Below are 57,671 nucleotides of genomic sequence, written 5' to 3'. Positions count from 1 at the left end.
TACTCACTGGTAAGGGGAGCGGTATGCGGCTCGGCATCAATCTCGGCTACTGGGGCGCGGGGATGGACAGCGACAATCTCGCCGTCGCCCAGGAGGCGGACCGCCTCGGCTACGACGTCTGCTGGGCGGCCGAGGCGTACGGCTCCGACGCCCCGACCGTGCTCGCCTGGGTCGCCGCCCAGACCGAGAGCATCGACGTCGGCTCCGCGATCCTCCAGATCCCCGCCCGCCAGCCCGCGATGACCGCGATGACCGCGGCCACCCTGGACTCGCTCTCCGGCGGCCGCTTCCGGCTCGGCCTGGGCGTGTCGGGCCCGCAGGTCTCCGAGGGCTGGTACGGCGTCAAGTTCGACAAGCCCCTCTCCCGCACCCGTGAGTACGTCGAGATCGTCCGCAAGGCGATGACCCGCGAGCGCCTCTCGTACGAAGGCGAGCACTGGACCCTCCCGCTGCCCGGCGGCCCCGGCAAGCCGATCAAGCTCACCGTCCACCCCCAGCGCGAGCACATCCCGCTGTACATCGCCGCGATCGGCCCCAAGAACCTGGAGCAGACCGGCGAGATCGCCGACGGCGCCCTGCTGATCTTCCCCTCGGCGGACCACCTGGAGGACACCGCGATCCGCCACATCCGCGCGGGCCGCGAGAAGGCCGGGAAGACCATGGAGGGGTTCGACGTCTGCCCGACCGTCCCGCTCGCCGTCGGTGACGACGTCAACGGCCTGGCCGACATGTTCCGCCCGTACACCGCGCTGTACGTGGGCGGCATGGGCAGCCGCAAGCAGAACTTCTACAACCAGCTCGCCCGGCGCATGGGTTACGAGAAGGAAGCCGCGGAGATCCAGGACAAGTACCTGTCCGGGGACAAGGCCGGGGCCGCGGCGGCCGTGCCGCACTCGCTGATCGACTCGACGACACTGCTCGGTTCCGTCGAGCGGATCGCCGAGAAGATGCAGGCGTACGCCGCTGCGGGGGTCACGACCCTCACGCTCGCGCCCGCCGGCTTCACGCTCGACGAACGCCTCGCGGCGCTGCGGGCCGGCACGGACGCCCTGGAGCGCTCCGGACTCGCGTGAGTGAGCCTGCGGCCGTGGTGGGGGCTCGGGGTCATCCCCGCCACGGCCGTCACGACACCTAACGCGCCACGTCCCGCCGGGTCACGCCCCTTGCACGCACCGGGCGTGCCTCTCCCGGAACTGGGGTGCAAGCCCTCAGCCCCGAAGACGTGACCGGCACCGTCCGGTGGGCCCGGGTGGCCGGGCTCATGCGCCGGACGGGCTTGATGTGTGCCGGTACCGCCCGGTGGCCCGCGGTGTCCGTCCTCACAGGATCCCCGTGCCCCCGCCAGGGCGTGGGGCACGGGGATCCGAGCCCGGCAGGCAGCCCGGAAGCCGCGTGCCGCTCGCGCCGTCGCCGCTCGCGCGCTCCTTCTTTCGGTGGAGTTCGCCCGCGCACCTGTTGCCGGGACGGCTCGTCGGCATTTGACTCGTTCTTTGCGGACACCTGACCGGAGGTGGCAGTGATGCTCACGGCCCGAAGCCTGTTCCAGGAAATCCTCGACCACGACGATTCCTATCAGCTGTTCTGTTCGATCGCGGCCAGCGGTGAGACCCAGGGAGGCTGGGAGAACGGCCGGATCGCGGCCCTCGTGCCGGAGACGATGCACGACCTCGCCCCGAAGATCACCCGGCACGGCGCCGACGAGGACAAGCACGGCCGGATCTTCAACGCCCTCCTGAAGAAGCGCGGCCTCGAGCCGGTCGACGTACCGCCGGAGACCGACTACACGATGCTGCTGGAGAAGCAGGGCATCGGCCTGGCCCACGACAAGCTGCGCCGCGACGAGCGGCTCACCGAGAACGACATCGTCGTCTACCTCTCGCACAGCCGCGTCACCGAACAGCGCGCCGCCGACCAGATGGACATGCTGGTCAAGTACTTCGGGGAGCACCCTGAGGTCGGCAAGGCCATCAGGCAGATCTGCAACGACGAGGACAACCACCTGGCGTACTGCCACGAGGAGTTGCTCCGCCTCGCGTACGCGGGCCACGGCCGCACCATCCAGCGCACCCTCCGCGAGAGCGCCCTCACCGAGATCGCGGTCTACCGGGACGTCAGCCTCGCCGTGATGTCCCACATGGGCAGGCTCCTGAAGTGGCCGAAGCCCAAGACCGCGGCGCTCGCCGCCGGTATCCGGGCGATGTACGCGTACGAGCGCGCCGGCGGCTGGCGGCGCATGGTCAGCCTGAGGATGCCCGAGCGGCGCGACGCCCTGGGGGTCCCCCCGCCGGAGGCAGGGGGAGGTCCGGCGACGACGGCTCCGGCCTTCTGAACCCGTCTTTTCGATCCCGCCCCTCCGACCGCGGCCGGTCGGCCGAGCGCCCCTACAGCCAGCCCCGCCGCTTGAACGTCCGGAAGAGTCCGAACTCCACGACGACCAGGAGCAGGATGAGCGCCGGATACGCCCAGACCCACCGCAGCTCGGGCATGTGCTCGAAGTTCATGCCGTAGATCCCGGCCACCATCGTGGGCACCGCGGCCATCGCCGCCCACGCCGAGATCTTCCGCACGTCGTCGTTCTGCCGCACGCCCATCTGCGCGAGATGTGCGGACAGGATGTCCGAGAGCAGCCGGTCGAGCCCTTCCACCTGCTCGCTGGCGCGTGTCAGATGGTCGCTGACGTCCCGGAAGAACGGCTGCGAGTGCCGGTGCACGAAGGGCACGGTCGCGCCCGCCAGCCGGGTCATCGGCGCCGCCAGCGGAGCGGTGGCCCGGCGGAACTCCAGCACCTGCCGCTTGAAGTTGTAGATCTTGGCCGCGGTGTGCCGGGACGTGCCCACCCGGATGGGCGTGAAGACCTCCGTCTCCATCTCTTCGAGGTCCACCTGCAGCTCGGCCGCGACCTCGATGTAGTGGTCGACGATGTAGTCGCACACCGCGTACAGCACCGCCGTCGGACCGTGCTTCAGGACGTGCGGATCGGCCTCCAGCCGCAGCCGTACGGCATGCAACGGCGCGCTCTCCCCGTGCCGGACGGTCACCACGAACGAGTCACCGACGAAGACCATCACCTCGTCGGTGGAGACGGTGTCGGTCACGGCGTCGTACCTCACCGGCTTGAGGACCATGAACAGCGAGTCGTCGTACACCTCGAGCTTGGGACGCTGGTGGGCGCTGAGCGCGTCCTCGACGGCCAGCCGATGCAGCCCGAACTCGCTGCTGACGAGGTCGAACTCGTCCTTCGTCGGCTCGTACAGCCCGATCCACAGGAAGTCGTCCCCGGTCGCGCGCGCCTCGGTGAGCGCGTCGGAGAAGTCGTCGGGGCCCTTGGTGCGGCACCCGTCCCGGTAGAGGGCGTAATCGACGATCACGCGCGCATTCTTCCGCGCCGGGGGCGCCCTCGCACCTCCACGGCGGCGTACAGGCTCGCCGGGACACCGCTTAGGCTGGCCGTCATGGCCACGTTGATCCTCGTACGCCACGGACGCTCCACCGCCAACACCGCAGCGGTGCTCGCGGGCTGGACACCCGGTGTCGCCCTCGACGAGCGCGGTGCCGCGCAGGCCGCGGCGCTGCCCGGGCGGCTCGCAGGGGTGGAGCTCGCCGCGGTCGTCACCAGTCCCCTCCAGCGCTGTCTGGAGACCCTGCAGCCGCTGCTCGACGAGCGTCCGGGGCTGCCGCTGCACACCGACGAACGGATCGGTGAGTGCCACTACGGTGACTGGTCGGGCCGCAAGCTCGCCGAACTCGCCGACGAACCCCTCATGGAGGTCGTGCAGCGGCACCCCTCCGCGGCGGCCTTCCCGGGGGGCGAGTCGATGCGCGCGATGCAGGCGCGGGCCGTCGACGCCGTACGCGAGTGGAACGCGCGGATCGAGGAGGAGCACGGCGAGGACGCGGTGTACCTGATGTGCTCGCACGGCGACATCATCAAGTCCCTGGTGGCGGACGCGCTCGGGATGCATCTCGACCTCTTCCAGCGGATCCACGTCGAACCGTGTTCGGTGACGGCGGTCCGCTACACCCGGGTGCGGCCGTTCCTGCTGCGGCTCGGGGACACGGGGGACTTCGGGGTGCTCAAGCCGGTGCCCAAGCCGCAGGAGGAGGGCGCCGACGGGTCCGCTGTGATCGGGGGCGGTGCGGGCGCACCGTGATCGGATCGCGCAGTAGGGTGGACGGGCCGAAAGCCCGCTGAATCTCGAGTCTCAAGGGAGACAGGACGTGTCCCGTCAGGTGTTCCTCTACGACCCACCGGAGCGCTTCGTGGCCGGTACGGTCGGGCTGCCTGGACGTCGTACGTTCTTCCTCCAGGCTTCCGCAGGGGGGCGCGTGACGAGCGTCGCCCTGGAGAAGACCCAGGTCGCCGCGCTCGCCGAGCGCATCGACGAGCTGCTGGACGAAGTGGTGCGGCGCACCGGGGGCAATGCCCCGGTGCCGGCCGTGGCACCCACGGACGTATCCGACACCGCGCCGCTCGACGCGCCGGTCGAGGAGGAGTTCCGGGTCGGCACGATGGCGCTGGCCTGGGACGGCGAGGAACAGCGCATGATCGTCGAGGCGCAGGCGCTCGTCGAGCTGGACGTGGACTCCGAGGAGGACCTCGCGGAGGCCGAGGAACGGCTGCTGCAGGACGAGGAGAACGGTCCGCCCATGCTGCGCGTCCGGCTGAGCGGGGCGCAGGCGAGGGCGTTCGCCAAGCGCGCCCTGGACGTCGTGAACGCGGGGCGGCCGCCGTGCCCGCTGTGCAGCCTGCCGCTCGACCCGGAGGGACATGTATGCCCGCGCCAGAACGGATACCGTCGCGGAGCGTGACGATCAACGCGAACGCGCACGCGACGGCTCTCGAACTGCTCACCGAGGGTGAGCTGACGGTGAAGGGGCGGATCCGCGAGGCGTCCAACGCGGTGCTGTACTGCTCCGTCTCGTACGACGGCGAGGAGGCGCACTGCGTCTACAAGCCGATCGCGGGCGAGCGCCCGCTCTGGGACTTCCCGGACGGCAATCTGGCGCAGCGCGAGGTGGCGGCGTACGAGCTCTCCGAGGCGACCGGGTGGGGGCTCGTTCCGCCGACGGTGCTGCGCGACGGGCCGTACGGCGAGGGCATGGTCCAGCTCTGGATCGAGGGGGACCCGTCCGCCGGGCTGCTCGCCCTCGTCGAGGAAGAGGAGCCGGGAGACGGCTGGAAGGCGGTCGGCTTCGCGGACGTGGGGGAGGGGCGGACGGCACTGCTCGTACACGCCGACGATCAGCGGTTGCGGAGGCTGGCCGTCCTGGACGCGGTGATCAACAACGGGGACCGCAAGGGCGGGCATCTGCTGCCGACGCCCGACGGACGGCTGTACGCGATCGACCACGGTGTCACCTTCAACGTCGACGACAAGCTCCGCACCCTGCTCTGGGGCTGGGCGGGCGAGCCCCTCACGACGGAGGCGGTCGAGGTGCTCGGCACCCTGATGGCCTCCCTCGCCGACGGCGCCGCCCTGGCGGTGCGCCTCGGGGAGCTTCTCACCCAGGCGGAGGTGACCGCCGTGCGCTCCCGCGTGGCCGCCCTGCTGGCCTCCCTGAGCCACCCGGAGCCCTCGGGGGGGTGGCCCGCGATCCCGTGGCCCCCGGTGTAGGACCCCGGCGCAGCCCCTGTTCCAGGTCCCGCTCTCCGTTCCAGGGCCTGCTCCATACCTCCAGGTCATCGCCCTGCGCAAGAGTGCCGAACCGGCCAAGAGGAGGCATCCGGTTCGTATCCGGAACCGGCATCCGGTTACGCTCATGGCATGCATGCCTGGCCCGCTTCTGAGGTCCCCGCCCTGCCCGGCACGGGCCGCGACCTCCAGATCCACGACACCGCGACCGGGGGGTCCGTCACCCTCGACCCCGGTCCCGTCGCCCGTATCTACGTCTGCGGAATCACCCCGTACGACGCGACCCATCTGGGTCACGCGGCGACCTACAACGCGTTCGACCTCGTGCAGCGCGTATGGCTCGACACCAAGCGGCAGGTGCACTACGTCCAGAACGTGACGGACGTCGACGAACCCCTCCTCGAGCGCGCGCAGCGCGACGGCGAGGACTGGGTCGGGCTGGCCGAGCGCGAGACCGCGCTGTTCCGCGAGGACATGACCGCCCTGCGGATGCTGCCCCCGCAGCACTACATCGGTGCCGTCGAGGCCATACCCGGAATCGTTCCCCTCGTCGAGCGGCTGCGCGACGCCGGCGCCGCGTACGAACTCGACGGTGACATCTACTTCTCCGTGGAGTCCGATCCGCACTTCGGAGAAGTGTCGAACTGCGACGCCGGAATGATGCGCGCCCTCTCCGCCGAGCGCGGCGGCGACCCCGAGCGGCCGGGCAAGAAGAGCCCGCTCGACCCCATGCTCTGGATGGCCGCCCGCGACGGCGAGCCCAGTTGGGACGGCGGCAGCCTCGGCCGCGGCCGGCCCGGCTGGCACATCGAGTGCGTCGCGATCGCCCTCGACCACCTCGGCATGGGCTTCGACGTGCAGGGCGGCGGCTCCGATCTGGCCTTCCCGCACCACGAGATGGGCGCCTCGCACGCCCAGGTCCTCACCGGCGAGCACCCGTTCGCCAAGGCGTACGTGCACGCCGGCATGGTCGCGCTGCACGGCGAGAAGATGTCGAAGTCCAAGGGCAATCTGGTCTTCGTCTCCACGCTGCGCCGCGAGGGCGTCGACCCCGCCGCCATCCGGCTCGCGCTGCTCTCCCACCACTACCGCGCCGACTGGGAGTGGACCGACCAGGTCCTGCGGGACGCCGAGGCCCGCCTCGGCCGCTGGCGTGCCGCCGTGTCGCGGCCCGACGGGCCGTCCGCCGACGCGCTCGTCGAGGAGATCCGCGAGGCCCTGGCCAACGACCTGGACGCCCCCGCCGCGCTCGCCGCCGTCGACCGCTGGGCCGAACTCCAGCGCACCGAAGGCGGTACGGACGAGAGCGCGCCCGGTCTCGTGTCCCGTGCTGTGGACGCGCTGCTGGGCGTCGCTCTGTAAATCCGCACGTCGTCGGCACGTACCTGCTCGCCGCCCCTGGACTTCTCTCCGGAGTCCGGGGGCGGTTCCGTTTTGTCCATGGCCTCATGCTTGTTTCTGCGCTAATTACGCATCATGCAATCACCAAAACGCATCAGGCGCGTCAGATCGGCGGTGGCCGGAGCCCTGCTCGGTCTCCTCGCGGTGCTCGCGGGACCGGGAAGCGCCCAGGCCGAACCGTCCCCCACCACCGTCGGGGAGGTCACCGGCTTCACCGCCGACGGACCCGTCCACCGCCTCACCGCCGGGCAGGCCGTGGCCCGCGTCAGCTTCGTCTCCCAGGAGACCTTCCGCATCGAACTCGCCCCCGACGGCGACTTCAGCGACCCGACGGGCGCCGACATCGTCCTCCCGCAGGGCAGTCCGCCCGCCATGCGCTGGAGGGACAAGGGCGACCGCTACGAGCTCAGCACGTCGAAGGTGACCCTGCACGCCTACAAGTCACCGCTGCGCTTCGCCCTGTACCGGGCCGACGGCAGGCGGCTCTGGGCCGAGACGCAGGGCCTGACGTGGACTCAGGACCGCATGACCCAGACACTCGCGCGCGGCGGCGACGAGCAGTTCTACGGCGCCGGCATGCAGAACGGCCGTGGCAACACCTCCCACCGCGGCAAGACGGTCGAGGTCGGCGTCGACTACAACTGGAACGACGGCGGCCACCCCAACTCCGTCCCGTTCTACCTCTCCTCGGCCGGCTACGGCGTCTACCGCAACACGTACGCACCCAACACGTACGTCTTCGGCGAGCCCGTCACCACCACGGCCCAGGAACAGCGCTTCGACGCCTACTACTTCGCGGGGCCCGGCGCCAAGGACGTCATCGGGCAGTACACGAAGCTCACCGGCAAGCCCTTCATGCCGCCCGTCTACGGGCTGGAGATCGGCGACGCCGACTGCTACCTGCACAACGCCAACCGCGGCGAGAGGCACACCCTCGACGCGCTCGAGGTCGCCGACGGCTATGTCGAGAACGACATGCCCAACGGCTGGATGCTCGTCAACGACGGCTACGGCTGCGGCTACGAGAACCTCGGCGAGACCGCCCATGGCCTCCAGCAGCGCAGGATGCAGCTCGGTCTGTGGACCGAGGACGGTCTCGACAAGCTCGCCGACCAGGTCAAGGCCGGCCAGCGGGTCGCCAAGCTCGACGTCGCCTGGGTCGGCGCGGGCTACAAGTTCGCCCTCGACGGCTGCAAGGACGCGTACGCCGGTATCGAGGCGAACAGCACCGCCCGCGGCTTCACCTGGGCGCCCGAGAGCTGGTCCGGCGCGCAGCGCTGCGGCGTCCAGTGGTCCGGCGACCAGGCCGGCACCTGGGAGTACATCCGCTGGCAGATCCCGACCTACGCGGGCGCCTCCATGTCCGGCCTCGCATACACGACGGGCGACGTGGACGGCATCTTCGGCGGCAGCCCCAAGACGTACACCCGCGATCTGCAGTGGAAGATGTTCCTGCCGGTCACGATGACGATGGACGGCTGGGCCGCCAGCGACAAGCAGCCTTTCCGGTACGGCGAGCCCTACACGTCCATCAACCGCGGCTACCTCAAGCTGCACGAGGCACTGCTGCCCTACATCTACACGCACGCGCACGAGGCCACGAAGACCGGCGTCGGGCTCGCCCGCCCGCTCGTGCTCGAGTACCCCGACGACGCCGAGGCCGCGACGGACGCGGCCAAGTACGAGTTCCTGAGCGGGGAGGACTTCCTCGTCGCGCCCGTCCACCAGGACGCGACGAAGCGCGACGGCATCTATCTGCCGAAGGGCACCTGGATCGACTACTGGAGCGGGCGGACCCACGAGGGCCCGGTCACCGTCGACAACTACAGCGCCCCGCTCGACACGCTCCCGCTGTTCGTCCGCGCCGGTGCCACGGTGCCCATGTGGCCGGGCGGCATCCGCTCGTACGCCGACCGCACCGCGGACTCCCCGCTGGCCTGGGACATCTACCCGCAGGGCAGGTCCTCCTTCACGCTGTACGAGGACGACGGGGTGACGCGCGAGCACCGCGCCGGCAAGTACGCCACCCAGCGCGCCGACGTCGAGGCGCCGCAGCGCGGTGCGGGCGATGTGACCGTACGCATCGGCGCGAGCAAGGGCTCCTTCACCGGCAAGCAGACAGCCAGGCCGTACCAGTTCACCGTGCACACCGGCGACGCGCCGAGCGCGGTCGAGCTCGATGACCGCACGCTGCCCCGGCTCACCTCGAAGGCGGCGTACGAAGCGGCGGCGCGGGGCTGGTTCCACGACCGCCACGACCGCGACGACCGCGGCGGTGTGGTCAAGGTCAAGACCCGCGCCCTGCGGACCGACCGGGCCTTCGTCCTGGAGCTGGAGGACACCGCGGCGGTCGGCGGCGCGGTGCCGGGCGCGGCCGCGGTGGTCGCCGTGCCCGCGGGGCAGGAGCTCGGTGCCGGGGCGCCCGGAAAGATCGCGGTCGACGTCACGGCGGGCAGCCGCGACGCCACCGGGGTCTCCGTCTCGCCGGCGGCCCCTGCGGGCTGGCAGGTGACGCCCGCGGCGACGGTGGACCGTGTTCCGGCGGGCACGACGCGGCGTGTGGAGGTCGACGTCACCCCCGCGAAGGACGCCGAGCCGGGCGAGGCGACACTCACCGCGACCGTTCGGTACGCGGCAGCGGGCCAGGACCGTACCGCCGTACAGCGGTTCGCCGTCGGGGTGATGCCGGAGCCGCCGGCCGCCGACGCCTGGGCGAGCGATCTGGTGTGGCTCACGTCCACGAACGGCTGGGGCCCGCCCGAACGGGATCGCAGCAACGGCGAGTCGGGCGCGAGCGACGGACACACGCTCACGCTCGCCGGAACGACCTACGAGAAGGGGATCGGAGCGCACGCCGACTCCGACATCGAGGTCTACCTCGGCGGCCGCTGCACCGCGTTCACGGCCGGCGTCGGCATCGACGACGAGATCAACGGCTACGGCGAAGTGGCCTTCTCGGTCGAGGCGGACGGCAAGGTGCTGTGGACCTCGCCGAAGCTCAGCGGCGCGTCGGCGACCGTGCCGGCGGAGGTCGACGTGACCGGCGCACGCCACGTCCGTCTGCGGATCACCGACACCAACGGCTCCAAGACCGGTGACCACGGCGACTGGGCGGCGGCACGCTTCCGCTGCGGCTGACAGCTCGCAGGACCCGATGCGGGAGCGGGGCGGTGCCGGTCCGGCACCACCCCGCTGTCGCTGCTCGCTCAGTCCCCGGACGTGTCCGTGGAGCCCGGGCCCGAGTCCGAACCCGCGTCGCCCTCGGCCTCGCTCTCGTCCTCGCGTTCCGGCTTGGGCGGCTTGGCCGGCTTCGTACGGCCTCCGGTCGCCGTGTCGCGCAGGTACGTGCCCGCGTCGCCGCTCTCCGTCGCGTGCCCGCCCGGCGCCTGGCCGGGGCCCGGACCGCCGTCCCGGCGCCGCAGATAGCGCTCGAACTCGCGCGCGATGGCCTCGCCGGACGCCTCCGGAAGCTCGGCGGTGTCCCGCGCCTCCTCCAGCGTCTGCACGTACTCGGCCACTTCGCTGTCCTCGGAGGCCAGTTGGTCGACACCGAGCTGCCAGGCCCGTGCGTCCTCCGGCAGTTCACCGAGCGGGATCCGGAGGTCGATGAGATCCTCCAGCCGGTTCAGCAGGGCCAGCGTCGCCTTGGGGTTCGGCGGCTGCGAGACGTAGTGGGGCACTGCCGCCCACAGCGACACGGCCGGCACCCCGGCGTGCGTGCAGGCCTCCTGGAGGATGCCCACGATGCCCGTCGGGCCCTCGTACCGCGTCTCCTCCAGGTCCATCGACCTGGCCAGGTCCGGGTCCGACGTGACCCCGCTGACCGGTACCGGACGCGTGTGCGGGGTGTCGCCCAGGAGTGCGCCCAGGATCACCACCATCTCGACGCCCAGTTCATGGGCGAAGCCGAGCAGCTCGTTGCAGAACGAGCGCCAGCGCATGGACGGCTCGATTCCGCGGACCAGCACCAGGTCGCGGGGCTTCTCGCCGCCGACCCTGACCACGGAGAGCCGGGTGGTGGGCCAGGTGATCTTCCGTACCCCGCCGTCCAGCCACACCGTGGGCCGGTTGACCTGGAAGTCGTAGTAGTCCTCGGCGTCGAGCGCCGCGAACACCTCGCCCTTCCATTCCCGGTCCAGGTGTGCGACCGCGGTGGAGGCGGCGTCGCCGGCGTCGTTCCAGCCCTCGAACGCGGCCACCATGACCGGGTCGATCAGCTCGGGAACCCCCTCGAGCTCGATCACCCAGTGCCTCCTTTCGGCGTTTTCTTGCGTACGGACCAACCTTAAGGCTTCACGAGGGCCCGCCCGAGCCTCTGCGCACGGCCGGGTGAAGTTCGATACGGCAGGGGCATAGGTCAGGGGAATACCGGATTCGCACCGACATTCATCCGAGCTGTCACCGGATTTCTTCCGTCCCGCCCCTGGACTCTGCGGACGTGGCAGCGCTATACATCGGATGACCGAAGAGGTCCGATGTTCCAACGAGGGGCGTGCATGAGTCAGACCGTCACCGGGTTCGAGGTCCACGACGTCCGCTTCCCCACCTCGGAACAGCTCGACGGCTCCGACGCCATGAATCCCGACCCCGACTACTCGGCGGCCTATGTGGTCATCCGCACCGACGCGGGTGACGAAGGCCACGGCTTCTGCTTCACCATCGGACGCGGCAACGATGTCATCGCCGCCGCCATCGAGGCGCTGCGCCCCTACGTCGTCGGGCGCCCGGCCCCGGTCACGGCCGCCGCCCTCGCCGCACTCCACCGCGAACTCACCCATGACTCTCAGCTGCGCTGGCTCGGCCCCGAGAAGGGGGTGATGCACATGGCGGCCGGGGCGGTGATCAACGCCGCCTGGGACCTCGCGGCGACCCGGGCCGGGCAGCCCGTGTGGGAGTTCCTCGCCGGGATGACTCCCGAGGAGCTCGTGTCCCTCGTCGACTTCCGCTATCTCACCGACGCACTCACCAGGGACGAAGCGCTCGCGATCCTGCGCGCCGCCGAGCCCGGCCGGGCCGCGCGGGCCGAACGGCTGCGTTCCGAGGGCTATCCCGCGTACACGACCTCGCCCGGCTGGCTCGGCTACTCCGACACGAAGCTGGTCACGCTCGCCGAACAGGCCGTCGCCGACGGATTCGGCCAGATCAAGCTGAAGGTCGGCGCCGACATCGACGACGACGTACGGCGGCTGAAGCTCGCACGCGCGGCGGTGGGCCCTGCCGTGCGCATCGCGATCGACGCCAACCAGCGCTGGGACGTCGCCGACGCGCTGCGCTGGATGGAGGCCCTGGCTCCGTACGAGCCGCACTGGATCGAGGAACCCACCAGCCCCGACGACGTCCTCGGCCACGCGGCCGTACGCGCCGGGCAGCCCGTCAAGGTCGCCACCGGCGAGCACGTCGCCAACCGGGTCGTCTTCAAGCAACTGCTCCAGGCCGGAGCCGTCGACTTCGTCCAGATCGACGCGGCCCGCGTCGCCGGCGTCAACGAGAACCTCGCGATCCTGCTGCTCGCCGCCAAGTACGGCGTCCCTGTCTGCCCCCACGCGGGCGGGGTAGGACTGTGCGAACTGGTGCAGCACCTCGCGATGTTCGACTACGTCGCCGTCTCCCGCAGCAAGGAGGACCGGGTCATCGAGTACGTCGACCACCTCCACGAGCACTTCACCGCCCCGGCCGTCGTCGAGAACGGCCACTACGTCGCACCGAGCGCTCCCGGCTTCTCCGCCCGGATGCACCCCGAGTCGCTCGCCGCCCACCGCTACCCCGAAGGGCCCGTCTGGCAGGCCCGCCGCACCGCCGCCGACGAGGAGGCCGACCAGTGACTGCCGTACGGGACTTCGGAGCCCGGGACTTCGAGGGGCTGTCCGCCCTGGTGACCGGCGGGGCCTCCGGCATCGGGGCCGCCGTCGCCACGCTGCTCCTCGCGCGCGGCGCCCGCGTCGCCGTGCTCGACCGCGACCCTGCGGGTGCGCCCGAGGGCACTCTCGCCCTCAAGGCCGATGTCACCGACGACGATGCGGTCCGTACGGCCGTCGAAGCCGTCGCCCACGAGTTCGGCGGTCTCCACACGGTCGTCTCCAACGCAGGCGTCGGCGCCGTCGGCACCGTCGCCGACAACACCGACGACGAATGGCGCCGCGTCCTCGACATCAACGTCCTCGGCATGGTCCGCACCGCGCGGCACGCCCTGCCCCATCTCCGGGCGGCCGCCATCGAGCGCCCCGGCCATGTCTCCCTCACCCACACGTGTTCGATCGCCGCCACCGCAGGACTGCCCCAGCGCGTCCTTTACAGCGCCTCCAAGGGAGCCGTCCTCTCCCTCACCCTCGCCATGGCCGCCGACCACGTGCGCGAGGGCATCCGCGTCAACTGCGTCAACCCCGGCACGGCCGACACCCCCTGGATCGGCCGGCTCCTGGACGAGGCCGCCGACCCCGCGGCCGAACGGGCCGCACTCGAAGCCCGTCAGCCCACCGGACGACTGGTCGCCGCCGACGAGGTCGCGGCCGCCGTCGTCTATCTCGCCAGTCCCGCCGCGGCGGCCGTCACGGGTACGGCACTCGCGGTCGACGGCGGAATGCAGGGACTGCGCCTGCGCCCCGCCACCTGAGCCGACAACCGTAGAAGGACAGGACCATGAGAGTGCGTACGACAAGTGCCGCAGCCTGCGCCGTACTTCTGGCCGTGACGGCCCTCGCGGGCTGCAACCGCGACCAGAGCGGCGGGTCAGGCTCCGCGGGCAAGGTGGGCATCGATCTGCCGCGCAGCGACAGCGACTTCTGGAACTCGTACCAGCAATACATCGAGAAGGGCGTCAAGGACGGCGAGGTCGACGCGCTCTCGCTGACCAACTCCCAGAACGACATCGGAAAGCTCGTCTCCAATGTCCAGGTCTTCACCGACCAGGGTGCCAGGGCCGTCGTCATGGCCCCGCAGGACACGGGCGCGATAGCCGAGACCCTGCAGACCCTGGAGGAGAAGGACATCCCGGTCGTCTCCGTCGACACCCGCCCCGACAAGGGCAGCGTCTACATGGTCGTACGGGCCGACAACCGCGCGTACGGCGAGCAGGCCTGCCAGTACCTAGGCGAGCAGCTGAAGGGCAAGGGCAAGGTCGTCGAGTTCCAGGGCGACCTGTCGTCCATCAACGGGCGGGACCGCTCCGAGGCGTTCAAGTCCTGCATGGACAAGCACTTCCCCGGTATCCGGGTCTTCGAGCTGGCCACGGACTGGAAGGGCGACGTCGCGTCGGCCAAGCTCCAGTCCACCCTCGCCGCGCACCCCGACATCAACGGCATCTACATGCAGGCCGGCGGTGTCTTCCTGCAGCCCACTCTCGCCCTCCTGGAGCAGAAGAAGCTGCTCAAGGCGCCGGGGACGCCCGGTCACATCACGATCATCTCCAACGACGGCATCCCGGAGGAACTGGCAGCCATCCGGGAGGGCAAGATCGACGCGACGGTCTCCCAGCCCGCCGACCTCTACGCCGAGTACGCGCTGTTCTACGCCAAGGCTGCCCTGGAGGGGAAGACCTTCAAGGAGGGCGCGACCGATCACGGCTCCACCATCATCAAGATCCCGAACGGCTTCGAGGACCAGCTCCCGGCGCCGCTCGTGACCAAGGAGAACGTGGACGACCCCAAGCTGTGGGCCAACCAGCTGGAGAAGTAGCAGATGGTCATGCCAGCAGTGCACGCGGAAGGCATCGTCAAGCGCTTCGGTCCGACCGTCGCGCTCGACGGCGTCCGGCTCACCGTCGCGCCCGGCGAGTCCCACGCGCTCGTCGGGCGCAACGGCGCCGGAAAGTCCACGCTCGTCAGCGTCCTCACCGGACTGCACCGGCCCGACGCGGGCACGGTCGCCTTCGGCGGGGAGCCGGCCCCGGCCTTCGGCGACACGGCGGCCTGGCAGTCCAAGGTCGCCTGCGTCTACCAGAAGTCCATGGTGGTCCCCGATCTCACCGTGGCCGAGAACCTCTTCCTGGGCCGCTTCGAGGCCGGCCGCCGCACGATCAGCTGGCGCAGGCTCCGGCAGCGGGCGGCGGAGCTGCTCGCCGAGTACGGGGTGAACGTCGACCCCACCGCACGCGTGAAGGATCTCGCCGTCGAGCAGCGGCAGTTCGTCGAGATCGCGCGGGCGCTGTCCTTCGGCGCCCGGCTGATCATCCTCGACGAGCCGACCGCGCAGCTCGACGCCCGCGGCATCCGGCGGCTGTTCGCGAAGCTCCGCGAACTGCAGGGCCAGGGAGTGGCGTTCCTCTTCATCTCCCATCATCTGCAGGAGGTGTACGAACTGTGCACCGCCGTCACCGTCTACCGCGACGCCCGCCACGTCCTGTCCGCGCCCGTCGCCGAACTCGCCAAGGACGATCTGGTCGCCGCCATGACGGGCGAGGCGAGCGTCGGCGCCTCCGGCCGGCACGCCCCGGCGAGCACCGCACAGGACGCCGAACCGGTCCTGCGCACCGAAGGGCTCGCGCTGGACGGCCAGTTCGAGCCGCTCGACCTGGAGGTGCGGGCGGGCGAGGTGCTCGGGCTCGCGGGCGCCGCCGCCAGCGGCAACACGGCACTCGGCGAGACCCTGGCCGGGCTGCGCAGGGCGACCGCGGGTCGGATCACCGTACGCGGCACGACCGTCCGGCCGGGCAGCGTGCCGCACGCACTCGACGCCGGGATCGGCTACATCCCCGAGGACCGGCACATCCAGGGGCTCGTCCCCGACCGCAGCGTCGCCGAGAACGCCACGCTGACCGTCGCCGACCAGCTCGGCCCGTGGGGGACCGTACTGCCGTCTCGTACAAGGGAATTCGCTCAGTCCATGATCAGATCACTCGACATCAAGACCCAGGGGCCGCAAGCGAAGGTCTCCGGGCTCTCGGGAGGCAACCAGCAGAAGGTCGTGGTCGCCCGCGCCCTGGCCCGCAGGCCGAGCGCGCTGGTCGCCGTCCGGCCCACCGCCGGAGTCGACGTCAAGTCCAAGGACGCGCTGCTCGGCGTGGTCCGCAGGGTGGCCGACGAAGGCGGCGCGGCCGTCATCATCTCGGACGAGCTGGACGATCTGCGGGTGTGCGACCGGGTGCTCGCCCTCTTCCACGGACGGGTCGTCGCGCGCTTCGGGACCGGGTGGACCGACCGGGAACTGGTGGCAGCCATGGAAGGCGTGGGGGCCATGGGGGAGGAGCGGGAATGACCGACACGATACGGCCTGTGACGGCCGACGACCTCACGGCCGACAGGCCGCTGAACCGGCTGCGGCTCATCCGGTGGAGCGACTTCTCGCTCGTGCCGGTGATCCTGGTGCTGATGGTGATCGGCTTCATCGTCTCGCCGGTCTTCCTCACCTCCAACAACCTCATCAGCGTCGTCCAGCAGTCGTCCGAGCTGAGCCTGCTGGTGCTGGGCCAGGCGCTCATCCTCATCTGCGGCCGGATGGACCTCTCGCTGGAGTCGACGATCGGCATCGCCCCGGTCGTCGCCATGTGGCTGATCCTGCCGGCCGAGGGCGGCCGCTTCGCCGGCCTCGAACTCCTCCCGGTCTGGACGGCCATTCCGGTCTGCCTGCTGGCCGGACTCGCCATCGGCGCGGTCAACGGTTTCCTGATGCTGAAGCTGCGCGTCAACGGCTTCATCGCCACGCTCGGCATGCTGACCATGCTGCGGGGACTCCACATCGGCATCACCGAGGGCAAGTCGATCACCGATGTGCCGGAGTCCTTCCGCTACCTCGGCAAGACCGACTGGCTGGGCGCGCCCGCCGCTGTCTGGATCTGTCTGGCGCTCTTCGCGATCGGCGGCGCGGTGCTGGCGTATCTGCGCCACGGGCGTGCGCTGTACGCGATCGGCGGGAACCCGGAGGCGGCCCGGGCCGCCGGCATCCGCGTCGACCGCATCACCTGGATCGTTCTCGCGATCGGCGGACTGCTGGCGGCGTTCGCGGGCATCCTCTACACCGGCCACTACGGATCGGTGGCAGCCACCCAGGGCAACGGCTGGATCTTCCAGGTCTTCGCGGCGGCCGTGATCGGCGGCATCAGCCTCAAGGGGGGCCGCGGCACGCTCTTCGGCGCGCTGACCGGCGTGCTGACGCTCCAGCTGGTCGTCAACGTGATGACGCTGGGCGGGGTGCCGGCGCTGTGGAACCAGTTCCTGAACGGCGCGATCATCATCGTGGCGCTGGTGATCTCGCGGTTCGCGAGCGGCGAGAAGCAGGACTAGCGTCCGCGGCGGGCCCGGACGGCTGCACCGTACGGGCCCGCCGCGTCAGAGCGTCGACCGGAGCCACTGCTCCACGCTTGCGATGTGCACCGTCGCCCACGAGCGCGCCGCCTCGGCGTCACGGTCCCGGAGCGCCGCCAGGATCGCCCGGTGCTCGTGGAGCGTGCGGCTGACCGCGTCCTCCTGGGTGAGGCCGCGCCACACGCGGGCCCGCGTGGTCGGCCCCGACAGCCCGTCGAGCAGGGAGCAGAGCACCGAGTTGCCGGATGTCTGGACGATGCCCCGGTGGAACTCCAGGTCCGCGGCGACCAGTTCCTCCACCGAGGGCGCCGGGCCCAGCGCGTCCAGCTGGGAGCTCAGCGCGTCCAGCTCGGCCTCGCTGATCCGGGACGCGGCCATCGCCGTCGCCGCGGGCTCCAGGATGCGGCGTACGGCCAGGAACTCCAGGACCGTGTCGTCCCGGTGGAAGTCCACGACGAAGCTCAGCGCCTCCAGCAGCAGCTGCGGGTCCAGGCTGGTGACGTACGTGCCGTCGCCCTGCCGTACGTCGAGGATCCGGATCAGGGACAGCGCGCGCACCGCCTCGCGCAGCGAATTCCGGGACAGGCCCAGCTCGGCGGCGAGTTCGCTCTCCTTGGGGAGCCGGTCACCGGGCCGCAACGCACCCGAGACGATCATTCCCTTGATCTTCTCGATGGCCTCGTCCGTGACAGCCATGACGTCCCCCTCGCACTCGTTCCTCGAGTCATCCGATGTCTGAGCGTACAATGAGGGCGGCTCCCCAAGGAGCCGCCCTCGTCGACGGAAGAACGCCCTGCCGTCAGGCCTTCTCGCCCAGCAGGCCCTCGACCTTGCCACGGATCTCGTTCGTCGCCAGGCCCCGGATCGTCAGCGTCGTACGGCGGCGCAGCACGTCGTCCGCCGTCTCGGCCCACTCGTGGTCCCGGGCGTACACCACCTGCGCCCAGATCTCCGGGGCGTCCGGGTGGATGCGCTCGGCCAGCTCCGGGTTGTCGTTGGCCAGGCGCGCGATGCCGAAGGACAGCGAGCCGTAGTGCGTGGCCAGGTGGCGCGCGGTGTCGGCGGCCATGCGCGGGCCGGGCGCCGGGGAGTCCACCAGCAGACGGTGGGCGACTGCGCGCGGGTTGGCGATGCCCGGCAGCGGGAGCTTCCTCGGCAGGTGCGCGACCGGCTCCATGTCGTCGGCGAGCGGTCGGCCCGGCAGCTCGGTCAGCTTGTTCAGCACCGTGCGGCCGATGTGGCGGAAGGTCGTCCACTTGCCGCCGGCCACCGACAGCATGCCGCCGCGGCCCTCGGTGACGACCGTCTCGCGCTTGGCCTTCGAGGTGTCGCCGGGCCCGCCCGGCAGCACCCGCAGACCGGCGAAGGAGTACGTGATCAGATCGCGGGACAGCTGCTGGTCGCGGATGGAGAACGCGGCCTCGTCGAGGATCTGGGCGATGTCCTTCTCGTCGACCGAGACGTCGGCCGGGTCGCCCTCGTACGCCTCGTCGGTCGTACCGAGCAGCAGCATGTCCTCCCAGGGGAGGGCGAAGGTGATGCGGTACTTGTCGATCGGGGTGGCCAGGGCAGCCTTCCACGGGGAGGTGCGCTTCAGCACCAGGTGCGCGCCCTTGGAGAGGCGGATGGAGGGCGCCGCGTTCGGGTCCTCCATCTTCCGCAGGTGGTCCACCCACGGGCCGGTCGCGTTCAGCACGAGGCGGGCGGTGACGCCGAACTCGGTGCCGTCCGTACGGTCCTTGAGCTCGGCGCCCGTGACCCGGCCCCGGGTGAAGCGCAGCCCGGTGACCTCGGCGTGGTTGAGGACGACCGCGCCCGCGTCGACGGCCGCGCGGACCGTCATCAGCGCCATCCGGGCGTCGTTCATCTGGTCGTCGCCGTAGACGGCGACGGCCCTGAGGTTCTCCGTACGCAGCTCGGGAACGTCGCGCTGCGCCTTGGCCGGGGATATGACGTGGCCGACGCCGTCACCGAACGCCGACAGCGCCGAGTAGGCGAAGACGCCCGCGCCGAGCTTGGCGGCGCCGTGCGGGCCGCCCTTGTAGACCGGCAGGTAGAAGGTGAGCGGGTTGGACAGGTGCGGGGCCACCTCGCGGGAGACCGCGCGCCGCTCGAAGTGGTTCTCCGCGACCAGCTTCACCGCGCCGGTCTGCAGATAGCGCAGACCGCCGTGGAGCAGCTTGGAGGAGGCGGAGGAGGTGGCGCCGGCGAAGTCGCCGGCGTCCACCAGCGCCACCCGCAGCCCGGCCTGCGCGGCATGCCAGGCGGTGGAGATGCCCAGGATGCCGCCGCCGATCACCAGGAGGTCGTACGTCGCCTTGGCAAGCTGCTCCCGGGTCTCGGCGCGGCTCGGCAGGGAACCGGAGGCCGGGTGCGTCCCCAGGGCGGGGACGCTCTGCAGGGTGGTCATGATCGATGGCTCCTCGTCAGCTCTCGTCGTGCTCGATCCAGCCCATGGTCCGTTCGACGGCCTTGAGCCACTGCTTGTACTCGCGGTCGCGCTCGGCCGCGTCCATACGGGGTGTCCACTCGGCGGCCCGGCGCCAGTTGGCGCGGAGGGCGTCGGTGTCCGGCCAGAAGCCGACGGCCAGGCCGGCGGCGTAGGCGGCGCCGAGGCAGGTCGTCTCGGCGACCATCGGACGCACCACGGGGGCGTCCAGGACATCCGCGAGGGTCTGCATCAGCAGGTTGTTGGAGGTCATCCCGCCGTCGACCTTGAGCGCGGTCAGCTCGACGCCCGAGTCCTTGGTCATGGCGTCGGTGATCTCGCGGGTCTGCCAGGCGGTGGCCTCGAGAACGGCGCGGGCGATGTGCGCCTTGGTGACGTACCGGGTGAGTCCGGCGATCACACCGCGGGCGTCGGAGCGCCAGTACGGGGCGAAGAGGCCGGAGAAGGCCGGGACGAAGTAGGCACCGCCGTTGTCCTCGACGCTCGACGCGAGGGTCTCGATCTCGGCGGCGGAGTTGATCAGGCCCATCTGGTCGCGCATCCACTGGACGAGCGCGCCGGTGACGGCGATGGAGCCCTCCAGCGAATAGACCGGCTCCTGGTCGCCGATCTTGTAGCCGACGGTGGTGATCAGCCCGGAGTAAGAGTTGATGATCTTGTTGCCGGTGTTCAGAAGCAGGAACGTGCCGGTGCCGTACGTCGACTTCGCCTCGCCCTCGGCGAAGCACGTCTGGCCGAACAGGGCGGCCTGCTGGTCGCCGAGCGCGGAGGCGACCGGGATGCCGTCCAGGACGCCGCCCTTGACGTGGCCGTACACCTCGGCGGAGGAGCGGATCTCCGGCAGCACGGCCATGGGGACCTCCATGGACTGGGCGATCTTCTCGTCCCACTCCATGGTGTGGAGGTTCATCAGCATGGTCCGGGAAGCGTTGGTGACGTCGGTGACGTGGTGTCCGCCGTCGACTCCGCCGGTGAGGTTCCAGATGACCCAGGAGTCCATGGTGCCGAAGAGGATCTCGCCGCGCTCGGCACGCTCGCGCAGGCCCTCGACGTTGTCCAGCAGCCAGCGGACCTTGGGGCCGGAGAAGTAGCTCGCGAGCGGCAGACCGGTCTCGCGGCGGAAGCGGTCCTGGCCGACGTTGCGGCCGAGATCCTTGCAGAGGGCGTCGGTGCGGGTGTCCTGCCAGACGATGGCGTTGTGGACGGGCTCACCGGTGTTCTTGTCCCAGAGCAGCGTGGTCTCGCGCTGGTTGGTGATGCCGATGGCCTTGACGTCGGCGGCGGTGATGCCGCCCTTCTCAAGGGCGCCGGCGACGACTTCCTGGACGTTGGTCCAGATCTCTGCGGCGTTGTGCTCCACCCAGCCCGGCTTCGGGAAGATCTGCTCGTGCTCCTTCTGGTCGACCGAGACGATCCGGCCGTCCTTGTCGAAGACGATGCAGCGGGAGGAGGTGGTGCCCTGGTCGATGGCCGCGATGAACGGGCCGGCGGTGTGTGCGTCGGTCACGGTGTGCTCCTGAAAGTCTGAGGGAAGGACGTACGGCTCACGCGAACGCGATCTGGTAGATACCCGCGGCGAGGGCGCCACCGATCAGCGGTCCCACGACGGGGATCCAGGCGTACCCCCAGTCGGAGCCGCCCTTGTTCGGCATCGGGAGCAGGGCGTGCACGATGCGCGGCCCCAGGTCACGGGCCGGGTTGATGGCGTAACCGGTCGGACCGCCGAGCGAGAAGCCGATGCTGACGACGACGAAGGCGACGATGAGTCCGCCGAGCGTGCCGAGGCCCTTGCCGCTGTCGTTCAGGCCCATGGTGAGTACGGCCAGGACGAGCACGACCGTGCCGATGATCTCGGTGGCGAGGTTCTGCCAGACGACCCGGACCTCGGGGCCGGTGGAGAAGATGCCGAGCACCGGACCGGCCTTCGGAGCGGCCCGCTCGGTGACCATGCCCTCCTCGTGGGGCGGCGCGGCGATGATCTCCGGGTCGGTGAGGTGGGCCTTGAACTGGCCGTAGTAGGCGACCCAGGCCAGGAAGGCACCGAGCATGGCGCCGAGCAACTGGCCCGCGAAGTAGACGGGGACGTTGCTCCAGTCCCCGCTCGTGATCGCGATACCGAGCGTGACTGCCGGGTTCAGGTGCGCACCGGACAAGGGGCCCGATATGTAGACCGCCGTCATGACCGCGAAGCCCCACCCGAAGGCGATGGCGACCCAGCCGGCGTTCTGCGCCTTGGAGCGCTTGAGCACGACAGCGGCGACAACGCCGGCGCCGAGCAGGATGAGTACGGCGGTACCAATGATCTCGCCGATGAAGATGTCGGAGCTGGACACCCGCGACTCCTTTGTCCTTCGTCCAGGGGAAGGCGAACCGACGGGTCCCTCCGTGGTTCGCGCCCTCGGGGGATGAGAGCGATACCGGCCCTTGGCGTTGCCACACTCTAGCGCTTATCGCCGTTAGGTGTTCGACAATGCCGACCGATGGACGGCAGTTTTGCCCCCTGGTTCACACGACGTCAAGGGTTGTGTGGCCGATAACCCGATCGTTATCGATGATGCGCCCGAACGGCTGGAATCGCCTGGCGTGACGGGGTCGGCGGCCCGTCGGCGCAGGTCAGCCGTGTGGCCGCCGGCCGTAGGTGCGGGCACGGGTTCGGCACCACCCCGCGCGGACCTGCGGCGCGGTGCCGGAACCGCCCGGGTACGGGCGCAGGGGGCGGTTGCCGGGCCGCCCCGGGCAGGGGCGTACGGGGCGCGGTGACGCCATGGGGTGCGGTTCAGAACCGCCCGGCGCCCAGAACCGCCCGAGCGCTCAGAACCGCCCGGCGCCCAGGTCGCGGGAGACCGCGCGCGCACAGTCCCGTACTGCCGCCACCAGTTCCGAGCGCAGCTCCTGGCCGTCGCAGACCCGCTCCACCGCGCCCGTGATCGCCACCGCGCCGACGGGCATCCGGCGCCGGTCGTGAATGGGCGCGGCCACCGCGGCGACGCCCTCCCAGGTCTCCTCGACGTCGTCGGCCCAGCCCCGTGCCCGCGTCAGGTCGAGCACACCCTCGAAGCCCTTCAGGTCGCAGACGGTCCGCGCGGTGAACGCCTCGCGCTCGAGCTCCAGGACCTCACTGTGTGCCACCGGGTCGTACGCCGACAGCACCTTGCCCAGAGCCGTGGAGTGCAGCGGCTGCATCGCGCCGACCTCCAGCACCTGCCGGCTGTCGTCGGGGCGGAAGACGTGGTGGACGATGAGCACGCCGCGCTGGTGCAGCACCCCCAGGTGCACGCTCTCACCGCTGGAACGCGCCAGGTCGTCCGTCCAGACCAGCGCGCGGGCCCGCAACTCGTGGACATCCAGATAGCTGTTGCCGAGCCGCAGCAGCTCGGCCCCCAGCTGGTAGCGGCCGGACGCCGCGTCCTGCTCGACGAATCCCTCCGCCTGCAGCGTGCGCAGAATGCCGTGCGCCGTTCCCTTGGCCAGGTCCAGTGACGTAGCGATGTCGGACAGCCCGAGCCGGCGCTCGCCGCCCGCGAGCAGTCGCAGCATCGCCGCCGCCCGTTCGAGCGACTGGATGTTCTTCGCCATCGCCTGGCCCCTTCTCACCATGGTTCGACAATGCTGAACATTATCTGCCCATGCCGAATTGCTGTTACCGCCAGGACAGTGTGTCAAGACCGAGCGGATCGAGACATCATCGAGTCATCACCCGGTCGCCGGGGACAGCATGCCGTCCACCGGCTGGGACGGGACACCGCACTCCGGAACGCCCGGCTACTCTGGCCGGGTGCGTCTCCCGCAGGGGAGCCGCAAAGCCGACAGCCGTCGCATCCCAGGGAGCACTTCCATGGCCTCGTTGCCGACCCCTTCCGCCGACAGCCGGATTTCCGCCGACAGCAGGACCCGAGCCGCCGCCCTCCGCGAGGCCCTGGCCACCCGTGTGGTGGTGGCCGACGGTGCCATGGGCACGATGCTCCAGGCGCAGGACCCCACCCTCGACGACTTCCAGGACCTCGAGGGCTGCAACGAGATCCTCAATGTGACGCGCCCCGACATCGTCCGTTCGGTCCACTCCGCGTACTTCGAGGTCGGCGTGGACTGCGTCGAGACGAACACCTTCGGGGCGAACTTCGCGGCGCTGGGGGAGTACGACATCGCCGAGCGGGTGTACGAGCTCTCCGAGGCGGGTGCCCGCATCGCCCGCGAGGCCGCCGACGAGTACACGGTCTCCTCGGGGCAGCAGCGGTGGGTGCTGGGCTCGATGGGCCCGGGCACGAAGCTGCCCACGCTGGGCCACGCCCCGTACACCGTGCTGCGCGACGCGTACCAGCAGAACGCGGAGGGGATGATCGCGGGCGGCGCCGACGCGCTCCTCGTCGAGACCACCCAGGACCTCCTCCAGACCAAGGCCGCCGTGCTCGGTGCCCGCCGGGCCCTGGAGGCCACCGGCACCGACCTGCCGCTGATCGTGTCGGTCACCGTCGAGACCACGGGCACGATGCTGCTGGGTTCGGAGATCGGTGCGGCGCTCACGGCGCTGGAGCCGCTGGGCATCGACATGATCGGTCTGAACTGTGCGACCGGCCCGGCCGAGATGAGCGAGCACCTGCGCTACCTCGCCCGCCACTCCCGTGTCCCGCTGTCCTGCATGCCCAACGCCGGTCTGCCCGTCCTCGGCAAGGACGGCGCCCACTACCCGCTGACCGCGCCCGAGCTCGCCGACGCGCAGGAGACCTTCGTCCGCGAGTACGGTCTCTCCCTGGTCGGCGGTTGCTGCGGTACGACGCCGGAACATCTGCGCCAGGTCGTCGAGCGGGTCCGCGACCTCGCCCCGACCCCCCGCCGGCCGCGCCCCGAGCCCGGCGCCGCCTCCCTCTACCAGACGGTCCCGTTCCGGCAGGACACCTCGTACCTGGCCATCGGCGAGCGGACGAACGCCAACGGGTCGAAGAAGTTCCGTGAGGCGATGCTGGGCGGCCGCTGGGACGACTGCGTGGAGATGGCGCGCGACCAGATCCGCGAGGGCGCGCACATGCTGGACCTGTGCGTCGACTACGTCGGGCGCAACGGTGTCGCGGACATGGAGGAGCTGGCCGGCCGTTTCGCCACCGCCTCCACGCTCCCGATCGTGCTGGACTCCACCGAGGTGGAGGTCATCCGTGCCGGGCTGGAGAAGCTCGGCGGCCGGGCGGTGATCAACTCGGTGAACTACGAGGACGGCGACGGCCCGGACTCGCGGTTCGCGAAGGTCACCCGGCTGGCGCAGGAGCACGGCGCGGCCCTGATCGCGCTCACCATCGACGAGGAGGGCCAGGCCCGGACCGCCGAGAAGAAGGTCGAGATCGCCGAGCGGCTCATCGCGGACCTCACCGGGAACTGGGGCATCAACGAGTCGGACATCCTGATCGACACGCTCACCTTCACGATCTGCACCGGTCAGGAGGAGTCCCGCAAGGACGGCGTCGCGACGATCGAGGCGATCCGCGAGCTCAAGCGGCGCCACCCGGACGTGCAGACCACCCTCGGTCTGTCGAACATCTCCTTCGGCCTGAACCCGGCCGCCCGGATCCTGCTCAACTCGGTCTTCCTCGACGAGTGCGTGAAGGCGGGCCTGGACTCGGCGATCGTCCACGCGAGCAAGATCCTGCCGATCGCCCGCTTCGACGAGGAGCAGGTCACCACGGCCCTCGACCTGATCCACGACCGGCGCAGCGAGGGCTACGACCCGCTGCAGAAGCTGATGGCCCTGTTCGAGGGCGTCGACACCAGGTCGATGAAGGCTGGCAAGGCCGAGGAACTGCGCGCGCTGCCGCTGGAGGAGCGCCTCAAGCGCCGCATCATCGACGGCGAGAAGAACGGCCTGGAGGCCGATCTCGCCGAGGCCCTCGGGGAGCGCCCCGCCCTCGACATCGTCAACGACACCCTGCTGGACGGCATGAAGGTCGTCGGTGAGCTGTTCGGCTCCGGCCAGATGCAGCTGCCGTTCGTCCTGCAGTCCGCCGAGGTCATGAAGTCCGCGGTGGCCTATCTGGAGCCGCACATGGAGAAGTCGGACGCGGAGGGCAAGGGCACCATCGTGCTCGCGACCGTCCGCGGCGACGTCCACGACATCGGCAAGAACCTCGTGGACATCATCCTGTCCAACAACGGCTACAACGTGGTCAACCTGGGCATCAAGCAGCCCGTCTCCGCGATCCTGGAGGCCGCCGAGGAGCACCGGGCCGATGTCATCGGCATGTCCGGCCTCCTCGTGAAGTCCACCGTGATCATGAAGGAGAACCTGGAGGAGCTGAACCAGCGCAAGCTGGCGGCCGAGTACCCGGTGATCCTCGGCGGGGCCGCGCTGACGCGTGCGTACGTCGAGCAGGACCTGTACGAGATCTACGAGGGCGAGGTCCGCTACGCCCGCGACGCGTTCGAGGGCCTGCGTCTGATGGACGCCCTGATCGCGGTCAAGCGCGGCGTTCCCGGCGCCGCCCTCCCCGAGCTCAAGCAGCGCCGGGTCCGGGCCACGGCCGCCGTCGTGGAGGATCGGGCCGACGAAGGCGCCGTGCGCTCCGACGTGGCCACCGACAACCGCGTCCCCGAGCCGCCCTTCTGGGGCACCCGCGTCGTCAAGGGCGTCCAGCTCAAGGAGTACGCGTCCTGGCTGGACGAGGGCGCTCTCTTCAAGGGCCAGTGGGGCCTCAAGCAGGCCCGCACCGGTGACGGCCCGACCTACGAGGAGCTCGTCGAGACCGAGGGCCGCCCGCGGCTGCGCGGCTGGCTGGACCAGCTGCACACGCAGAACATGCTGGAGGCGGCCGTCGTCTACGGCTACTTCCCCTGTGTGTCCAAGGGCGACGACCTGATCCTGCTGAACGAGGACGGCTCGGAGCGCACCCGCTTCACCTTCCCGCGCCAGCGCCGCGGGCGGCGCCTGTGCCTGGCCGACTTCTTCCGCCCGGAGGAGTCCGGCGAGACGGACGTGGTCGGCCTCCAGGTCGTCACCGTGGGCTCGAGGATCGGCGATGCCACGGCGAAGCTCTTCGAGTCCGACTCGTACCGCGACTACCTCGAACTGCACGGCCTGTCCGTCCAGTTGGCAGAGGCCCTCGCCGAGTACTGGCACGCCCGCGTCCGCAGCGAGCTCGGCTTCGGCGGCGAGGACCCGGCGGACATCGAGGACATGTTCGCGCTCAGGTACCGGGGAGCACGCTTCTCGCTCGGTTACGGAGCGTGCCCGGATCTGGAGGACCGGGCGAAGATCGCGGAGCTCCTCGAGCCCGAGCGGATCGGCGTGAAGCTCTCCGAGGAGTTCCAGCTCCACCCCGAGCAGTCCACGGACGCGATCGTGATCCACCACCCCGAGGCGAAGTACTTCAACGCTCGGTGACCACAACCCAGGGGTTACAAAACACACGGTAGGCAATCCACGCACTTCTGCCGCAGGAGTCGTACACTTGTCGGTCCAGTGCAGGCCGGTCGTCCTCCCTCACCGGGAGGGCGGCCGGCCTTCTCGTCCCTCCCGGAGGTGTGCCGATGACCAGCACGGTCCCCGCGTCCTTGTCCCGCACCGCGGGCGGTTCTGCCCTGCAGGCCGTCTTCCTGGACATGGACGGCACCCTGGTGGACACCGAGGGCTTCTGGTGGGAGGCCGAGGTGGAGGTCTTCGCCGACCTCGGGCACGACCTGGACGAGGCATGGCGGGACGTCGTGGTCGGTGGTCCGATGACCCGCAGCGCCGGCTATCTCATCCAGGCGACCGGCGCGGACATCAGCCTCGCGGAGCTCACCGTGCTGCTGAACGAACGCTTCGAGGACCGGATCGTCCGCGGTGTGCCGCTGATGCCGGGCGCCGAGCGGCTGCTCGCCGAGCTCGCCGAGCACAACATTCCCACGGCCCTGGTCTCCGCCTCCCACCGGCGCATCATCGACCGTGTGCTGGCCTCCCTGGGCCGCGACCGCTTCGCGCTCACCGTGGCGGGCGACGAGGTGGCGCGGACCAAGCCGCACCCGGACCCGTATCTCTTCGCCGCCCGCGGCCTGGGCGCCGAGCCGCCGCGCTGCGCCGTCATCGAGGACACCGCCACCGGTGTCGCCTCGGCCGAGGCCGCGGGCTGCATGGTTGTCGCCGTCCCGTCCGTCGCCCCGATCGCCCCCGGTGACGGTCGTGTGGTCGTGGGCTCGCTGGAGGAAGTCGACCTGTCCTTCCTCCGCACGTTCATCACCCGAATGAACTAAGGCGCGCACCGAGTGTGTCCTTCAATTCCGATGGAAACTCAGGGCATCTGACCGTGTATTTTCTGTAACCCCGTTCTGGCGTGACGTTCGTCACTCGAAGTGACGTCCGAATTCGTGATTCATGCGGTCCGGGTCCGATCTGTGGTGTTTCGCGTACGCCCTTGTGTCCGGAATGATGGAGTGGTGTACGAATCATCCGGCCGCATGAATGTCGATGCGCCGTCATTTCTGATCACCGGGCGGTGACGGCCCAACTCGCGGCCGGTCCAGCACTCGTGGCTCTCCCACTAATCTCGACGCGAGAACTTCGCCGCACCCCGATGTGCCCCGGACGCCAGTCACGTCGCCGTGGGCACAGACCCGATCGCTCGCCATCCCGGTCCGATCGCACCGCCCCGACCGGGCGGCCCCGGCGGAGTGTCCCGTACACCGCTGTATCCCAGTGAGGGATGAGGGAGAAACGTCCACGATGAACCGCAAGACACTGGTGCTGCCGGCCCTGGTGGGCCTGCTCGCCCCCGTACTCGCCGCCTGTGGTACTTCGGGCAGCGGGTCCGACGGTGGCGACGCCATTGTCGTGGGCACCACGGACCAGTTCGTCGCCAACAGTGACGCCCCTGCCCCCTTCGACCCGGCCTACGCGTACGACACGGGCGCCTGGAACGTCCTCCGGCAGACCGTGCAGACGCTGATGCACGTCCCGCGCGGTGGCGGCCAGCCCGTGCCCGAGGCCGCGTCCCGCTGCACCTTCACGGACACCGAGAGCGAGAGCTACCGCTGCACGCTCCGCGACGGCCTGAAGTTCTCCGACGGCAAGCCCGTGACCGCCGAGGACGTGAAGTTCTCCATCGAGCGGGTCCTGAACATCAAGTCGGACAACGGTGCGGCCGGTCTGCTGGCGAACATCGACACCATCGAGGTCAAGGACGACAAGGAGCTCGTCTTCCACCTCAGCACTCCCGACGCCACGTTCCCGTACAAGCTCTCCACGCCCGTCGCCGGCATCCTCAGCCGCGACGCGTACGACGGCAAGAAGCTGCGCGAGGGCTTCGAGGTGAACGGCTCGGGCCCGTACACCCTGAAGGCCGAGACCGAGGGCGACAAGCTCGTCAGCGCCGTGTTCACCAAGAACCCCAATTACACGGGCGACCTGAAGCTGCGCAACGACAAGGTCGAGCTGCGCTCCTTCCCGGACGCCGAGACCATGGGCAAGGCCCTGGAGTCCGGCGAGATCGACATGATGGCCCGCGCCATGTCGCCCGAGCAGATCAAGGGGCTCTCCGAGAGCCCCAAGGAGGGCATCGAGCTCAAGGAGATGCCCGGCCTGGAGATCCGCTACCTGGCCTTCAACACCGAGGATCCGGCGGTGAAGGACAAAGCGGTGCGCCAGGCCATGGCGACCGTTGTCGACCGGGGCCGGATCGCGGGCAAGGTGTACGGCGCGACCGCCGAGCCGCTCTACTCGCTGATCCCGTCGAGCATCACCGGCCACACCAACTCGTTCTTCAACAAGTACGGCGAGCCGAGTCGCAAGAGGGCCGCCGACCTGCTCGGTGACGCCGGGATCGACACCCCGGTCAAGCTGACCCTGCACTACACGACCGACCACTACGGCCCCGGCACGGCCAAGGAGTTCGCGGAGCTGCGCGACCAGCTCAACGCCACCAAGCTCTTCGACGTCACCGTCCAGGGCACCGAGTGGTCGAAGTACCGTCCCGCCCAGAAGCGCGGCGACTACGCGGTCTACGGTCTCGGCTGGTTCCCCGACTTCCCGGACCCGGACAACTACATCGCCCCGTTCCTGGACGCGGACAACTTCCTCAACACCCCCTACGTGAGCACCGTCGCACGCAACGAGCTCATCCCCGAGTCCCGCCGTCAGGCGGACCGCAGCGCCGCGGCGGCGCCCTTCAACGAGCTGCAGGACATCGTCGCCACCGATGTGCCGGTGCTGCCGCTGTGGCAGGGCAAGCAGTACGTCGCCGCCCGGTCGGACATCACCGGCGTCGAGTGGACCCTCAACTCCTCCTCCGACCTGCAGTTGTGGGAGCTGGCCCGCGGCACCGCCTGATCCGCGGCACCGCCCGACCTTCAGTACCCGGCCGTGAACGTCGCGGCCTGTCACGAGAGCAAGAGGCAAGGTTCTGTGAAGGCAAGAGTCAAGACATGGACGGTCCCCCTCGCCGTGGGGCTTTCCGCCGCTCTGCTGGCGGGCTGCGGCGCGGACAAGGGCGACGATCAGTCCGGCGACAACGCCAGAGTGGTCGTCGGCATGTCCGACGAGGTCCTGGCCACGGACCCGGCGGACGGCTACGACCCCGGGTCGTGGCTGCTGTTCAACAACGTCTTCCAGTCCCTGATGAGCTTCCCCAAGGGCGGCTCGACCCCGCAGCCCGAGGCCGCCGAGAAGTGCTCCTTCGAGGCCGGCGGCAGCACGGTCTACCGCTGCACGCTGCGCGAGGGCCTGAAGTTCAGCAACGGCAACGCACTCACCTCGGAGGACGTCAAGTTCTCCTTCGAGCGCGCGCTGCAGATCGACAGCGACTCCGGCCCGGTCCCGCTGCTGTCCACCATCGACCGCATCGAGACCCCCGACGAGCGGACGGTCGTCTTCCACCTCAAGGTGCCCGACGCCACCTTCCCCAGCAAGATCGCCTCGGGTGCGGGCTCCATCGTCGACCACCGCGAGTACGAGGCCGGCTCGCTGCGCACCGACGGCAAGGCGGTCGGCTCGGGTCCGTACAAGCTCGACTCGTTCAGCGACACGGAGGCCGTCTTCTCGGTCAACCCCGAGTACAACGGCACCGCCGAGGTGAAGAACGGTGGCGTCACGCTCACCCTCTTCCAGGGCGACCAGAAGCGGCTCGGCTCCGCCCTCAAGCAGGGTGACGTCGACGTCGCCTACCGAGGACTCACCGCCCCGGACATCGCCGAGCTCCAGGCCTCCCTCTCCGCCGACGACGAGCAGATCCAGGTCGTCGAGGGCAGCAGCGCCGAGGTCCAGCACCTCGTCTTCAACATGAAGGACCCGGTCGCGGGCAAGCGCGCGGTGCGCGAGGCCTTCGCGTACATCGTCGACCGGGACGCCCTCGTCCGTGACGTCTACGAGGCCACCGCGACGCCGCTGTACTCGATCGTCCCGGCCGGCATCGGCACCCACAACACCGCCTTCTTCGACCGCTACGGCGGCAGCCCTCAGCCCGACGAGGCGCGCAAGGCGCTGCGGTCGGCGGGCATCACCGACAAGGTGGAGCTCACCCTCTGGTCCACTCCGAGCCGCTACGGTCCCGCCACCGACCAGGAACTGAACGCGATCGCCAAGCAGCTCAACGACAGCGGGCTGTTCGAGGCCAGCGTCAAGTCCGTCGAGTTCGGGCAGTACGAGAAGGATGTCCAGGCCGGGAAGTACGGCGTCTATGTGAAGGGCTGGGTCCCCGACTACCCGGACCCCGACAACTTCACGGCGCCGTTCTTCGGTCCCGACAACGTCCTGGGCAACAACTACGAGAACAAGAAGATCACCGGCCAGATCATCCCGGAGACCTCGGCCATGACCGACCGCGCGGCGACCGAGGAGAAGTTCGCGCAGCTCCAGGATGTCGTCGCCGAGGACGTCCCCGTCCTGCCGCTGTGGCAGGGCAAGCAGTACGCCGTCGCCCACGGCAATGTCACGGGCCTCGAGTGGACGCTCGACGCGTCTACGGTCTTCCGCTTCTGGGAGATCAAGAAGGGCTGAGGCAGCCCGCGAGCAAAGGGCCCGGTCCGCCTTGCGGACCGGGCCTTCTCGCTGTGCTCGTGCACGGCCGCGCTCACCGCACGGCGTTCATCGGGTCGCCGCTCACTCACTGCGCGCCGGGGCGCACCAGACCGCTCTCGTACGCGTACACCGCGGCCTGCACCCGGTCCCGCAGGCCGAGCTTCGTCAGCACATGTCCCACATGCGTCTTGACCGTCGTCTCGCTGACGAACAGATCCGCGGCGATCTCCGCGTTCGACAGGCCCCGGGCGACGAGCTTGAGCACCTCGACCTCGCGCTCGGTCAGCGTGTGCAGCGTGTCCGGGACCGACTCCTCGCCGGACGGCAGATGGTCCGCGTACTTGTCGAGCAGCCGACGGGTGATGCTCGGGGCGAGCATCGCCTCACCGGCCGCCACCACACGGATCGCCTGGACCAGCTCGTTCGCGGGCGCGTCTTTCAGGAGAAAGCCGCTGGCGCCCGCCTTGAGCGCCTCCACGACGTACTCGTCGAGGTCGAAGGTGGTCAGCACCAGCACCTTCGCCGGGCCGTCCCGCCCCGGGCCGGTGATCTGCCGGGTCGCCTCCACGCCGTCCATCCGCGGCATACGGATGTCCATCAGCACCACGTCGGGCTGCAGCGCCCGCACCTGGTCCAGCGCCTGCAGGCCGTCCCCGGCCTCACCGACCACCGCGAGGTCCTGCTCCGCCTCCAGGATCATCCGGAAGCCGGTGCGCAACAGCGGTTGATCGTCGACCAGTAGGACGCGGATAGCCACGGGTTCTCCTTCGCTAGACCGCTCCCCATTCTGCCTCTGGTTCGCGGGCGGTCGTTCCGCCGGGGCGGACCGGGCGGGCACACACAGGGCCACGGTCCACGGCGACCGTCACACGGGGGGTCCCACCGGCGCCGCCGGGACCACCGGCAAGGGGTACACCGGAGGCGTCCCGCCGAACTCCGGGCACACCGACTGGTGATCGCACCACCCGCACAGCTTCGTCGGCCGCGGCCGCCAGTCACCCGTCTCCGTCGCCCGCATGATCGCCTCCCACAGCGCCAGCAGCTTGCGCTCCACCCGCTCGAGATCGGCCGTGACCGGGTCGTACGTCAGCACCTCGCCGCTGCCCAGATACACCAGCTGCAGCCGGCGGGGCACGACGCCCTTCAGCCGCCAGACGACGAGCGCGTAGAACTTCATCTGGAACAGGGCGCCCTCGCTGTACTCCGGCCGGGGCGCCTTGCCCGTCTTGTAGTCGACGATCCGCACCTCACCCGTCGGTGCGACATCGACCCGGTCGATCACTCCGCGCAGCCGGAGCCCCGACTCCAGCTCTGTCTCCACGAACATCTCGCGCTCGGCGGGCTCCAGTCGCGTCGGGTCCTCCAGCGTGAACCAGCGCTCCACCAGCTGCTCCGCCTCCGACATCCAGCGCGCCAGCCGCTCGCCGTCCGCGTCCTCCGCGAACAGCTCACCCAGCTCGGGCCTCGACTCCAGCAGCCGGTCCCACTGCCCGGGAATCAGCGACTTCGCCCGCGGAGGCGTGCGCTCCGCCGCGGGCGCGTCGAAGAGCCGCTCCAGAACGGCGTGCACGAGCGTGCCCCGCGTCGCCGCCTCGCTCGGCTTCTCCGGCAGTTTGTCGATCACCCGGAACCGGTAGAGCAGGGGGCACTGCATGAAATCGCTTGCCCGCGAGGGGGACAGCGACATCGGCGGCCTGCCCTCCGGCGCGGACGGCGGACCCTCCGGCGGGGAGGGATGGCCGTCAGCCGCCGACGGCTGGTCCTCCAGGACAGGCGGGCGGCCCTCCGCAGCGGGCGCGGGCACGCGCGCGGCAGGCGCCTGCCCCTCCGAAGCGGGCGCGCGGCCCTCCGATGCGGGCGGCTGACTCGTACTCATGACGACGACCCTACGGCCCGCCACTGACAGCGAGCGGCATACCATCGACGTCAGACCCTCTCGCCCGCAAGATCGAGCGAGCGACAAGATCGAGCGAGGCGCATCTCGCAACGAAGGGAACCCGTGAACAAGGACGAGGAGAGCGGCGAGCAGACGCGCCCGGGGTCCGGCACGGGGGGCGTGGACCCCGACAGCGGCAGGCAGCAGCGCTCCGAAGGGCCCGGCGGCGGCATCCTCATGGGCCGCCCCTTCGGTGTACCCGTGTACGTCGCCCCCAGCTGGTTCCTCGTCGCCGGCCTCATCACCTGGGTCTTCGGCGGACAGCTCGACCGGGTACTGCCCGAACTCGGCGGCGCCCGTTATCTCGTGTCGCTCTTCTTCGCCGTCGCCTTCTATGCCTCCGTGCTCGTCCACGAGCTGGCCCACACCATCGCCGCGCTCCGCTTCAAGCTGCCGGTGCGCCGCATCCAGCTCCAGTTCTTCGGCGGTGTCTCGGAGATCGAGAAGGAGGCCGAGACGCCCGGCCGCGAGTTCGTCCTCGCCTTCGTCGGACCGCTGCTCTCACTTGTCCTGGCCGGGGTCTTCTACCTCGGCATGCAGGCCGTCGCGCCCGGCACCGTCCCCGGCGTCCTGCTCGCCGGACTGATGATCTCCAACCTGATCGTCGCCGCCTTCAACCTGCTGCCCGGACTGCCGCTGGACGGCGGCCGGATGCTCCGCGCGGTCGTCTGGAAGATCACCGGCAAGCCGATGAGCGGCACCGTTGCCGCCGCCTGGATCGGCCGTGCGCTCGCCGTCGCGGTCCTGATCGGCCTCCCGCTTCTCACCCACACCGGTGTCCTCGGCAACGCCACCGAGGACATCGGCGGCATGGACACCGTCACCGACGCGCTGCTCGCCGCGATCCTCGCGGCCATCATCTGGACCGGTGCCGGCAACAGCCTGCGCATGGCCCGGCTGCGCGAGCACCTCCCCGAGCTGCGCGCCCGCACCCTCACCAGGCGCGCCGTCCCCGTCGAGTCCGACACGCCCCTCTCCGAGGCGCTGCGCCGCGCCAACGAGGCGGGGGCCCGCGCCCTCGTCGTCGTCGACGGCCACGGCGACCCGACCGCTCTGGTCCGCGAGTCGTCCATCGTCGGCGTCCCCGAGCACCGCCGCCCCTGGGTCGCCGTCAGCGGTCTCGCGCAGGAGCTCACCGACGGTATGAAGGTGCCCGCCGAACTCGCCGGAGAAGCCCTCCTCGACCGGCTCCGGGCCACACCCGCCTCGGAGTACCTGGTCGTCGAGGAGACCGGCGAGATCTACGGCGTGCTGTCGACGGCGGACGTCGAGCGCGCCTTCGTCAAGGCCATGGCAAGACCGTCCGCTTAACCCCGGTACTCTGGTCACATGTCCGAACCGACCGGTGCCGCCCGCCGTCGCGGGCCCTTCAAGGTCGGGGACCAGGTCCAGCTCACCGACCCCAAGGGACGCCACTACACGTTCACGCTCGAGGCCGGGAAGAACTTCCACACCCACAAGGGTTCCTTCCCGCACGACGAGCTGATCGGTGCTCCCGAGGGCAGTGTTGTCCGTACCACGGGAAACGTCGCCTACCTCGCGCTGCGCCCCCTGCTCCCCGACTACGTCCTGTCCATGCCCCGCGGCGCCGCCGTGGTCTACCCCAAGGACGCGGGGCAGATCCTTGCCTTCGCGGACATCTTCCCCGGCGCGCGCGTGGTCGAGGCGGGGGTCGGCTCCGGCTCGCTGAGCAGCTTCCTGCTCCGGGCCATCGGCGACGAGGGGATGCTGCACTCGTACGAGCGCCGCGAGGACTTCGCGGAGATCGCCAAGGGCAACGTCGAGCGCTACTTCGGCGGACCGCACCCCGCATGGACGCTCACCGTCGGTGACCTCCAGGACAATCTCTCGGACGCCGACGTCGACCGCGTCATCCTGGACATGCTCGCCCCCTGGGAGTGCCTGGAGGCCGTCTCCAAGGCACTCGTCCCGGGCGGCATCCTCTGCTGCTACGTGGCCACCACCACCCAGCTCGCCCGGACCGTCGAGTCCCTTCGCGAGATCGGGTGCTACGCCGAGCCGCAGCCCTGGGAGTCCATGATCCGCAACTGGCACGTCGAGGGTCTGGCCGTCCGCCCGGACCACCGGATGATCGGCCACACCGGCTTCCTCGTCACCGCCCGCCGTCTCGCGGACGGCGTGGAGCCCCCGATGCGCCGCCGCCGCCCCGCGAAGGGCGCGTACGGCGAGGACTACGAGGGCCCGAACAAGGGCTGACCGCCCATCAGGGCCCACGCCCTGAACAACGCAGTGGTGCCGCCGTCGAGTTCCCGGGACGTGCCCGGGAACTCGACGGCGGCACCTTTACGTTGACATTGCCCACCCCCCTGTTCCCGCTTCCTGTGACGTGTGGCACGATGCCTCCCACCCCCACCGGCACTGCCCTCACAGGAGACACCCCGCGTGCAGACCTCCGCGACGCTTCCGGACCTCGCGCACACGCACACCCGCCCGGTGCACTGGCTGGCCACCGCGACGGCGATGGCCGCGGTCGTTGCCGGTGCGGGACTTCTCCAGCCGGACGCCGCGAAAGCGGACCAGTCGGGCTCCGAGGTCGCCACGGCTGCCGCGCCCGCGCCGGACGCCGCAGCCGTGGAACTGCCCCTCGAGTGCGGCGGAGCCGGCACGGCGGTCGTGAAGAGGGCCTCGGGGGACCTGGACGGGGACGGCGGGGACGAGACGGCCGTGGTGGCCCGCTGCGAGGCCGGCTCGGGCACCCCGCCCAGCGGCATCTACGTCATCGCGCGGTCGTCCGCCGGACAGCCGCGCGTCGTGGCGACCCTGGTCGACCCGTCCGAGCGTCTCAGCGTCACCGACTTCGCCGTCCGTGACGGCGCGGTCACGGCGACGCTCCTCGGCTACTCCTCGCCCGACGTCCCGCGCTGCTGCCCGGACGAACGGGAGAAGGTCAAGTGGCAGTGGAGCGGCGGGAAGTTCGTGGAGTCCGTCCAGGGCGATTCCGCCACGGGCAGTGTGTGATCGGTCACCCTGCGTCTACTCCGCGTCGGGTCCGTACACCTCGATCTTGTCCGAAACGCGACGTACATGAATGCAGTCGCCCGGGCACTCCTTGGCCGAGTCGATGACATCGGTCAGCAGCGGTAGCGGCACCGGCGTTGTGGCGCCCGGCTGCTGCAACAGCGCGTCGTCCGCGCTCTTCACATAGGCCAGACCGTCGATGTCCAGCTCGAAGACCTCGGGCGCGTACTGGGCGCAGATACCGTCGCCGGTGCAGAGGTCCTGGTCGATCCAGACTTCGAGAGCCTCGTTCATGTCGCCTGCCGTTCCGCGCGGTGTGTATCAATAGGTGCCAGCCCTGACGGGTGTTGACCGTTCCGACGATACAACCGCCCGCTTTCCGATGTTGATGGGTGGGTATTCCCCTGGCGTGAGGGGCAGCGCAAGGGTGAAGATCGGACACACCCCTTCCGTCTTTGTGATCTAGGGGTTTCAATCACCACCCACCCAGGTAGGGTCAGGAAGCGTCCAGCTCCCCTTGGAGGAGGTGAGGACCGTGGCAGCCCACGACGACGACAACAACCGCGGCTTCCGGCCGGGACGGGGGTCTGAAGACCCTGCCGGTCAGGTTGCCTATCTTGAGCAGGAGATCGCCGTCCTGCGCCGCAAGCTCGCCGACTCTCCGCGTCATACGAGGATTCTCGAGGAGCGGATCGTCGAGCTGCAGACAAACCTGGCCGGCGTGTCCGCTCAGAACGAACGACTGGCGAACACGCTCCGTGAGGCCCGCGACCAGATCGTGGCCCTCAAGGAGGAGGTCGACCGGCTCGCACAGCCGCCGGCCGGCTTCGGTGTCTTCCTGCAGGCGAACGAGGACGGCACCGCCGACATCTTCACCGGGGGCCGCAAGCTCCGGGTGAACGTCAGCCCCAGCGTCGAGCTCGACGAGCTCAGGCGCGGCCAGGAAGTCATGCTCAACGAGGCGCTCAACGTGGTCGAGGCCATGGAGTTCGAGCGCACCGGGGACATCGTCACTCTCAAGGAGATCCTCGAGGACGGCGAGCGCGCCCTGGTGATCGGGCACACCGACGAGGAACGGGTGGTGCGGCTCGCGGACACGCTGCTGGACACCACCGTCCGCCCCGGCGACGCCCTGCTGCTCGAGCCCAGGTCCGGCTACGTCTACGAAGTGATCCCCAAGAGCGAGGTCGAAGAGCTCGTCCTCGAAGAGGTCCCGGACGTCGACTACGACAAGATCGGCGGTCTGGGCAACCAGATCGAGATGATCCGCGACGCGGTCGAGCTCCCGTACCTCCACCCGGACCTCTTCAAGGAGCACGAACTGCGGCCGCCGAAGGGCATCCTGCTCTACGGCCCGCCCGGCTGCGGAAAGACGCTGATCGCGAAGGCGGTCGCGAATTCCCTCGCCAAGAAGGTCGCCGAGGTGACCGGCCAGCCCGCCGGGAAGAGCTACTTCCTCAACATCAAGGGCCCCGAGCTCCTCAACAAGTACGTCGGCGAGACCGAGCGGCACATCCGCCTGGTCTTCCAGCGTGCCCGGGAGAAGGCGAGCGAGGGTACCCCCGTCATCGTCTTCTTCGACGAGATGGAATCCCTCTTCCGCACCCGCGGCTCCGGTGTCAGCTCGGACGTCGAGAACACGATCGTTCCGCAGCTGCTCGCCGAGATCGACGGTGTGGAGGGCCTCGAGAACGTGATCGTGATCGGCGCCTCCAACCGCGAGGACATGATCGACCCCGCGATCCTGAGGCCGGGCCGGCTGGACGTCAAGATCAAGATCGAGCGTCCGGACGCGGAGGCCGCGAAGGACATCTTCGCGAAGTACCTCAGGCCTTCGCTGCCGCTCCACTCGGACGATCTCGCCGAGCACACCGGCTCCAAGGACGCCGCGGTCCAGGGCATGATCCAGTCCGTCGTGGAGCAGATGTACGCCGAGTCCGAGGAGAACCGCTTCCTCGAGGTCACGTACGCCAACGGCGACAAGGAAGTCCTGTACTTCAAGGACTTCAATTCCGGCGCCATGATCCAGAACATCGTGGACCGGGCCAAGAAGATGGCCATCAAAGCCTTCCTCGACCACAACCAGAAGGGCCTCCGCGTCTCGCACCTGCTCCAGGCCTGCGTGGACGAATTCAAGGAGAACGAGGACCTGCCGAACACGACGAACCCGGACGACTGGGCCCGGATCTCCGGTAAGAAGGGCGAGCGGATCGTCTTCATCCGCACCCTTGTCACCGGAAAGCAGGGCGCGGACACCGGACGCTCCATCGACACGGTGGCGAACACCGGTCAGTACCTGTAGATCGCAGTCCGGCTGCGGATGTCCTGGGGGTCCCCCCGCCGGAGGTCAGGGGGGAGGACATCCGCAGCCGCCTGCTTTCCACCGGCCCCGGACGGGTAATCGCACCAGACAGAGCAATGACGGAATTGATCTCCCCACCAGCGCAGAGGCGTTCTAGGCTCTTCCGTACCGCCGTGTCGCGCAGTGCGGGGACGGGCACCGCACACGCACCGGAGACCGAGCGGTACTTGAGCGCCGCACCCAGACGGGAGCGCCGCCGGGCAAGGAGGGCCGCATGACCGTACGGCGAGTAATGGGTATCGAGACGGAGTACGGCATCTCCGTCCCCGGCCACCCGAACGCCAATGCCATGCTCACCTCGTCCCAGATCGTCAACGCCTACGCGGCGGCGATGCACCGGGCGCGGCGCGCCCGCTGGGACTTCGAGGAGGAGAATCCGCTGCGGGACGCCCGCGGCTTCGACCTCGCCCGCGAGGCCGCCGACTCCAGTCAGCTCACGGACGAGGACATCGGCCTGGCCAATGTGATCCTCACCAACGGGGCCAGGCTCTACGTCGACCATGCCCACCCCGAGTACAGCGCCCCCGAGGTCACCAACCCGCGTGATGCCGTCCTGTGGGACAAGGCAGGCGAGCGGATCATGGCCGAGGCCGCCGAGCGGGCCGCCCAGCTGCCCGGCGCCCAGCCGATCCACCTGTACAAGAACAACACCGACAACAAGGGCGCGTCCTACGGCACGCACGAGAACTACCTGATGAAGCGGGAGACCCCGTTCTCGGACATCGTGCGCCACCTGACGCCGTTCTTCGTGTCCCGGCAGGTCGTCACCGGTGCCGGCCGCGTGGGCATCGGCCAGGACGGCCACGAGCACGGCTTCCAGATCAGCCAGCGCGCCGACTACTTCGAGGTCGAGGTCGGCCTGGAGACCACCCTCAAGCGCCCCATCATCAACACCAGGGACGAGCCGCACGCCGACGCCGAGAAGTACCGCCGCCTCCATGTGATCATCGGCGACGCGAACCTCTCGGAGATCTCGACGTACCTCAAGCTCGGTACGACCGCGCTGGTCCTCTCCATGATCGAGGACGGCTTCATCAACGTCGACCTGGCCGTCGACCAGCCGGTCCGCACGCTGCACCAGGTCTCGCACGACCCCATGCTGCGACGACTGGTCACTCTCCGCAGCGGCCGGACGCTCACCGCCGTCCAGTTGCAGATGGAGTACTTCGAGCTCGCCCGCAAGTACGTCGAGGAGCGCTTCGGCGTCGACGCGGACGAGCAGACCAAGGACGTCCTGACCCGCTGGGAGGACACCCTCAACCGCCTCGAGAACGACCCGATGAGCCTGTCCGGGGAGCTCGACTGGATCGCCAAGCGGGAGATCCTCGAGGGCTACCGGCGCCGGGACACCCTGGACTGGGACGCGGCCCGGCTGCACCTCGTGGACCTGCAGTACGCGGACGTACGCCCCGAGAAGGGCCTGTACAACCGTCTGGTGGCCCGAGGCAAGATGAAACGGCTTCTGGACGAGTCCGACGTCGAACGGGCCAAGAGCAAGCCCCCTGAGGACACCAGGGCGTATTTCCGCGGTCGCTGCCTGGAGCAGTACGCGGACGACGTCGCCGCGGCCTCCTGGGACTCGGTGATCTTCGACCTGCCGGGTCGTGACTCTCTGCAACGGGTGCCCACGCTGGAGCCTCTGCGCGGCACCCGCAATCACGTCAAGGAGCTGCTGGACCGGTGCCGCACCGCGGAGGACCTGGTCCGGGTCCTGTCCGGAGGCTGAAATGGTCCGCGTACGGGAATCATCGAGGTGACCCCCGGACGTTGTGGAAAGTGCGGGGCCGATGTCAGACCCTGCTTGTAGGGTCTGATCTTGAGTGGGCCGAACCAAACGGGCAAACCGAGCGGGGTGAGGGATATGGCGACCAAGGACACCGGCGGCGGGCAGCAGCGTGCTCAACGCTCCACCGAGGAGGTCGAGGAGCAGACGCAGGACGCGCAGGCCTCCGAAGACCTCAAGGAGCGCCAGGAGAAGCTGTCGGACGACGTCGACTCCGTACTCGACGAGATCGACGACGTCCTCGAGGAGAACGCAGAGGACTTCGTGCGTTCCTTCGTCCAAAAGGGCGGAGAGTAACTCCTCGTAACTGCGACAGGGGTACTCCCGTTGTCCGTCCCGGTGCAGCCGGCCGCAGGGCCGTCGGCATCGGGACGGATGACCGGTGACGGCACGGGTAAGGTCCGTGCAGTGCATGCAAGATCGGCCCGGCCCAGGTGGCGGGCCGCCGCCCATTCGGAAGGAATCGCGTGGAAGCCAACCCTCGTAGCACCGGGCGTCTGCCGGCGGCCTTCCTGACGCCCGGCTCGTCCTCGTTCATGGACTTCCTGGGCGAGCACTCCCCGGACCTGCTGCCGGGCAAGCGCGTGCTCCCGCCCGTGCAGGGAGCCATCGAAGCACCGCACGGCACGACGATCGTCGCCACGTCCTTCCCGGGCGGCGTGGTCCTCGCCGGTGACCGGCGAGCGACCATGGGCAACATGATCGCCCAGCGTGACATCGAGAAGGTCTTCCCGGCGGACGAGTACTCGGCGGTGGGCATCGCCGGCACGGCCGGTCTCGCGGTCGAGATGGTCAAGCTCTTCCAGCTGGAGCTCGAGCACTTCGAGAAGGTCGAAGGCGCCCAGCTCTCCCTGGAGGGCAAGGCGAACCGTCTCTCCACGATGATCCGGAGCAATCTCGGCATGGCCATGCAGGGTCTCGCCGTGGTCCCGCTCTTCGCGGGCTGGGACGTCGACCGCGAGAAGGGCCGGATCTTCTCGTACGACGTCACGGGCGGCCGCTCCGAGGAGCACGGCTTCGCGGCCACCGGTTCCGGTTCGATCTTCGCCCGCGGAGCGATGAAGAAGCTCTACCGCGAGGACCTGACGGAGCAGCAGGCCATCACCCTCGTCGTCCAGGCGCTGTACGACGCGGCCGACGACGACTCCGCGACCGGCGGCCCGGACGTGGCCCGCCGGATCTACCCGATCGTGACCGTGATCACCGACGAGGGCTTCCGGAAGCTGACCGAGGCCGAGTCCTCCGAGGTCGCCCGCTCGATCCTGGAGCGCCGCCTCGAACAGCCCGACGGCCCGCGCGCCGCGCTGCTCTGATACCCCCTCTTCTGGAACCGACATGCCACTGACAGAAAGGGACGGATAGCCGGTGTCGACGCCGTTCTATGTCTCACCCCAGCAGGCCATGGCCGACCGGGCGGAGTACGCCCGCAAGGGCATCGCCCGCGGCCGCAGCCTGGTTGTGCTGCAGTACGCCGACGGCATCGTCTTCGTCGGTGAGAACCCGTCCCGTGCGCTGCACAAGTTCAGCGAGATCTACGACCGGATCGGCTTCGCCGCGGCCGGCAAGTACAACGAGTACGAGAACCTGCGGATCGGCGGCGTGCGCTACGCGGACCTGCGGGGCTACACGTACGACCGTGACGATGTGACGGCCCGTGGGCTCGCCAACGTCTACGCGCAGACGCTGGGCACGATCTTCTCCAGCGCGGGCGAGAAGCCGTACGAGGTGGAGCTGGTCGTCGCCGAGGTCGGCACGTCGCCCGAGGGGGACCAGATCTACCGGCTGCCGCACGACGGCTCCATCGTGGACGAGCACGGCTCGGTCGCGGTCGGCGGCAACGCGGAGCAGATCGGCAGCTTCCTCGACCAGCGGCACCGGGACGGGATGACGCTCGCCGAGGCGCTGAAGCTGGCGGTGCAGGCGCTGTCCCGCGACACCAACGGCACGGAGCGGGAGATTCCCGCGGAGCGGCTGGAGGTGGCGATCCTGGACCGCACGCGGCCGCAGCAGCGGAAGTTCAAGCGCATCGTGGGCCGGCAGCTGTCGCGTCTGCTGCAGGCGGACGATGCGGCGTCCGCGCCCACGGAGGCGCCGTCGGACACGGAGGAATCCGAGGATTCCGCCGGGGAGGCGTAGCCGCCTCCCCGGGTGCCCCACGCCCATGCCCCCGCCCCGGTCGCACACGCGGCCGGGGCGGGGGCATGGCGTTTCGGCGGTGCGGGGCTGGCGGGTGCCGTGGTCGGCGTCCGGTGTGTCCGTCCGGGGCTACCTCTGCGCCCTGCGGCGTGGGGCCCCCGGGCGGGCTCGGGGTGCGCCGGTGGGTGGTGGTGCGGGGCCCTTCCGGGCTCGCCTCCTCGAATCGGTGGGTACGGCGTCATCCGGAACGGGGAGCCGGCTTCTGCGGGGGCGACTCTGCACGGCCCGCCCCGGCCGTCCCCCGGGTGCGGGTCGTGGGCCGTTCGCCCAGTGGGTTGTGGGCAGTGGTTCCTCCCCCAGAGCTTCGCCTGGGAGGTACCAGGGTTCGCCAGGACGAAGCCCGAGGGGGAGGTGGGGGCACCCCTCCCAGGCCCGAAAGGCCTTGGGGAGGGCGAGCACAAGCCACCCTGGACCGCACTTGGCCGGCTCAGGGCAGTCAGGCCGCGGGCGGGCCCGTGGAGCCGCGGGGGACGAGGGTGACCGGGAGGTCACCCGGTGCCGGGGTGTCGCCCCGCAGGACCGCGAGCAGCGCGGACATGCCCGCCTCGCCCACGCGCTCCGCGGGGAGGCGGACCGTCGTGAGCTCCGGTTCCAGGGCCGTCGCGAGGGCCAGGTCGTCGAAGCCGGTCACCGAGACGTCCTCCGGCACCCGTAGGCCGAGCCGCCGGACCGCCTTGCACGCGCCCGCCGCCAGTATGTCGTCGTCGCAGATCAGCGCCGTGGGGCGCGGCCCGGAGCCGGCCAGAGCACGTTCGGCCGCCTCCCGCGCCCCGCTCACGTCCAGGGGCGCGGCGACGGTACGGATCGACGCCCCAGGCGCCGCCCGCAGCGCCGCGCCCAGCGCCCGGGCCCGTACTTCGAAGGTCCAGGACGGCACGGCAGACGCCAGATGGACGAAACGGCGGTGGCCGAGGCCGAGCAGATGGTCCGTCACCTGGCGCATACCGTCCGCGATGTCCAGGTTCACCTGGGCCGCCGATGCCGGATCGGACGGGTCGCTGTCGAGCATCACCAGCGGCAGATCGGTGCCCCGGATCGCGTCCAGCGCCTTAGCGGCCATCGACGAGGCGATCACCCCGTCGAGCGCGGCCCGGGCCGACGCGAAGGGGTCCTTCGCCGGTCCGACCCCCTCCGGGGAGGGGTAGAGCACCACGCCGAAATCGTGCTCGGAGGCGACGGCCGCCGCACCCGCGTACACGCGTGCGAAGAACTCGTTGGTGAGAGCGGGCACCACCAGGAGCACCGTCCGTGTGCGGCCCAGCCGCAGATTCCGGGCCGCCAGATTCGGGCGGTAGCCGAGCTCCCTGGCCGTCTGCCGGACCAGGTCCGCGGTGCGCTCGGAGACCCGGCCCCGCCACTTGCCGGCGAGCACGAGAGAGACCGTGGCCTGGGAGACACCGGCCGCCCGGGCCACGTCCTTGCTGGTCGGCCGCGCGCCGCCGGCGGGCTCCCGGGTCTGCACACTCGCCTCCGCGCGTGGTGTTGTCCGCCACGAGGGGTGGACTCGTGGCCTGCGCACATGGTACGTATGACCTGCGACGTTATACGTAAAACTTCACCTCGGGAGCGGGGTCGACCGAAAAGGCGGGACATGGCTGCGGGAGCGTCCGGGTACGCAGACATCCTCAAGGCGCCGCACGCCGCGCGCCTGCTCGCGGGCACCCTCGTCGGCCGCCTGCCGAACGCCACCGCGCATGTCGCGATCGTGCTGTTCACCCGCGCCGAGGGCGGCAGCTACACCCTCGCGGGGGCCCTCGCCGCGGTTTACGGGCTCGCCACGGCCGTCGGTCAGCCGCTGCTCGGCCGCCTCGTCGACCTGCACGGCCAGCCACGCGTCCAGTTGCCCGCCGCTGTCGTCTCCGCGCTCGGCATGGTGCTGTTCGCCGTGGCCGGCACCACCCCGCTGCCGCTGGCGTACGCGGCCGTCGCCGTCGCCGGGCTCTTCACCCCGCCGCTCGAAGGCGGTCTGCGTGCGCTCTGGCCGGACGTTCTCGGCCGTCGCGAGGACCGCGTCCACCGTGCCTACGCCATGGACGCGATCGCCCAGGAAGTCATGTTCACCATCGGACCGTTGCTGGTGACGCTGCTCGTCTGGCTGTTCTCGCCCGCCGCGGCGCTCCTGGTCATCAACGCCGTCGGAGTCGCCGGCGCGCTGTCCGTGGTGCTCTCCGAGCCGTCCAGGACCTGGCGCTCCGCCCCCCGTGAGGCCCACTGGCTGGGCGCTCTGCGCTCGCCCGGGCTGCTCGCGCTGCTCGGCTCGTTCTTCTTCGTCGGCCTCGCCCTCGGCTCCATCACCGTCGCCGGTGTCGCGTACGCCGACGACCACGGCCGCGCCTCTGCGTACGGCTGGCTGATGGCCGCCCTCGGCCTCGGCGCCCTCGTCGGCGGTGCCGTCTACGGCGCCCGCCAGTGGGCAGGCGCCCCCGAGCGGCGGCTGCGGGTCATCGTGGGCCTGCTCGCCATCGGCTATCTGCCGCTCGTGTTCACCCCTGGTGTCGCCGCGATGACCGCCCTGTGTGCCGTCGCCGGAGTGTTCCTGGCGCCCGCCATCGCGTGCGCGTTCATCGTCGTCGACCGGCACGCCCCCCGGGGCACCGTCACCGAGGCGTTCTCCTGGCTCGTGACCACGTTCGGCGTCGGCGCGGCCGTGGGAACGGCCGCCGCGGGCCCCGCGGTGGAACTCGGCGGGACCGTCGCAGGTTTTGCCGTCGCAGGCGCCGGCGGGCTCGCCGCACTGCTCGTTCTGCTGGGCACCGGACGGGTCCTCGCAGCTCCCGGCCGCAGCGAACACATCGCGTCAGGGGATGAAAATGATCGAAGTGGTGCTGTCGAACCCGGTTTCAGCTCAGGCCATCAGGCGTAATGTTCAGTCATGGACCGCCGCATTTTCGGGCTGGAGAACGAGTACGGCGTCACGTGCACGTTCAGGGGACAGCGCCGACTGTCTCCTGACGAAGTGGCGCGCTACCTCTTCCGCCGTGTTGTGTCATGGGGCCGCAGCAGCAATGTCTTCCTGCGCAATGGGGCCCGCCTCTACCTCGACGTGGGCTCGCATCCGGAGTACGCGACTCCGGAATGCGACAACGTGACCGAGCTGGTCACCCACGACAAGGCGGGCGAGCGCATCCTCGAAGGCCTGCTCGTCGACGCCGAACGCCGCCTGCACGAGGAGGGAATCGCGGGCGACGTCTACCTCTTCAAGAACAACACCGATTCGGCGGGAAACTCCTACGGCTGCCACGAGAACTACCTCGTCGCCCGCCACGGAGAGTTCTCCCGGCTCGCGGACATCCTCATTCCGTTCCTCGTCACCCGGCAGCTGCTCTGCGGTGCCGGAAAGGTGCTGCAGACCCCGCGTGGCGCGGTCTACTGCGTCAGCCAGCGCGCCGAGCACATCTGGGAGGGCGTCAGTTCCGCCACCACCCGCTCCCGTCCCATCATCAACACCCGCGACGAGCCGCACGCCGACGCCGAGCGCTACCGCCGGCTGCACGTCATCGTGGGCGATTCGAACATGTCCGAGACGACCATGCTGCTCAAGGTCGGCGCCACCGACCTCGTGCTGCGCATGATCGAGGCGGGCACGGTGATGCGGGATCTGACGCTGGAGAACCCCATTCGGGCGATCCGCGAGGTCAGCCACGACATCACGGGCCAGCGCAAGGTGCGCCTGGCGAGTGGCCGCGAGGCCTCCGCGCTCGAGGTCCAGCGGGAGTACTACGAGAAGGCCGTGGACTTCGTCGACCGCCGCGGCATCCGCACGGGCACGGTCGCGCAGGTTCTCGAACTGTGGGGCCGCACCCTCGACGCGATCGAGGAGGAGGACCTCGACAGGATCGGCACCGAGATCGACTGGGTGATGAAGTACAAGCTCATCGAGCGGTACCGGGCCAAGCACAACATGACGATGTCGCACCCCCGGGTCGCCCAGATAGACCTCGCCTACCACGACATCCACCGCCGCCGCGGGCTCTACTACCTCCTGGAGAAGAGGGGCCAGGCGGCCCGGATCTGCAACGACCTCAAGATCTTCGAGGGCAAGTCCGTGCCCCCGCAGACCACCAGGGCACGGCTGCGCGGCGACTTCATCCGCCGCGCCCAGGAGCAGCGGCGCGACTTCACGGTCGACTGGGTGCACCTCAAGCTCAACGACCAGGCGCAGCGCACCGTGTTGTGCAAGGACCCCTTCCGGTCGGTCGACGACCGGGTGGAGAAGCTGATCGCCGGCATGTAGCCGGCGGGGTGGCGAAGCCGCCCGGTGTCCGGGGACGTATTCCGTCCCCGGACACCGGGCGGCTTTTTACGTGAGAGACATATCACGCGGTTCCGTGGTGTCCCAGGGGCGGAATTCCCTATTCCAGGAATGGACCGCTGGAGACGTCGCATAGGAAAAGTGGCAAAAGGGTAATGCGGGCCATGGATCCCATAGCACGGTACCCAGGATCGGTGCGTGGCGTTTTCCCCCGCAGCAGGGCCGTGAGGAGCCGGGCCGAAGAGAGGGCTTGCTAGCATCCCTCCGCGGTCAAATCGCTTGTGCGGAAACGGAATTGGGGTGTTGGGCCCACCGTCCGCCGGGCGGGAGGACCGGTTCGGATCTGAGCGAACAAGGGGGAATCAATGTCAATCAGCCGAATAACTCAGCTGCCTGCCCTGAGGGGAGGACGTAAGGCATGCGCACTCGGCATGGCCGGGACCGTCCTCGCGACCGCCCTCGTGGGAATGGCCGCATCGCCGGCGTCGGCGTACTGCACTTCCGGCATGGTGAAGTGGCAGTCTTCCGGGACCAAGTCGCTGGCCGCGAACACCAACTTCCCGAGCGTCCTCAGGACCGGCCTCAAGAACGGCCTGACCCAGTGGAACCGCAGCGGCTCCGGCCTGCGCTACGCCGCGCCCACCTACACGAGCGGATGGCAGATCTACACCTTCCGCGCCTCGCACAGCTACTCCAGCCTGATGGGCACGGCGCCCGGCTACGCCGCGACACAGCGGGTCGGCAGCCGGCACACGGGCGGCACGCTCTACCTCTCCAACCGGTACATCTGGGTGAACGGCAGTCAGAACATCAGCAACGGAAGGGCCGACGTCCAGACCGTCGTCGTGCACGAGGTCGGACACTTCACCGGCCTCGCCCACCCGTGGCGGCCGCACTGCACCGATGGCACCGCCTACACCACGGCCGAGAAGAACTCGGTCATGACCGCCATCGACACCGGAACCCGGCGCAGTCTCAACAGCGACGACGTCGCCGGCGTCACGCGCCTTTACTGAACGGGGGAGAAAGAGAAATGAGTGGTACGAAGCGTTTCCGTGCCCGTGTGGGCTCGTCAGTGGCCGTCGCGGTGATGGCCCTGGGTGTTTCCGCGTGCTCCGGATCCGGGAATTCGACCGGGGCAGCTGCCCCGAAGGCCGATTCCGGGAAATCCTCCGAGATCCGTGTCGTCGAAGCACACTCCTACAAGGTGGACAGCGCTCCCGCCGCGGCGGTCGCGTCCCCGCTGAACGAGAATGTCTTCGAGGGGACCGTGGTCTCGCGGCGCCCCGATGTCCGTGTGACGGACAAGCTGGACGACGGGTCGGTCTTCGAGGCCGTCTACACGCCGGTCGTCGTGCGGGTGGACACCGTCCACAAGGGCGGTCTCAAGCCCGGATCGAATGTCGTGGTGCGCTCCCTGGGCGGTGTCGCGGACGGGGTGAAGTACGTGACCGAGGAGGCTCCGGCCAAGGAGACCTTCGCCGAGGGACACGAGCTCCTGGTCTTCGCCGGGATCAGGGAAGCGGTGGACTCGGAGTCCACCCCGGCCGTCACACCGCACTTCGTGTACCTGGAGTCGGGCGCGCAGCTGGTGGACGCGACCTACGCCTCCGGTGCGGCGGACGGCAGTGCGCCGGGCCGGCTGGGCAAGGCCGAGTTCGCGGCCGAGCTCCGCTCCCTGAAGAGCTGACCACGCCTCACCGTCCGTACCGAGCCGTCTCCCGCCCTACGGCCCTGAGGGTGCCGTCCGCCGGCACGGCCTGCACGGTGGTCCGTTCCCTGCCCGCTCCGGGTGGGGAACGGACCGTTCTGCGTGGCGAAGGCTCGAGGGCCGGGCCGACGGCACACCGTAGAGTGGCGGCCACTGCCCATGGCCTCGACTCCCAGTTGGACTGATGAACTACAACACCAAGCGACGTATCGCTTCCCTGCTGGCCGTGCCCGCCCTGCTGTTCACCGGCGCGTGCGGGTCGGACTCGACGAACGACTCGGCGGCAGGTGTGGCCGAGGTCAAGGGGAAGATCGGGGAGAAGCCCGAGATCACCGTTCCCAAGGACGCAAAGCCCTCCGACGAGACCGTCGTGAAGACCGTCACCGAGGGCAGCGGACCCGAGGCCGCCAAGGGCGACTTCGTCCGGCTGGACTACACCGTGCGCAAGTGGGACGACCCGGCCGACCTCGGCGGGACCTTCCCCGCGCAGGGCAGCGGCGACCAGCCGCACCGCCAGCCCGTGGAGCGTGTCGGTCAGCCGAGCCAGGTCCTGCCCGCGAAGGTCCTGGACTCCGTGGAGGGACAGAAGGCCGGCAGCCGGGTGCTGGTCCAGGGCACCGCGGGCGATCTGATCGGCCAGAACCTCAACCCTCAGTCGGGCATCACCGCCAAGGACACCCTGGTGTGGGTCGTCGACCTGGCCGGTGCCGCGAAGGTCGACCCCAAGGCCGAGGTCAAGGGCACGCAGGCGGCCCCCGCGCCGGGCATGCCCACCGTGGACGCCCCGTCCCAGAAGCCGGCAACCATCACGATCCCCAAGGGCGTCAAGGCCCCGGCGGAGCTGAAGGAGCAGGTGCTGATCAAGGGTTCCGGCGCGAAGGTCGAGGCGGGTCAGGGCCTGATCGCGCAGTACACCGGCGTCAAGTGGGAGGACGGCCAGAAGTTCGACTCCTCCTGGGACCACGGTGGCGCGACCGGCTTCCAGATCGGCACCGGGTCCGTGGTCGAGGGCTGGGACAAGGGCCTGGTCGGCAAGAACATCGGTGACCGGGTCCTGCTGGTCATTCCGCCCTCGCTCGGCTACGGCGCGGACCCGTCCAACGCACTCGCCAAGAACACGCTGGTCTTCGTCGTCGACATCGTCGGCGCGGTCTGAGGCGCGGTCCGACGGCTGATCTGTGAGACTGTCCCGGTTGCGAAGTTCATCAGTTTGAGGAGCACAGCAGTGAGCATCGAGAAGCCCGAGATCGACTTCCCGGGCGGCGAGCCGCCGGCCGACCTGGAGATCAAGGACATCTGGGAAGGCGACGGCCCCGAGGCCAAGGCCGGCGACACCGTCTCCGTGCACTACGTGGGCGTGGCCTTCTCCACCGGTGAGGAATTCGACGCTTCCTGGAACCGCGGCACCCCGCTGCAGTTCCAGCTCGGTGTCGGCCAGGTCATCCAGGGCTGGGACAAGGGCGTGCAGGGCATGAAGGTCGGCGGCCGCCGCCAGCTGACCATCCCCGCGCACCTCGCGTACGGGGACCGCGGCGCCGGTGGCGGCCGCATCGCCCCGGGCGAGACGCTGATCTTCGTCTGCGACCTGGTCGCGATCTGATCGCAACCGGTTCCCAACCGGTCACAGTGGGGCCCGTGCCTGTCCAGGCATGGGCCCCGCGCTTTTGCCACGACGCTCCGTAGCGGTAGGTTCAACGATCAGAAGATGTGCGAGGAAGGGCGGGTAGGGCGTCGATGGCCATTGCCAAGGCCGAGCGGCTGATGAACCTGGCGCTGTGTCTGCTCGGGACGCGGCGGCCGCTCAGCAAGCGCGAGCTGCGCGGCTCCATCGAGGCCTACCTGGAGGCGGGGAACGACGAGTCGTTCAACCGCATGTTCGAGCGCGACAAGGACGATCTGCGCGAACTCGGCCTGGTCATCGCCACCGTGGAGAACCTCGACGGTGAGACCGGCTATCTCGCCCGCCGCGACTCCAATCGCCTCCCGCCCATCACCCTCGACGCCGAGGAGGCCGCCGCCCTCGGCCTCGCCGCCAAGGTCTGGCAGCAGGCCCGCCTCGCCGGAGCGGCCAGCGGAGCCCTGCAGAAACTGCGCGCCGCCGGGATGCCGGAGGCCGAGGACTCGTACGACGCGGCCCAGCACAGCGCCCTCGAGCCGCGCATCCCCGTCCACGAGTCCGCGTTCGAGCCGCTGATGCTCGCCTGCCGCGACCGCCGGGCCGTCGTCTTCGACTACCGCAAGTCCAATGCCGTACGCCCTGAGACCCGCCATGTCGAGCCCTGGACGCTCGAGTGCTGGCGCGGCCACTGGTACCTCGCGGGTTGGGACCGCGACCGTGGCGCCGAGCGGGTCTTCCGGCTCTCCCGGATCACCGGGCGCGTACGCTCCCGTGCCGGCTCCTTCACCGCGCCCGTGCCCGATGTGGTCACCGTGCGCGAGACCGTCGAGAGCTGGGCGGGGGAGACCGCGACCCGTTCCGCGCTGATCAGGCTGCGCGCGGAGGCCGGCTATCCGCTGCGCGCCCGGGCCACCTCCGTACGGGAACTGGGCGACGGTTGGGACGAGTTGGAGATTCCGTACGGGCACGGGCTGGACGCCTGGCTCGTCGAGTTCGGCCCGGACGTCGTCGTACTGGAACCCGCGGATCTGCGGGCCGATGTGGTGGACCGGCTGCGTGCCGTGGCCAAGGGCTGAGGGGGAGTCGGACAACCATGGCCGCGAATGCCATCGACCAGACCCGGCGGATGCTCTCGCTGGTGACGTATCTGCGCGAGCGCCCCGGCGCGCGCGTCGGGGACGTCGCCCGGGCCTTCGGGATCACCGAGGACGAGCTGATCTCCGACCTCGACGTGCTGCCCATGTGCGGGACCAGCTTCCGCGGCGGTGATCTCCTCGACATCGACACCGACGGCGACCGGATCTGGTGGCACAACCCGGACGACGTCGCCGAGGCGCTGCGGCTGGCCGCCGACGAGGCGACCGCGCTGCTGGTCGCCGCTCGGGCCGTCGCCACCCTGCCCGGTCTGCGCGAGGGCGACCGCGAGGCGCTGCTGCGGGCCACCGCCAAGCTGGAGGCCGCGGCCGGGGAGGCGGCGGGCGCCAGTTCGCGCCTCTCGGTGACCTTCGAGTCCGAAGGCGGCGTCTTCGCCGAGGTCGACCGGGCGATCTCCGAGCGTCGCAGGCTGTGGCTGCGCTACTACTCCCCGTCCCGCGACGAGCTCACCGAGCGCGAGGTCGACCCGATCCGCCTCTTCGCCGTCGGCCACACGTACATGGAGGCCTGGTGCTACCTCTCCGAGGCGCGCCGGACCTTCCGCCTCGACCGGGTCGCGGAGATCCGGCTCCTGGACGAGCCGTCCGCGCCGCCGGAGATCGAGCTGAGGGACCTGTCGGAGGGGCTGGTCCAGCCGTCGGCCGACGACCCCGAGGTCGTGGTCGAGGTCGGGCCGGGCGGCCGCTGGGTCGCCGAGTACTACCCGCACGACAGCGCGGAGGAGCTGCCCGAGGGCGGCCTGCGGATCGCCCTGCGCACCCCCGACCCGGCATCGCTGCGGCGGCTCGCGCTGCGGCTCGGGCGGGACGGCCGGATCGTCTCCCCGCCGGACCTCGCGGACAGCGCCCGGCGGGCGGCGCGCGAGGCACTGACCGCGTACAACGGCCAGGACTGACCACCGGGATCGAGGAGAAGTGAGGGATATGCCCGCTCTGTCGGAGATCTCGATGCCCAGGGTCCCGGTCCTGTTCAAGGCCGCCTGCCCCGACTGCCGCGCCCGCTTCGAGCTCTCGGCCGGCGCGCTGCGACTGGCCATCGGCGCGAGCCGGCGGACCACCTTCTACTCCTTCACGTGCCCCGAGTGCGGGGCGGCGGTGCGCAAGCCCGCGAGCGAGCGGATCGTGGAACTGCTCACCGGCGGCGGTGTGCGGACGCTGCGCCTCCACTCCACCCTCTGAATGCCCCTGCCGGCCTCCTCCGACCTCTAGGCTCTGCACCATGTTCTGGCCCATGCTCGCCATCGCCCTCGGATTCCTCGGGATCGCCGTCCTCGGCGTCCTCGGCATCAGGGTCTTCCTGGAGGCCCAGCGCCTCGGCCGCCAAGTGGCCAGGACCACAGCGCTGATCCATGACGCGGCCGAAGAGCTGGAAGAGTCCGCGACCAGGCTGGCGCGGACCGGCGAGGCCTTGCGATAGCGGGCGCGGTCTCCTGCCGAACAGGCCTGCGAGGTAGGCTTCCGATGGCGGGCCGGGCTCAGGTGCGGGTCGCAAGTGTGAGTATGCACAGCCATTGCCCTGCGTTTACTCCGGCGGGTTACGATCGCTGCATCGTGGTGATCGGACGACTGTCCGACCGAGCGGACAGCCCCGCCCCTCAGCCGCCTCAGTGAGAAGGAAGTCGCACATGATCGGCAATCTGAAGCCCCTTGAGATCCTTCTGATCGTCGTGGTCATCCTGTTGCTGTTCGGTGCCAAGAAGCTCCCTGACATGGCTCGTTCGCTCGGCAAGTCCGCTCGCATCCTCAAGAGCGAAGCGAAGGCGATGAAGAAGGACGACGAGACGTCGGCCCCGACCGCCACCACCGAGCAGACCGCTCAGCAGCAGGACGCGCCTCGCACGATCCAGGCCGCTCCCGGGGACGTGCAGAGCAGCCGTCCGGTCTCCGAGCCGAACCGCACGACGCAGAGCTGACCTGATTCCCCGACGGTTTTCGCACGAGACGAGGAAGTGGGTTGCTCAAGTCTGCCCGCAAGCAGGAGAAGGACACCGAGGGGCGGATGCCCCTCGGAGAGCACCTGCGTGAGCTGCGCAACCGGCTGATGAAGTCGGTTCTGGCGATCGTGGTGGTCACGATCGTCGCGGCCTTCTTCCAGAAGGAGATCTTCGAGTTCCTGATGCGGCCGATCCTCGAATCGGTCGGCTGCGTGGACGGCGCGAACAGCATGCGCAACGGCAGGCCCTGCGCGGAAATGACCACGCAGGGACTCCTTTCCCCGTTCACGATCGCGCTCAAGGTCGCCCTGATGACCGGTGTGCTGGCAGCGACACCGATCTGGCTGTACCAGCTCTGGGGCTTCGTCGCCCCGGGCCTGCACACGCACGAGAAGCGCTACGCCCTCAGCTTCGTCGCCTTCGGCGTCCCGCTCTTCCTGGGTGGTGCCTACCTCGCGTACTCGATCCTTCCGCAGACCGCGGAGATCATGCTCAGCTTCACGCCGGAAGGCGCGCAGAACCTGCTGCCGCTCGACGACTACCTGGACCTGATCACCCGCATGGTGATCGTCTTCGGTGCCGCCTTCGAACTGCCCCTGCTGCTCATCCTGCTCAACCTGACCGGGGTCCTCAGCGGCAGGCGCATGCTCGGCTGGTGGCGCGGAATGATCATCGGGCTCACCGCCTTCGCGGCGATCGCGACCCCGGGCGGTGAGCCGATCTCCATGCTGCTGCTGGCCGGACCGCTCGCCGTCCTGTACTTCTTCGCCGTCGGCTTCTCCTTCGTGAACGACGCACGGCGCCGGCGCAAGAATACGGACGCCGCGCTCAGCGACGACGAGGCCGCCGACCTCGACCTCACGCCCGAGTCCGTCGGGGCCGTCGAGCCCGTCCCCGCTCCGCGCGCGTTGCCCGAGCAGGCAAGTGGCCAGGACCGGGACCGGATCAACGGGTACGACGACATCACATGACCGTGGTGCCTGCCCGTCGCGGCGGGCACAGGACGCGGCCGGCTGCGCACACGGTGTGCATCCGGCCGCGTCGTATGCGCGCGCTCACAGTGGGTCGGTTCATCGTCGATTAAAGATCGCGCCCACTGTCGGAGGGGGCGGGTAGTCTCGACAACAAGATGACAGAGGACCTCTCACCAGCTGAGCGATACGCAGCTGCTCGGACGCGCGCCGCCGAGCAGGCCACGGCACTCGCTCCATTCCGCGAGCTGTACGAGTTCGATCTGGATCCGTTCCAGATCGAGGCCTGCCAGGCCCTGGAGGCGGGCAAGGGTGTGCTCGTTGCGGCGCCCACCGGGTCGGGCAAGACCATCGTGGGCGAGTTCGCCGTGCACCTCGCACTGGCCCAGGGGCGCAAGTGTTTCTACACGACGCCCATCAAGGCGCTGTCCAACCAGAAGTACTCGGACCTGGTGCGGCGGTACGGCCCGGAGAAGGTCGGCCTCCTCACCGGTGACAACAGCGTCAACTCCGATGCGCCGGTGATCGTCATGACCACCGAGGTCCTGCGCAACATGCTGTACGCGGGCTCCCAGGCGCTCCGTGGTCTCGGCTACGTCGTCATGGACGAAGTGCACTACCTCTCGGACCGCTTCCGCGGCGCCGTCTGGGAAGAAGTGATCATCCACCTCCCCGACTCCGTGACCCTCGTGTCCCTTTCGGCCACCGTGTCCAACGCCGAGGAGTTCGGTGACTGGCTGGACACGGTCCGTGGTGACACCGAGGTGATCGTCTCGGAGTCCCGCCCCGTGCCGCTGTGGCAGCACGTGCTCGCCGGACGGCGGATGCACGACCTCTTCGAGGAGGAGACCGACCACGGCGGCCGCGGTGCGTCCCGGCGTGAGGTCAACCCCGATCTGGTCCGCCTGGCCCGCACGGAGAACTCGCGGACGTACAACCCGCGCGACCGCCGCCGCGGCAAGATGGTCCGCGAGGCCGACCGCGAGCGCGAGCGGCGTCAGCGCAGCCGGATCTGGACTCCGTCCCGGCCGGAGGTCATCGAGCGGCTCGACGCCGAGAGCCTGCTGCCCGCGATCACGTTCATCTTCAGCCGGGCCGCCTGCGAGGCCGCCGTCCAGCAGTGCCTGTCCGCGGGACTGAGGCTCAACGACGAGGAGGCGCGCCAGAAGGTGCGCGAGATCGTCGAGGAGCGCACGGCCTCCATCCCCGGCGAGGACCTCCATGTGCTCGGCTACTACGAGTGGTTGGAGGGGCTGGAGCGGGGCATAGCCGCGCACCACGCCGGAATGCTCCCCACCTTCAAGGAAGTTGTCGAAGAGCTCTTCGTCCGCGGCCTCGTCAAGGCCGTCTTCGCCACCGAGACCCTCGCCCTCGGCATCAACATGCCCGCCAGGTCGGTGGTGCTGGAGAAGCTCGTCAAGTGGAACGGCGAGCAGCACGCCGACATCACCCCCGGCGAGTACACCCAGTTGACCGGCCGCGCGGGTCGCCGGGGCATCGACGTCGAGGGCCACGCGGTGGTGCTGTGGCAGCGCGGGATGGACCCGGACGCGCTCGCGGGCCTCGCCGGCACGCGTACGTATCCACTCCGCTCCAGCTTCAGGCCGTCGTACAACATGGCCGTGAATCTGGTGCAGCAGTTCGGCCGGCACCGCTCGCGCGAGCTGCTGGAGACGTCCTTCGCGCAGTTCCAGGCGGACAAGTCGGTCGTCGGCATTTCGCGGCAGGTGCAGAGGAACGAGGAAGGCCTTGAGGGCTACCGGGAGGGCATGACCTGCCACCTCGGCGACTTCGAGGAGTACGCGCGCCTGCGGCGCGAGCTCAAGGACCGCGAGACCGAGCTGGCCAAGCAGGGCGCGACGCAGCGCAGGGCGGCCGCGGCCGGTTCACTGGAGAAGCTCAAGCCGGGCGACGTCATCCATGTTCCGACGGGCAAGTTCGCGGGTCTCGCGCTGGTGCTGGATCCGGGTCTGCCCGCCGGCCGTTCCAACGGCCACCGGGGCGGCTTCGAGTACCACGACGGGCCGCGGCCTCTCGTGCTGACCGCCGAGCGGCAGGTCAAGCGGCTCGCGTCGATGGACTTCCCGGTGCCCGTGGAGCCGCTCGAGCGGATGCGGATCCCCAAGTCCTTCAACCCGCGCTCGCCGCAGTCGCGGCGCGATCTGGCGTCCGCACTGCGCACCAAGGCCGGGCACATCGTGCCCGACCGCCACCGCAAGCAGCGCTCCGAGGCCGCGGACGACCGGGAGATCACCCGCCTGCGCAAGGACATCCGCGCTCACCCCTGCCATGGGTGCGACGAGCGCGAGGACCACGCCCGTTGGGCCGAGCGCTACCACCGGCTGCAGCGGGACACCCACCAGCTGGAGCGCCGTATCGAAGGCCGTACGAACACGATCGCCCGGACCTTCGACCGCATCGTCGGCCTGCTGACCGAGATGGACTACCTCCGTGGCAACGAGGTCACGGAGCACGGCAAGCGGCTGGCACGGCTGTACGGCGAGCTGGACCTGCTGGCCAGCGAGTGCCTGCGCGAGCGGGTCTGGGAGGGGCTGAACCCGGCCGAACTGGCCGCGTGCGTCTCCGCGTTGGTGTACGAGGCCCGGCAGGCCGACGACGCGGTGGCGCCGAAGCTGCCGTCGGGGAAGGCCAAGGCCGCGCTGGGCGAGATGGTGCGGATCTGGGGCCGGCTGGACGCGCTCGAAGAAGAGTTCAAGATCAACCAGGCGGAAGGGGTCGGACAGCGCGAGCCCGATCTCGGCTTCGCATGGGCCGCGTACCAGTGGGCCTCGGGCAAGGGCCTCGACGAGGTGCTGCGCGAGGCGGAGATGCCCGCGGGCGACTTCGTGCGGTGGTGCAAGCAGGTCATCGACGTGCTCGGCCAGGTCGCGGCTGCCGCGCCGGGCGGTGAGGGCACAACGGTGGCGCGCAGCGCCCGCAAGGCGGTCGACGGGCTGCTGCGCGGTGTCGTGGCCTACAGCTCGGTGGGCTAGAGGCAACGCCGTTCAGTTAGGCGTGGGGGCTGTTCGTCAAGGCCGGGGAGCAAGGCAGCGGAGCTGCTGTAGAAGAGGTCTGTCACTCCAAGACAT

The 57,671-nt window shown here is 69.9% G+C and carries 48 protein-coding genes; 37 read left to right on the top strand and 11 right to left on the bottom strand.

Features of this window, described 5'->3' with window-relative positions:
• Positions 1 to 23: 23 nt before the first annotated feature.
• Both ACWCP0_RS28875 and ACWCP0_RS28870 read left to right on the top strand, forming a co-directional pair.
• Positions 24 to 1,073 (top strand): LLM class F420-dependent oxidoreductase, encoded by a 1,050-nt coding sequence (locus ACWCP0_RS28875; RefSeq protein ID WP_451081702.1) that lies wholly within the window; start codon positions 24 to 26, stop codon positions 1,071 to 1,073.
• A gap of 446 nt (positions 1,074 to 1,519) precedes the next feature.
• Positions 1,520 to 2,329 (top strand): ferritin-like domain-containing protein, encoded by an 810-nt coding sequence (locus ACWCP0_RS28870; RefSeq protein WP_451081701.1) that lies wholly within the window; start codon positions 1,520 to 1,522, stop codon positions 2,327 to 2,329.
• Positions 2,330 to 2,381: 52 nt separating this feature from the next.
• Here the strand turns inward: ACWCP0_RS28870 and ACWCP0_RS28865 are convergent, their stop codons facing one another.
• Positions 2,382 to 3,368, bottom strand: a complete 987-nt coding sequence (locus tag ACWCP0_RS28865; RefSeq protein ID WP_451081700.1) for a magnesium and cobalt transport protein CorA — start codon at positions 3,366 to 3,368, stop codon at positions 2,382 to 2,384.
• An 84-nt stretch (positions 3,369 to 3,452) separates the two neighbouring features.
• Here ACWCP0_RS28865 and ACWCP0_RS28860 point away from each other — a divergent pair, with 84 nt between their 5' ends.
• The 5 genes from ACWCP0_RS28860 (at position 3,453) to ACWCP0_RS28840 (ending at position 10,172) form a co-directional block, all read left to right on the top strand.
• Positions 3,453 to 4,151: a histidine phosphatase family protein gene (locus tag ACWCP0_RS28860; RefSeq protein ID WP_351223892.1), complete on the top strand. Its 699-nt coding sequence runs from the start codon at positions 3,453 to 3,455 to the stop codon at positions 4,149 to 4,151.
• A 67-nt stretch (positions 4,152 to 4,218) separates the two neighbouring features.
• Positions 4,219 to 4,809, top strand: coding sequence for a DUF3090 domain-containing protein (locus ACWCP0_RS28855; protein ID WP_451081699.1), 591 nt, complete (start codon positions 4,219 to 4,221; stop codon positions 4,807 to 4,809).
• The gene (locus ACWCP0_RS28850; protein ID WP_451081698.1) at positions 4,773 to 5,615 is read left to right on the top strand and encodes an SCO1664 family protein; all 843 of its coding nucleotides are present in this window, start codon (positions 4,773 to 4,775) and stop codon (positions 5,613 to 5,615) included. Before ACWCP0_RS28855 ends, ACWCP0_RS28850 begins: the two co-directional genes overlap by 37 nt.
• A 150-nt stretch (positions 5,616 to 5,765) precedes the next feature.
• On the top strand, positions 5,766 to 6,995 hold the full coding sequence (mshC, locus tag ACWCP0_RS28845; RefSeq protein WP_451081697.1) for a cysteine--1-D-myo-inosityl 2-amino-2-deoxy-alpha-D-glucopyranoside ligase: 1,230 nt from the start codon (positions 5,766 to 5,768) through the stop codon (positions 6,993 to 6,995).
• A 114-nt stretch (positions 6,996 to 7,109) separates the two neighbouring features.
• Positions 7,110 to 10,172: an NPCBM/NEW2 domain-containing protein gene (locus ACWCP0_RS28840; RefSeq protein ID WP_451081696.1), complete on the top strand. Its 3,063-nt coding sequence runs from the start codon at positions 7,110 to 7,112 to the stop codon at positions 10,170 to 10,172.
• A gap of 68 nt (positions 10,173 to 10,240) precedes the next feature.
• On the opposite strand, the gene ACWCP0_RS28835 is transcribed toward ACWCP0_RS28840, so the two are convergent.
• Positions 10,241 to 11,278, bottom strand: coding sequence for a PAC2 family protein (locus ACWCP0_RS28835; RefSeq protein WP_451081695.1), 1,038 nt, complete (start codon positions 11,276 to 11,278; stop codon positions 10,241 to 10,243).
• Between the two features lie 252 nt (positions 11,279 to 11,530).
• Here ACWCP0_RS28835 and ACWCP0_RS28830 point away from each other — a divergent pair, with 252 nt between their 5' ends.
• From ACWCP0_RS28830 to ACWCP0_RS28810, 5 genes are read left to right on the top strand one after another with little or no spacing between them, the layout of a single operon-like run.
• The gene (locus tag ACWCP0_RS28830) at positions 11,531 to 12,856 is read left to right on the top strand and encodes an enolase C-terminal domain-like protein (protein WP_451081694.1); all 1,326 of its coding nucleotides are present in this window, start codon (positions 11,531 to 11,533) and stop codon (positions 12,854 to 12,856) included.
• Entirely contained in the window at positions 12,853 to 13,644 is a 792-nt protein-coding gene (locus ACWCP0_RS28825; RefSeq protein WP_451081693.1) for an SDR family NAD(P)-dependent oxidoreductase, read from the top strand. The genes ACWCP0_RS28830 and ACWCP0_RS28825 overlap by 4 nt, the downstream gene beginning before the upstream one ends.
• Positions 13,645 to 13,670: 26 nt before the next feature.
• Positions 13,671 to 14,705 carry a sugar ABC transporter substrate-binding protein gene (locus ACWCP0_RS28820; protein WP_451081692.1) on the top strand — a complete coding sequence of 345 codons (1,035 nt, stop codon included), beginning with the start codon at positions 13,671 to 13,673 and terminating at the stop codon, positions 14,703 to 14,705.
• 3 nt (positions 14,706 to 14,708) lie between these two features.
• A complete protein-coding gene (locus ACWCP0_RS28815; protein WP_451081691.1) occupies positions 14,709 to 16,223 on the top strand; it encodes a sugar ABC transporter ATP-binding protein in 1,515 nt (504 codons plus the stop codon).
• On the top strand, positions 16,220 to 17,248 hold the full coding sequence (locus ACWCP0_RS28810; RefSeq protein WP_451081690.1) for an ABC transporter permease: 1,029 nt from the start codon (positions 16,220 to 16,222) through the stop codon (positions 17,246 to 17,248). Before ACWCP0_RS28815 ends, ACWCP0_RS28810 begins: the two co-directional genes overlap by 4 nt.
• Positions 17,249 to 17,293: 45 nt before the next feature.
• On the opposite strand, the gene ACWCP0_RS28805 is transcribed toward ACWCP0_RS28810, so the two are convergent.
• The 5 genes from ACWCP0_RS28805 to ACWCP0_RS28785 all read right to left on the bottom strand — a co-directional run bounded on the left by ACWCP0_RS28805 (position 17,294) and on the right by ACWCP0_RS28785 (position 23,294).
• Complete coding sequence (locus ACWCP0_RS28805) at positions 17,294 to 17,965, bottom strand: FadR/GntR family transcriptional regulator (protein ID WP_451081689.1); 672 nt, start codon at positions 17,963 to 17,965, stop codon at positions 17,294 to 17,296.
• Positions 17,966 to 18,068: 103 nt separating this feature from the next.
• A complete protein-coding gene (locus ACWCP0_RS28800; RefSeq protein WP_451081688.1) occupies positions 18,069 to 19,679 on the bottom strand; it encodes an FAD-dependent oxidoreductase in 1,611 nt (536 codons plus the stop codon).
• Between the two features lie 16 nt (positions 19,680 to 19,695).
• Entirely contained in the window at positions 19,696 to 21,225 is a 1,530-nt protein-coding gene (glpK, locus tag ACWCP0_RS28795; protein ID WP_451081687.1) for a glycerol kinase GlpK, read from the bottom strand.
• Positions 21,226 to 21,262: 37 nt separating this feature from the next.
• Entirely contained in the window at positions 21,263 to 22,051 is a 789-nt protein-coding gene (locus ACWCP0_RS28790; RefSeq protein ID WP_451081686.1) for an MIP/aquaporin family protein, read from the bottom strand.
• Positions 22,052 to 22,529: 478 nt separating this feature from the next.
• On the bottom strand, positions 22,530 to 23,294 hold the full coding sequence (locus ACWCP0_RS28785; protein WP_451081685.1) for an IclR family transcriptional regulator: 765 nt from the start codon (positions 23,292 to 23,294) through the stop codon (positions 22,530 to 22,532).
• A 259-nt stretch (positions 23,295 to 23,553) separates the two neighbouring features.
• Between ACWCP0_RS28785 and metH the strand changes: the two genes are divergently transcribed.
• The 4 genes from metH (at position 23,554) to ACWCP0_RS28765 (ending at position 31,665) form a co-directional block, all read left to right on the top strand.
• Positions 23,554 to 27,081, top strand: coding sequence for a methionine synthase (gene metH, locus ACWCP0_RS28780; RefSeq protein ID WP_451081684.1), 3,528 nt, complete (start codon positions 23,554 to 23,556; stop codon positions 27,079 to 27,081).
• A gap of 146 nt (positions 27,082 to 27,227) precedes the next feature.
• A complete protein-coding gene (locus ACWCP0_RS28775) occupies positions 27,228 to 27,929 on the top strand; it encodes an HAD family hydrolase (RefSeq protein WP_451081683.1) in 702 nt (233 codons plus the stop codon).
• A gap of 469 nt (positions 27,930 to 28,398) precedes the next feature.
• Positions 28,399 to 30,000: an ABC transporter substrate-binding protein gene (locus tag ACWCP0_RS28770; protein WP_451081682.1), complete on the top strand. Its 1,602-nt coding sequence runs from the start codon at positions 28,399 to 28,401 to the stop codon at positions 29,998 to 30,000.
• Positions 30,001 to 30,075: 75 nt separating this feature from the next.
• A complete protein-coding gene (locus tag ACWCP0_RS28765) occupies positions 30,076 to 31,665 on the top strand; it encodes an ABC transporter substrate-binding protein (protein ID WP_451081681.1) in 1,590 nt (529 codons plus the stop codon).
• A gap of 106 nt (positions 31,666 to 31,771) precedes the next feature.
• Here the strand turns inward: ACWCP0_RS28765 and ACWCP0_RS28760 are convergent, their stop codons facing one another.
• Positions 31,772 to 32,443 carry a response regulator gene (locus tag ACWCP0_RS28760; RefSeq protein WP_451081680.1) on the bottom strand — a complete coding sequence of 224 codons (672 nt, stop codon included), beginning with the start codon at positions 32,441 to 32,443 and terminating at the stop codon, positions 31,772 to 31,774.
• 108 nt (positions 32,444 to 32,551) lie between these two features.
• Positions 32,552 to 33,607: a RecB family exonuclease gene (locus tag ACWCP0_RS28755; protein WP_451081679.1), complete on the bottom strand. Its 1,056-nt coding sequence runs from the start codon at positions 33,605 to 33,607 to the stop codon at positions 32,552 to 32,554.
• Positions 33,608 to 33,685: 78 nt separating this feature from the next.
• Between ACWCP0_RS28755 and ACWCP0_RS28750 the strand changes: the two genes are divergently transcribed.
• The 3 genes from ACWCP0_RS28750 (at position 33,686) to ACWCP0_RS28740 (ending at position 36,601) form a co-directional block, all read left to right on the top strand.
• Positions 33,686 to 34,933, top strand: a complete 1,248-nt coding sequence (locus ACWCP0_RS28750; RefSeq protein ID WP_451081678.1) for a site-2 protease family protein — start codon at positions 33,686 to 33,688, stop codon at positions 34,931 to 34,933.
• Positions 34,934 to 34,951: 18 nt separating this feature from the next.
• Positions 34,952 to 35,839, top strand: coding sequence for a tRNA (adenine-N1)-methyltransferase (locus tag ACWCP0_RS28745; protein ID WP_451081677.1), 888 nt, complete (start codon positions 34,952 to 34,954; stop codon positions 35,837 to 35,839).
• Positions 35,840 to 36,025: 186 nt separating this feature from the next.
• Positions 36,026 to 36,601, top strand: coding sequence for a hypothetical protein (locus ACWCP0_RS28740; protein WP_451081676.1), 576 nt, complete (start codon positions 36,026 to 36,028; stop codon positions 36,599 to 36,601).
• Between the two features lie 15 nt (positions 36,602 to 36,616).
• Here the strand turns inward: ACWCP0_RS28740 and ACWCP0_RS28735 are convergent, their stop codons facing one another.
• Positions 36,617 to 36,895, bottom strand: a complete 279-nt coding sequence (locus tag ACWCP0_RS28735; RefSeq protein WP_451081675.1) for a ferredoxin — start codon at positions 36,893 to 36,895, stop codon at positions 36,617 to 36,619.
• 241 nt (positions 36,896 to 37,136) lie between these two features.
• Here ACWCP0_RS28735 and arc point away from each other — a divergent pair, with 241 nt between their 5' ends.
• The 5 genes from arc to prcA all read left to right on the top strand — a co-directional run bounded on the left by arc (position 37,137) and on the right by prcA (position 42,882).
• Complete coding sequence (gene arc / locus ACWCP0_RS28730) at positions 37,137 to 38,903, top strand: proteasome ATPase (RefSeq protein WP_451081674.1); 1,767 nt, start codon at positions 37,137 to 37,139, stop codon at positions 38,901 to 38,903.
• Between the two features lie 274 nt (positions 38,904 to 39,177).
• On the top strand, positions 39,178 to 40,689 hold the full coding sequence (gene dop / locus ACWCP0_RS28725) for a depupylase/deamidase Dop (RefSeq protein WP_451081673.1): 1,512 nt from the start codon (positions 39,178 to 39,180) through the stop codon (positions 40,687 to 40,689).
• Positions 40,690 to 40,824: 135 nt separating this feature from the next.
• Positions 40,825 to 41,043 (top strand): ubiquitin-like protein Pup, encoded by a 219-nt coding sequence (locus ACWCP0_RS28720; protein ID WP_451081672.1) that lies wholly within the window; start codon positions 40,825 to 40,827, stop codon positions 41,041 to 41,043.
• Between the two features lie 170 nt (positions 41,044 to 41,213).
• Complete coding sequence (gene prcB / locus ACWCP0_RS28715; RefSeq protein ID WP_451081671.1) at positions 41,214 to 42,059, top strand: proteasome subunit beta; 846 nt, start codon at positions 41,214 to 41,216, stop codon at positions 42,057 to 42,059.
• Positions 42,060 to 42,111: 52 nt separating this feature from the next.
• A complete protein-coding gene (gene prcA / locus ACWCP0_RS28710) occupies positions 42,112 to 42,882 on the top strand; it encodes a proteasome subunit alpha (RefSeq protein ID WP_451081670.1) in 771 nt (256 codons plus the stop codon).
• A 496-nt stretch (positions 42,883 to 43,378) separates the two neighbouring features.
• Here the strand turns inward: prcA and ACWCP0_RS28705 are convergent, their stop codons facing one another.
• Positions 43,379 to 44,404 carry a LacI family DNA-binding transcriptional regulator gene (locus ACWCP0_RS28705; RefSeq protein WP_451081669.1) on the bottom strand — a complete coding sequence of 342 codons (1,026 nt, stop codon included), beginning with the start codon at positions 44,402 to 44,404 and terminating at the stop codon, positions 43,379 to 43,381.
• 129 nt (positions 44,405 to 44,533) lie between these two features.
• Here ACWCP0_RS28705 and ACWCP0_RS28700 point away from each other — a divergent pair, with 129 nt between their 5' ends.
• The 13 genes from ACWCP0_RS28700 to ACWCP0_RS28640 all read left to right on the top strand — a co-directional run bounded on the left by ACWCP0_RS28700 (position 44,534) and on the right by ACWCP0_RS28640 (position 57,575).
• Positions 44,534 to 45,805 carry an MFS transporter gene (locus ACWCP0_RS28700; protein WP_451081668.1) on the top strand — a complete coding sequence of 424 codons (1,272 nt, stop codon included), beginning with the start codon at positions 44,534 to 44,536 and terminating at the stop codon, positions 45,803 to 45,805.
• Between the two features lie 9 nt (positions 45,806 to 45,814).
• Positions 45,815 to 47,176, top strand: a complete 1,362-nt coding sequence (gene pafA / locus ACWCP0_RS28695; protein WP_351223953.1) for a Pup--protein ligase — start codon at positions 45,815 to 45,817, stop codon at positions 47,174 to 47,176.
• 449 nt (positions 47,177 to 47,625) lie between these two features.
• Entirely contained in the window at positions 47,626 to 48,210 is a 585-nt protein-coding gene (locus tag ACWCP0_RS28690) for a matrixin family metalloprotease (protein WP_451081667.1), read from the top strand.
• Between the two features lie 191 nt (positions 48,211 to 48,401).
• The gene (locus ACWCP0_RS28685; protein WP_451081666.1) at positions 48,402 to 48,884 is read left to right on the top strand and encodes a hypothetical protein; all 483 of its coding nucleotides are present in this window, start codon (positions 48,402 to 48,404) and stop codon (positions 48,882 to 48,884) included.
• Positions 48,885 to 49,089: 205 nt separating this feature from the next.
• On the top strand, positions 49,090 to 50,061 hold the full coding sequence (locus ACWCP0_RS28680) for an FKBP-type peptidyl-prolyl cis-trans isomerase (RefSeq protein ID WP_451081665.1): 972 nt from the start codon (positions 49,090 to 49,092) through the stop codon (positions 50,059 to 50,061).
• Positions 50,062 to 50,130: 69 nt separating this feature from the next.
• Positions 50,131 to 50,505, top strand: coding sequence for an FKBP-type peptidyl-prolyl cis-trans isomerase (locus ACWCP0_RS28675; protein ID WP_262004066.1), 375 nt, complete (start codon positions 50,131 to 50,133; stop codon positions 50,503 to 50,505).
• A gap of 134 nt (positions 50,506 to 50,639) precedes the next feature.
• Complete coding sequence (locus ACWCP0_RS28670; protein ID WP_451081664.1) at positions 50,640 to 51,599, top strand: helix-turn-helix transcriptional regulator; 960 nt, start codon at positions 50,640 to 50,642, stop codon at positions 51,597 to 51,599.
• A 17-nt stretch (positions 51,600 to 51,616) separates the two neighbouring features.
• A complete protein-coding gene (locus ACWCP0_RS28665) occupies positions 51,617 to 52,573 on the top strand; it encodes a helix-turn-helix transcriptional regulator (protein ID WP_451081663.1) in 957 nt (318 codons plus the stop codon).
• Between the two features lie 28 nt (positions 52,574 to 52,601).
• Positions 52,602 to 52,856, top strand: coding sequence for a hypothetical protein (locus tag ACWCP0_RS28660; protein ID WP_451081662.1), 255 nt, complete (start codon positions 52,602 to 52,604; stop codon positions 52,854 to 52,856).
• 40 nt (positions 52,857 to 52,896) lie between these two features.
• Positions 52,897 to 53,094 carry a hypothetical protein gene (locus ACWCP0_RS28655; protein WP_351223969.1) on the top strand — a complete coding sequence of 66 codons (198 nt, stop codon included), beginning with the start codon at positions 52,897 to 52,899 and terminating at the stop codon, positions 53,092 to 53,094.
• A 208-nt stretch (positions 53,095 to 53,302) separates the two neighbouring features.
• The gene (tatA, locus tag ACWCP0_RS28650) at positions 53,303 to 53,590 is read left to right on the top strand and encodes a Sec-independent protein translocase subunit TatA (RefSeq protein WP_351223971.1); all 288 of its coding nucleotides are present in this window, start codon (positions 53,303 to 53,305) and stop codon (positions 53,588 to 53,590) included.
• A 41-nt stretch (positions 53,591 to 53,631) separates the two neighbouring features.
• A complete protein-coding gene (gene tatC / locus ACWCP0_RS28645; protein ID WP_451081661.1) occupies positions 53,632 to 54,582 on the top strand; it encodes a twin-arginine translocase subunit TatC in 951 nt (316 codons plus the stop codon).
• A 158-nt stretch (positions 54,583 to 54,740) separates the two neighbouring features.
• The gene (locus tag ACWCP0_RS28640; RefSeq protein ID WP_451081660.1) at positions 54,741 to 57,575 is read left to right on the top strand and encodes a DEAD/DEAH box helicase; all 2,835 of its coding nucleotides are present in this window, start codon (positions 54,741 to 54,743) and stop codon (positions 57,573 to 57,575) included.
• Positions 57,576 to 57,671: the final 96 nt, after the last annotated feature.

It is taken from the genome of Streptomyces sp. NPDC001970 (assembly GCF_053594115.1).
This window is presented reverse-complemented; position numbering and strand designations above follow the sequence as displayed.

What these genes read in the sequence shown, in the direction of transcription:
- ACWCP0_RS28785 (WP_451081685.1), bottom strand. Translation starts at nt 23,294, where the DNA reads ATGGCGAAGAACATCCAGTCGCTCGAACGGGCGGCGGCGATGCTGCGA.
- ACWCP0_RS28660 (WP_451081662.1), top strand. Translation starts at nt 52,602, where the DNA reads ATGCCCGCTCTGTCGGAGATCTCGATGCCCAGGGTCCCGGTCCTGTTC.
- ACWCP0_RS28850 (WP_451081698.1), top strand. Translation starts at nt 4,773, where the DNA reads ATGCCCGCGCCAGAACGGATACCGTCGCGGAGCGTGACGATCAACGCG.
- ACWCP0_RS28680 (WP_451081665.1), top strand. Translation starts at nt 49,090, where the DNA reads ATGAACTACAACACCAAGCGACGTATCGCTTCCCTGCTGGCCGTGCCC.
- ACWCP0_RS28665 (WP_451081663.1), top strand. Translation starts at nt 51,617, where the DNA reads ATGGCCGCGAATGCCATCGACCAGACCCGGCGGATGCTCTCGCTGGTG.
- ACWCP0_RS28640 (WP_451081660.1), top strand. Translation starts at nt 54,741, where the DNA reads ATGACAGAGGACCTCTCACCAGCTGAGCGATACGCAGCTGCTCGGACG.
- ACWCP0_RS28775 (WP_451081683.1), top strand. Translation starts at nt 27,228, where the DNA reads ATGACCAGCACGGTCCCCGCGTCCTTGTCCCGCACCGCGGGCGGTTCT.
- ACWCP0_RS28870 (WP_451081701.1), top strand. Translation starts at nt 1,520, where the DNA reads ATGCTCACGGCCCGAAGCCTGTTCCAGGAAATCCTCGACCACGACGAT.
- dop (WP_451081673.1), top strand. Translation starts at nt 39,178, where the DNA reads ATGACCGTACGGCGAGTAATGGGTATCGAGACGGAGTACGGCATCTCC.
- ACWCP0_RS28820 (WP_451081692.1), top strand. Translation starts at nt 13,671, where the DNA reads ATGAGAGTGCGTACGACAAGTGCCGCAGCCTGCGCCGTACTTCTGGCC.
- ACWCP0_RS28690 (WP_451081667.1), top strand. Translation starts at nt 47,626, where the DNA reads ATGGCCGGGACCGTCCTCGCGACCGCCCTCGTGGGAATGGCCGCATCG.
- ACWCP0_RS28770 (WP_451081682.1), top strand. Translation starts at nt 28,399, where the DNA reads ATGAACCGCAAGACACTGGTGCTGCCGGCCCTGGTGGGCCTGCTCGCC.
- ACWCP0_RS28720 (WP_451081672.1), top strand. Translation starts at nt 40,825, where the DNA reads ATGGCGACCAAGGACACCGGCGGCGGGCAGCAGCGTGCTCAACGCTCC.
- ACWCP0_RS28670 (WP_451081664.1), top strand. Translation starts at nt 50,640, where the DNA reads ATGGCCATTGCCAAGGCCGAGCGGCTGATGAACCTGGCGCTGTGTCTG.
- ACWCP0_RS28755 (WP_451081679.1), bottom strand. Translation starts at nt 33,607, where the DNA reads ATGGTATGCCGCTCGCTGTCAGTGGCGGGCCGTAGGGTCGTCGTCATG.
- ACWCP0_RS28735 (WP_451081675.1), bottom strand. Translation starts at nt 36,895, where the DNA reads ATGAACGAGGCTCTCGAAGTCTGGATCGACCAGGACCTCTGCACCGGC.
- ACWCP0_RS28805 (WP_451081689.1), bottom strand. Translation starts at nt 17,965, where the DNA reads ATGGCTGTCACGGACGAGGCCATCGAGAAGATCAAGGGAATGATCGTC.
- ACWCP0_RS28840 (WP_451081696.1), top strand. Translation starts at nt 7,110, where the DNA reads ATGCAATCACCAAAACGCATCAGGCGCGTCAGATCGGCGGTGGCCGGA.
- ACWCP0_RS28745 (WP_451081677.1), top strand. Translation starts at nt 34,952, where the DNA reads ATGTCCGAACCGACCGGTGCCGCCCGCCGTCGCGGGCCCTTCAAGGTC.
- tatA (WP_351223971.1), top strand. Translation starts at nt 53,303, where the DNA reads ATGATCGGCAATCTGAAGCCCCTTGAGATCCTTCTGATCGTCGTGGTC.
- ACWCP0_RS28810 (WP_451081690.1), top strand. Translation starts at nt 16,220, where the DNA reads ATGACCGACACGATACGGCCTGTGACGGCCGACGACCTCACGGCCGAC.
- ACWCP0_RS28830 (WP_451081694.1), top strand. Translation starts at nt 11,531, where the DNA reads ATGAGTCAGACCGTCACCGGGTTCGAGGTCCACGACGTCCGCTTCCCC.
- ACWCP0_RS28800 (WP_451081688.1), bottom strand. Translation starts at nt 19,679, where the DNA reads ATGACCACCCTGCAGAGCGTCCCCGCCCTGGGGACGCACCCGGCCTCC.
- ACWCP0_RS28860 (WP_351223892.1), top strand. Translation starts at nt 3,453, where the DNA reads ATGGCCACGTTGATCCTCGTACGCCACGGACGCTCCACCGCCAACACC.
- pafA (WP_351223953.1), top strand. Translation starts at nt 45,815, where the DNA reads ATGGACCGCCGCATTTTCGGGCTGGAGAACGAGTACGGCGTCACGTGC.
- mshC (WP_451081697.1), top strand. Translation starts at nt 5,766, where the DNA reads ATGCATGCCTGGCCCGCTTCTGAGGTCCCCGCCCTGCCCGGCACGGGC.
- metH (WP_451081684.1), top strand. Translation starts at nt 23,554, where the DNA reads ATGGCCTCGTTGCCGACCCCTTCCGCCGACAGCCGGATTTCCGCCGAC.
- ACWCP0_RS28815 (WP_451081691.1), top strand. Translation starts at nt 14,709, where the DNA reads ATGGTCATGCCAGCAGTGCACGCGGAAGGCATCGTCAAGCGCTTCGGT.
- ACWCP0_RS28655 (WP_351223969.1), top strand. Translation starts at nt 52,897, where the DNA reads ATGTTCTGGCCCATGCTCGCCATCGCCCTCGGATTCCTCGGGATCGCC.
- ACWCP0_RS28700 (WP_451081668.1), top strand. Translation starts at nt 44,534, where the DNA reads ATGGCTGCGGGAGCGTCCGGGTACGCAGACATCCTCAAGGCGCCGCAC.
- ACWCP0_RS28875 (WP_451081702.1), top strand. Translation starts at nt 24, where the DNA reads ATGCGGCTCGGCATCAATCTCGGCTACTGGGGCGCGGGGATGGACAGC.